This window comes from Streptomyces sp. AMJ-169 (assembly GCF_055597585.1).
Window position 1 is genome coordinate 114,666 of record NZ_JBVLTJ010000005.1, and the last position, 56,680, is coordinate 171,345.

The window sequence follows — 56,680 nt, forward strand, 5'->3', positions numbered from 1 at the left end:
GTGTCGGTGGTCCTGACGTTCGTCCTGAGGGCGGCGAAGGCACCGGAGGGGGTCGACGAGACACGGCCGGAGGACTACACGGCGGATGCGGGTGACCCGGGGGTACAGCGGGATCTGACTGCGGCGCACTAGAGCCGCATCCGACCCGCAGCGGGCCACCGAGGGAACCCCCCGAGGTGGCCCGCACTCTTTTGTCGCCGCCCCACAATTGACGCTCCGAAGCCAACACGACACAACATCTGGTGGTGCCACGACAGCCCGGCACTAGATGTATGCTCATGCTCGCTGTCGCCGCAGGGGAATCCGGCGCGAATCCGGAACTGTCCCGCAACGGTGTACTTATGCGCATACGCATGAGAGTCAGTCCGAGGACCTGCCGACCGCATACGCCCAGCCGTGTCCAGGACGGCTCGGCGTGCCCTGACGTCCGGGCCTCGCGGAGTGGGCCGGGGTGCAACCGCGCATACGTGCGTCCGTGCTGCCCCCTGCCCTCGCCGAAGGCCCACCCGCCGAGCGAGGGAGAGCCCCACGTGACCATCGCGCCAGCCGCACCGGTTTCAGCAGAGGTCATCGAGAACGACGGCCCCGGTGCCGCCCTTCTGCGCACCCTGACCGAGCTGACCGCCGACCTCCCCGACGCCGACCCCGGCCGGGTCGCCGCCGCCGCGCTGCGGGGCCGTTCCGCCCACGCGGACGAGGCGGAACTGCGCGAGCTGGCGACGGAGGCCGCCGCGGGCCTGATCTCCGAGGACCCCGCGTACTCCCGCCTCGCCGCCCGCCTGCTGACGATCAGCATCCGCGCCGAGGCCGCCTCCCAGGGGGTGACCACGTTCACGGAGTCGATCGCGGTCGGCCACCGCGAGGGCCTGATCGCCGACCGCACCGCCGACTTCGCGCAGCTGCACGCCCAGGCCCTCGACGCGCTGATCGACCCGGCCGCCGACGACCGCTTCGGCTACTTCGGCCTGCGCACCCTGCACAGCCGCTACCTGCTGCGCCACCCCCTCACCCGCAAGGTCGTCGAGACCCCGCAGCTCTTCCTGCTGCGCGTCGCCTCCGGCCTCGCCGAGGACGACAGCGTCCGCGCCCTGGACGAAGTCACCGCCCTGTACGGCCTGATGAGCCGGCTGGACTACCTCCCGTCGTCCCCGACGCTCTTCAACTCCGGCACCCGCCACCCCCAGATGTCCTCCTGCTACCTCCTGGACTCCCCCAAGGACGAGCTGGACTCCATCTACGACCGCTACCACCAGGTCGCCCGCCTGTCCAAGCACGCCGGCGGCATCGGCCTGTCGTACTCCCGCATCCGCTCCCGGGGTTCGCTGATCCGGGGCACCAACGGGCACTCCAACGGGATCGTGCCGTTCCTGAAGACGCTGGACGCGAGTGTCGCGGCCGTGAACCAGGGCGGGCGGCGCAAGGGCGCGGCGGCGGTGTACCTCGAGACCTGGCACTCCGACATCGAGGAGTTCCTGGAGCTGCGGGACAACACCGGCGAGGACGCGCGCCGTACGCACAACCTGAACCTGGCGCACTGGATCCCGGACGAGTTCATGCGCCGCGTGAACGCCGACCAGGACTGGTCGCTGTTCTCCCCCTCGGACGTGCCCGAGCTGGTCGACCTGTGGGGCGACGGGTTCGACGCCGCCTACCGCGCGGCCGAGGCCAAGGGTCTCGCCAAGAAGACCATCCCGGCGCGTGAGCTGTACGGCCGCATGATGCGGACGCTGGCGCAGACCGGCAACGGCTGGATGACGTTCAAGGACGCCGCCAACCGCACCGCGAACCAGACCGCCGAGCCCGGTCACGTGGTCCACTCCTCCAACCTCTGCACGGAGATCCTGGAGGTCACCGACGACGGCGAGACGGCCGTGTGCAACCTGGGTTCGGTGAACCTGGGCGCGTTCGTGACCGGCGGTGACATCGACTGGGAGCGGCTGGACGAGACCGTCCGCACCGCCGTGACCTTCCTCGACCGGGTCGTCGACATCAACTTCTACCCGACCGAGCAGGCCGGCCGCTCCAACTCCAAGTGGCGGCCCGTGGGCCTGGGCGCGATGGGCCTCCAGGACGTCTTCTTCAAGCTGCGCATCCCCTTCGACTCCCCCGAGGCGAAGGCGCTGTCCACGAAGATCGCCGAGCGCGTCATGCTCGCCTCGTACGAGGCGTCCGCCGACCTCGCCGAGCGCAGCGGCCCGCTCCCGGCGTGGGAGAAGACCCGCACCGCGCGCGGTGTGCTGCACCCGGACCACTTCGGTGTGGAGTTCACCTGGCCGGAGCGCTGGGCGGCCCTGCGCGAGCGGATCGCGGCGACCGGCCTGCGCAACTCCCTCCTCCTCGCGATCGCCCCGACGGCGACCATCGCGTCCATCGCGGGCGTGTACGAGTGCATCGAGCCGCAGGTCTCCAACCTGTTCAAGCGCGAGACGCTGTCCGGCGAGTTCCTCCAGGTCAACTCCTACCTGGTGCAGGACCTCAAGGACCTCGGCGTGTGGGACGCCCGTACCCGTGAGGCGCTGCGCGAGGCCAACGGCTCGGTGCAGGACTTCGTGTGGATCCCGGACGAGGTGCGCGCCCTGTACCGCACCGCGTGGGAGATCCCGCAGCGCGGCCTGATCGACATGGCCGCCGCCCGCACCCCGTACCTGGACCAGGCGCAGTCCCTGAACCTCTTCCTGGAGACGCCGACCATCGGCAAGCTCTCCTCGATGTACGCGTACGCCTGGAAGTCCGGGCTGAAGACGACGTACTACCTGCGCTCGCGCCCGGCGACCCGGATCGCCCGTGCCGCCCAGGCCCAAGCCCCCATCCCGGTGCAGCAGGCCACCGACCCCGACGCGGTCGCCTGCTCCCTCGAAAACCCCGAGTCCTGCGAGGCCTGCCAGTAATGTCCGCCGAATCAAAGAACCTGCTCGACCCCGGCTTCGAGCTGACGCTGCGGCCGATGCGCTACCCGGACTTCTACGAGCGCTACCGGGACGCGATCAAGAACACGTGGACGGTGGAGGAGGTCGACCTCCACTCGGACGTCGCCGACCTCGCGAAGCTGTCGCCGATGGAGCAGCACCTCATCGGCCGGCTGGTGGCGTTCTTCGCGACCGGTGACTCGATCGTCGCGAACAACCTCGTGCTGACCCTGTACAAGCACATCAACTCCCCCGAGGCGCGGCTGTACCTGAGCCGGCAGCTCTTCGAGGAGGCCGTGCACGTCCAGTTCTACTTGACGCTGCTGGACACCTACCTGCCCGACCCGGAGGACCGCGCGGCGGCCTTCGCGGCCGTCGAGAACATCCCCTCGATCCGCGAGAAGGCCGAGTTCTGCTTCAAGTGGATCGACTCGGTCGACAAGATGGACCGCCTGGAGTCCAAGGACGACCGGCGCAAGTTCCTGCTGAACCTGATCTGCTTCGCCGCGTGCATCGAGGGCCTGTTCTTCTACGGCGCCTTCGCGTACGTCTACTGGTTCCGCAGCCGGGGTCTGCTGCACGGCCTCGCGACCGGCACCAACTGGGTGTTCCGGGACGAGACGATGCACATGTCGTTCGCCTTCGACGTCGTCGACACCGTCCGCAAGGAGGAGCCGGAGCTGTTCGACGAGCGGCTCCAGGAGCAGGTCGTCGACATGCTGAAGGAGGCCGTGGAGGCCGAGCTCCAGTTCGCCCGCGACCTGTGCGGCGAGGGTCTGCCCGGCATGAACACCGAGTCGATGCGCCAGTACCTGGAGTGCGTCGCCGACCAGCGCCTGGCCCGCCTGGGCTTCGCCCCGGTCTACGGCTCGGAGAACCCCTTCTCCTTCATGGAGTTGCAGGGCGTCCAGGAGCTGACGAACTTCTTCGAGCGCCGCCCGTCGGCGTACCAGGTCGCCGTGGAGGGCACGGTCGACCTGGACGAGGACTTCTAGTCCGCACCGCTTGTGTGACAGGCCCGGCGCTCCCCCCGAGCGCCGGGTCTTCCCGCGTCTAGGGCCTGTCCGGCGGATCAGGCCGGCCGACAGCGAACGGCTGCCGGCCGGCTTACGTGAGCGGGGTCTGGTGCGTGCAGCTGCAAGGCGGAGGAGGGCGTCGACGCGGAGCGTCGGCAACCGACGACAACGCCGCAGATGCGCGTGCCAGGGCCCGCGACACCGGCAAGATCCGCCGGACAGGCCCTAGCGGGCCGTCGGTTTCAGCTTCAGCGCCCGGGGCCGCAGTGTGATCCCGATCCGGTGCCGGGGGTCGGAGTCGGCGGTCTGCTCGAACCGGAAGTTCGCGGCCATCGCGGCCGTCAGCAAGGTCAGTTCGGCCATGGAGAAGTGGTCGCTGGGGCACTTGCGGTTGCCGACGCTGAACGGCGACATGGCGTGTTTGGGTACCTCCTCGGTGCCGCCGGGCAGCCAGCGGTCGGGGTCGAAGCGCTCGCTGTCGCGGTAGGAGCGGCGGTCGCGCTGGATGGCGTACGGGCTGTAGACGATGTCGGCGCCGGACGGAATGCGGTATCCGCCGAGGACGGTGTCGTTGACCGCGCGGCGCGTCAATATCCAGACCGCCGGATAGAGCCGCAATGTCTCGACCACGACATTCCCGGTGAACGCGAGCTTCCGGACGTCGTCGAAAGCGACGGGCCGGTCGCCCGCCACGGTTTTCACCTCCTGCCGGATCTTGTCGGCGTGTTCGGGGTGCTCGGTGAGGACCAGCAGCAGCGACATGATCATGGACCCGACGGTTTCGGCGCCGGGCGTCAGTATCGCGATGACCTGGTCGTGGATCTCCTGTTCCCCAATGGGGTCGCCATTCTCGTCGGTCGCCTCCAGCAAAGCCGTCAGCAAATCGTCCGGCTTTTGACCGGAGGCCCGCCGGTCGGCGACGATCTCGTCGACGAGGAGATGCAAATCGGCCAGCGCCCGGTTGAATTCGCGGTTGGCCGGAAGCGGTACCCGATAAAGCGGTCCCAGCGGTACGACCATGCGCTGGTACATACCGCTGAAGAGAGTGGTGAGCGCGGCGCAGATCCGGTCGGCGCTGTCGTCCATGTAGCTGCCGCGCATGAGGCAGCGGGCGGCGATGCGCACGGCGACGCGGAACGACTCGGCGGTCACGTCGAGGGTTTCGGCCGACCGCCAGCGCTCGACCATCGCCCGCGCCTCCTCCTCCATGACCGGCCCGTACCCGGGCAGCGCGTCGAGCCGGAACGCGGGCTGGATGGTGCGCCGCTGGCGCCGGTGCAGCGGCCCGTTGGCGGTGGCCACCCCCTCCCTGCCGAGCAGGCTCTCCAGCGACTCCCACAGCGGCCCGGCGATGATGTAGTCCGGCGTGAGCGCGACCTGCCCGGTCAGCTCGGGCGAGGTGACGGCGTACACCGTCTTCGGCCCGAGTTTGAGCCGTACGACGTCCCCGTGGTCGCGCAGCCCGCTCAGGAAGCCCAGCGGGGAGCGGGCCAGTTTCCAGCCGTGCCCGAGCAGCGGCACCCCGCCGCCGGCCAGCGGCGGATACGCGGCCTCCCGGAATTCCGGCCGCACCGATTCCAGCGTCATTTCTGCCCCTCCCCCGCCGCTTCGTCGCTGACGTACGGCGGCGTCGCCCGGTCGTCCCAGCTGTCGACCGAATAGCGGCCGGACTCGTGGTGGAACCAGTAGACCGAGCTGAACCAGTTCCGCATGTTTCCGACGCAGTTCCTGACGGCGTCCGACATTTCTTTCCCGGACACCGTCCCGTCCGCGAGCGAATCGGCGAGCACGAGTGCCTCGCGCTCGGCCCCGAGGAATTCGAGGACGCATTCCTCGACCCGCCGCCGTACCTCTTCGACGGATTCCTCGAGGGACATTCCCTCATGGGTGATGAGGGAGATCCCGAGATTGTGGACCTCGTCGCCCGCTATCTCCTTCGGCAGCGAGCAGAGGTCGTTGTACCAGGCGGCGAATTCCTGGCTGAGCAGGGCCGCGCGGTGGAATGCCGGGTGTTCGCGCACCGCGTCCGGGAGTTCGTGTCCGGCGACCGGCTCCAGGAGGTCCGTCCATATCCAGTGGGCGAAGGTGAGCCGGCGCAGGGCGAGGTATTCGGCGACCGTGGGGACGCGGACCTCGGCGCGGTTGGCGAACTCGCGGTCGTAGGCCTCGATCACGGCGTGGAAGTGCCGGGTGAAGCGGGCGTTCCAGCCGGCGCCGAGGAAGCCGAAGAGCCTGGTCAGGGCGTCGGCGAAGGCGGCGACCAGGGGGTCTTCGGCGGTGTGGTGGGCTTCGGGGGCGTCCAGGGCGGCGTGCAGCAGGGCCTTCAGGCGGCGCCAGTCGGCGCGGCGGCCGTGGACGATGTCGCGGTCGTGGCGGTCGTCCCAGACGAAGAACCAGGCGCTGAAGTCGGCTATGGCCTGCAAGACCTCGTCGGGGGCGCCCAGGTAGTAGCCCGCCATGAGGTCCGTGTAGCACAGGCCGTCGGCATATTCCGCGACCTTGTCCGCCGGCATCAGCCGTTTTTCCAGCAGCCAGCGGCGGGTCTTCTCCTGGAGCCGCGGCCAATACGGGTGCAGCCTCCTCGGAAACTCCGACTCGACGACCGGCAAGGACAGTGACGGCGCGACCGCGGGCGCCGTACCGGTCCCCGGCGCGCGATTCGGTGTGCGGTATGCGGTACCGCGTGTACTGCTGTATGTGGTGCTTGATGGGAAAGCTGGCACGAACAACCCCTCTCGGCCGCCTGTCGCACACGCCCCTCCCGCGATGCCGGGCGTGCGCCGTTGCGTATCCCCGCACTGCCCATTCAGCACCACAACTGACCGTTCTGGGAACGGATTTGCTTCATTCACCACCCCAACACGCTGAGATTCCCCCCCTGCGTGACTGGTTATGGATCAGAACGTGTGCGTAAGCGATCGAACGTACGACAGACATACGAACGGCGCCCGGCCGGTGAGTTCCGGCCGGGCGCCGCCCGTGCGCACGCCCGCGAGGGCGGGCCTCAGTCGTTGGCCACCACGGGGTAGCGGGGCTCGTTCTCGGCCATCTGCTTCAGCGCGTCCTTGCGGTCCCGCTTCGACAGCCGGTCGATGTAGAGCCGGCCGTAGAGGTGGTCGGTCTCGTGCTGCAAACACCGAGCGAAGAAACCCGTGCCCTCGACGGCGATCGGGTTGCCCTCGGCGTCCTGCCCCCGGACCACCGCGTAGTCGGGCCGGGCCAGCTCGGCGTAGGCGCCCGGCACGGACAGACAGCCCTCGTTGCCGTCGTCCAGCACCCGCCGCTCGGCGGGGAGTTCGTCGAGGACGGGGTTGCAGACGACGCCGACGTGGCGGACCCCGTCGTCGTCCGGGCAGTCGTACACGAAGACCTTCAGGCCCACGCCGATCTGGTTGGCGGCGAGGCCGACGCCCTCGGCGGCGCGCTGGGAGGCGAACATGTCGTCGACCAGCCGCGCCAGCGACTCGTCGAACTCGGTGACGTCCGCGCACTCCCGGTGCAGGACCGGATTGCCGACGACGGTGATCGGCCGCGCGGTGCCCCGCGCCCGGTATGCCGCCTCGCGCTCCTCCGCGTCTTCGGTGTCCACGATGAACTCGGAGTTCACGGAGTCGATGTCCTGCTGGGCCATGACGACGTACGCCTTCCTGCGACCTGAAGAAAACTGCGGGGTACAGCCTAAAGGGCGGCGCGCCGGGGTAACGGCCGGGCAAAACCTCCGGCCCTCAGCAGACCTCTTCCAGATCCCGCCAGTCCCGCGACCGCGGGCTGTCGGCGACCCACCCGTCCAGCAGCCCCCGCACCAGCGACGCCGGCGCCGCGATCCCGCACTCCCGCTCGGGCACCCACAGCTGCCCGTCGGTGCGGTGGCCGAGCGGCCCGGGGTGACCGGGCTCACTGTGGTCGTGCGGATCGAGGTGCTCCCCGTCCCCCTCGTCGGACGGCATCCGCGACTCCGAGCACATCCGGCACAGCAGCCGCACCGACGACGACCAGTCCTCGGCGGCGAACCCCGCGTCGGCGGCCAGCCGCTCCAGCGCGTCCCGGTCGGCCTCGGTGGCGGCTTCGAGCAGCACCACCCAGGTCGGCACGGGCGACGGCGCCCACAGCTCGATCTCGTCGAAGACCGGGTACGCGTGCCCGGCGGCCGTGGTCCGCTCCCCGTGCGGAACCCCGTCGTGCAGCACGACCTCGCCCCAGCGCCGCCCCGACGACGGCAGCGGGATCGACAGCACCTCTATCCGTGCCGGATCCAGCCGCCGCCCCCACACCACCTCGGCCTCACCCTCCGGCGAGAGCCGGACGGCGGCGGAGCCCAGCTCCATCCCGACGGGCTCGGCGCAGGCGGCGGAGCCGCCCGGCACGTGCAGCCCGTACGCCTGCCAGGCGCGCCGGGCCAGCGGCCAGTCCTGGAGGGCGGTGGCGGCGATCCCGACGTTCCACCAGTCCGGAGCGCCCGCGTCCCGCTCGAGAAGGGCGACGGCCCGCAGGCCTGCGGAGCGGGCCTGCTCCCAGTCGTGCCGGAACTTGTGCAGCAGGGCCAGGTTGAACCAGGACTCCGACAGCCAGGGCTCCAGATCGGCGGCACGTGTCAGCAGCGCGCCCGCGTCCTCGTACCGCCCGTCACCGATCAGCGTGAACGCGCGATCGGTGGCCTTCCGCCAGGATGCGGAGGGCCGATGGCGTCCCTTGCCGAAGATCCTCACGTTTACCGCCCGCCAGTTTCCGTTCAGCGATCCGGCCACTGCCCCCGGACTCACGTCTCCCTCGCATCCAACCACGTACGGCTGGGAGGGCGCTCATTACCCATGGGTTACCCAGCCCGGGCGGCCATCACCCGGTCCCTGGCCAGCACCCGCGCCAGCGCCTCCACGACGTCCGGCGCGTACGGCCCGCCCGTCCCCAGCCGCAGCTCCTCCAGCGCGGTCAGCGGCGCCCCCCGCACCCGCTCGTCGTAGGCGTTCACCACCCGCACGACCCGCGCGGCCACCGGCTGCTCCGCCCACGGATCGGCCTGCCGCTCGACGACGGCGGCGACCTGCGCGCTCACCCCGGTCTGCCGTACGACGGCCCCGCCGAGCAGCGCGATACGGCGCTGCTCCTCGGCGGGCAGCCCCGCGGTGGCCCCGTCCGGGACCGGGTCGACGAGGCTGAGCTGGCCGATGTCGTGCATCAGCGCCGCGTACTCCAGGACCGTCAACTCCGGCTCGGACAGCCCGAGTTCCCGGCCGACCGCCTGGCCGAGCACCGCGACCCTGCGGGCGTGCCCGGCCGGCGTGCACCCCGCTATCTCCGTCGCCCGCGCCAGCGAGGCGATGGTCTGCCGGTAGGTGGCCCGCACGGCGGCGTACCGGCGCAGCCCCAGCTGGGTCAGCAGCAGCGGCACGCAGAACAGCGGCAGCGCCCACAGCCCGACGACGGCCACCGCGAGCGCCGTCACCGCTCCCGTCGCCCCCACCGCCGACCCGATCCCGGGCACCGACCGCAGCTCGTCCCGCAGCAGCGGCCCGTACGGCCACCCCGTCCGCGCGTGCGCCAGCGCGGCGGCGACGACGGCGTCGCACAGCGCGGTCAGCGCGAGCAGCCCGATCAGCAGCACCGAGTACGCGGCCCCGCACCCCAGCACCCCATGGCTGAACAGCGGCTGGAAGCACAGCCCGGCGAACCCCACCGCCAGCACCCGGCGCACCAGATGATCGGCCACCGCCCGCCCCCGCGCGATGTGCGGCACGTTCCCGAGCAGCGAGGCGACGGCGACGACCACGACGACCTGCGCCGCCCCATGATGCGTGGCCCGCCCCGCGTCCTCCCCGAGCAGCGCGTAGGCCAGCGACCCGGCGGCCCCGAGCGGAGCGGCGTCCCGGGGCCCGCTCCACCGCGTCACCTCCCCCGCCACGATCAACACCCCGAAGGCCAGCGCGATGTGCCGCTCGGCGAGACCGGCGGAGAGGGTGAGGAGGAGGGAGAGGGCGACGGCGAGGGAGGCGGTGAGATGGAGGAGGGGGAGGGGCGGCTTCTCCAGGAGGGGCGGCTTGCGCGAGAAGGGGGGCTTGCGCGAGAGGGCCGACTTCTCCAAGAAGGGCAGCTTCGAGAGGGGCGGCTTGCGCAAGAGGGCTGGCTTCCACGAGAGGGCCGGCTTCCCCGAGAGGCGCGCCCTCACCCCCGTACCCCCCGCTCCGCCTCCGCCTCCACCGCCGGCCTGGGCCCCGGCCCCGGCGCAGCCGCCCGCTCCGGCTCCTCCGACGTCACCACCGGATGCCACCCCCACCGCGCCAGCGCGCTGATCAGCGCCTCGACCATGCGGGGGTCGAAGTGGGTGCCGGCGCAGCGGTGGAGTTCGGTGAGGGCGGCCGGGAGCGGGCGGGCCCTGCTGTACGTGCGGTTGGACGTCATCGCGTCGAACGCGTCGGCCACCGCGACGATCCTGGCCGGCTCCGGGATCTGCGCGCCGGCGAGACCGTACGGATAGCCCGTGCCGTCCAGGCGCTCATGGTGATGGAGGATCGCCGAGCGGGCCTCGCCGAGGAAGGCGATGCCGCGGGTGATCTCGTGGCCGTACTCGGGGTGCAGTTCGATGACGCGGCGCTCCTCGGCGGTGAGCGGCCCGTCCTTGCGCAACAGCCGGGTGGGGACGCCGAGTTTGCCGACGTCGTGCAGGATCCCGGCGAACCTCAGCAGCTCGACCCGGTCGTCGTCCATCCCCAGTTCCCGGGCGATCATCATGGACGCCTGCCCGACCCGCTCGCTGTGCCCGCGCGTGTACCCGTCCTTGATGTCGACGGCCTGCACGAGCGCCCGGATCGTCGCCTGATGCGCCACCCGCTCCCGGTGCACCTGCGCGAACACCCACCACGCCACGCACATCGGCAGCAGCACCAGCAGCGCCGCGACCGGCCCGTACGGGCTGCGCCACAGCACCGCCATCATGAGCCCGGCGAGCCCGTGCACGGCGAGCGGGGCGAGGGAGCGGCGCAGCAGCCGGCGCCGGGCGCGGCCTTCGACGAGGGTGCGTATCGCCCCGTCGAGCAGCGCGAGGACGGCGCAGTAGGTGAGGACGGCGGCCCCGGCCGGCAGCAGCGCGTACGGGAACTCGGGCCCGACCACGGCGTCCCGCCCGCCCAGCGCCCAGTGCACCCGCGAGGCGCACCCCACGGCGACGGCGGCGAGCGCGGCCCGCCAGACCCGGCGTTCCCAGGAGACGGGCGAGAGCAGCGCGCCGGGGAGGGGGACGAGAGCGGCGGCGGGCGGCGGCAGCAGGAACGCCCCCGCCAGCAGCACCGGATGGAAGGTCCCCCCGAACCGCGGCTGCGCGACCCGCTCCCCCACCGCGTAGACCACGGCGAGCAACCCGACGGCGATCCAGGAGGCGTGCGCTATTGGGGGGAGGAGTGAGGCCACCACAGAGGGGAGCCTAGGGCGGAGCGGATGGGCTCCGGCCCTATCAACAGGGAATTAGCACGTTCGAGTGACGACGGCGTACCCGCTACGACTCCTGCGGCGCGACCGGAGCGACCGGCGAAACCGTCACGTCGTGGTCGGGGACCGCCTGCCCGGACCGGATCAGATCCAGCCGCCCGAGCACCTTGGCCCGCAGGTCCGCCGGCACGTCGTCATGCCCGCAGCACCGCTTGACCAGCTTCTTCACGGCCTCTTCCAGGCCGTACTTCTCCAGACACGGGCTGCACTCGTCGAAGTGGTGCCGGAACTTGTCCCGGTCCCCGGCCGGCATCTCACTGTCCAGGTACTCGTACAGGTGGTCGAGAACCTCGGAGCAATCCGTCTCGTGCGGATCTCCACAGCTCATGAGCCCGAGCCTTTCGCTTCGTTCGACTCTCCGGCACCGGCCGGGACGAGCCCGCGCTCTCGGGCGTAGTCCTCCAGCATGCCGCGCAACTGCCGCCGGCCCCGGTGCAGCCGGGACATCACCGTACCGATGGGTGTCCCCATGATGTCGGCGATCTCCTTGTACGCAAACCCCTCGACGTCCGCGAGATACACGGCGATCCGGAACTCCTCGGGGATGGCCTGAAGGGCCGCCTTCACGTCCGAGTCCGGGAGGTGGTCCAGCGCCTGCGACTCCGCGGAGCGCAGTCCCGTCGACATGTGCGACTCGGCCCGCGCCAGCTGCCAGTCCTCGATCTCCTCGGCCGCCGAGCGCTGGGGCTCGCGCTGCTTCTTGCGGTAGGAGTTGATGAACGTGTTGGTGAGGATGCGGTACAGCCAGGCCTTGAGATTGGTGCCCTCGCGGAACTGGTGGAAGGACGCGTACGCCTTGGCGTAGGTCTCCTGCACCAGGTCCTCGGCGTCCGCCGGGTTGCGCGTCATCCGCAGCGCGGCCGAGTACATCTGGTCGAGGTACTCGAGCGCGTCCCGCTCGAAGCGCGCGGTGCGCTCGGCGTTCGTCTCGGCGCCCCGGCCCTCGGGCCGCTCCGCGTGGCCGTGTTCGGTCCCTGCGTCGGTACCGGGAACCGGACCCACCTCCTCAAGATTCCGGGCAGCACCGAACCCGATGCCGCCAGAATCGGAGGATAGACGACGATCCGCCCCGCCCGCCGCCCGAACAGCGGCGGTCTTCGCCGCATGCAGCACGGTCCAGTCCAGCTCGGAGCGGCTGCTGCGGCTAGGGCATACGGTCGAACCCATGCGGCGGACTCCCTCTCTCAAACGCCCGTAAAGCTTGTGTCCGCCTCAACAGCGCTGTGGGCCCCGGCATTCCCGCGCGTTCACGTCAGTGACCCGGCCCACTCCACGACCGCCCCCGTGAGCACCGCCATCGACTCGGCCTCGCTCACCCCGGCCTTCTTGGGCACGGCGAACCCGTGATCTCCGTACGGAATCTCCACCAGCTGGTATTCACCGGCGGGGAACTCCTCCGGCTTCCCGAACGGGTCGTTCCCGCCCTGCACGACGAGCGCCGGCACCCCCGCCCCCAGCAGCTCCGCCGCCCGCGACTTCTCCGGCCTGCCCGGCGGATGCAGCGGGAAGCTCAGCGCGAGCACGGCGGCGGCGCCCAGCTCGCCGGCGGTACGGCAGGCGACCCGGGCCCCGGCGGACCGGCCGCCGGAGACGACGGGCAGCCCCTGCTTCGAGACGGCCCCCCAGATCCCCCGCCACCCCACGTCCAGCGTCTTCGGCGCCGGCGCCACCTTCTTCCCGGCGACCCGCCAGGGCTGCTCGACGAGCGCGACGCTCACGCCGTGCCCGGGGAGGACCCGGGCCAGCGCCTGGAGGTCCCGCGCCTCGATCCCGCCGCCCGCGCCATGGCTGACGGCGAGGACGAGACGGGGCTCGGCGGCGGGGTGCCAGGTGATGCGGGCGTCACCGGCGTCGGTGGGGACGATCTCGACGGTCATGTCAGAAGGGTGGCAGAAAGAGCACGTCAGAAGAGCGTGCCCTCCTCCGGCCCCTCCAGCTCCGTCAGCAGCTCCGGGCCGTTGTTGCGGACGTTGCTGACGGCCGTGGAGACGGGATAGGCCCGCATGAGCCCGGCCGGCGGCGCCTCAAGCAGCGGAAGCAGTTCCTCCGCCGCCGTCCGCGAAGGATCGAGCCACGCGTCCCACCGGTCCGGCGTCAGCATGAGCGGCATCCGGGGATGGATCTCGGCCAGGCTGCGCGGTCCCTCGGCGGGGGCTATACCCAGGGGCGCCGTCTCCGCCTCGGTCGTGATGACGGAACACGTCACCCACCAGGCCCGCGGATGGTCGTCGGGCAGCGTGCGGTCCCGCCAGAACTCGTAGAGCCCGGCCATCGCGAACACCGACCCGTCGGCCGGCAGCACGAAGTACGGCTGCTTGCGCGCCCGCTTCCGCTTCCCCTCGACCTCCAGCTCCCGCTCGTCCCTGGCGGTGACCCACTCGTAGTAGCCGTCGGCGGGGACGATGCAGCGGCGGGCGGCGAAGGCGCGGCGGAACGACGGCTTCTCGTGGACGGTCTCGGCGCGCGCGTTGATCATCCGGGCGGCGCCCTCGGGCGAGGCGGCCCAGCCCGGCACGAGCCCCCACTTCAGCGTGCGCAGCTGCCGAACCGGACGCGGGCTGTCCGCGTCTTTCAAGGGACGGTCGAGGACGACGTACACCTCTTTCGTCGGCGCCACGTTGTAATCGGGGGCCAGCTCCCCCTCGGTCTTCTCGATCTCAAAGACTTCCCTGAGATCCTCGGGGCCACGACTGGCCGCGTACCGTCCGCACATACGTGCCACATTGCCAGGCCCGCCCGTCACCCGACCACCACCCCTCAACGACGGCGCTACGCGCCGGTACCTATTGACTCGACAGTTGGGAGCCAGTGCACACATGAACGACCTCTGGGACCGGCTCACCGGCGTCCAGCCCGATCCCGATCTGTGGGTGGTCCTCGCCACGGCGGTGGCCGCGCTCGCGGCCGTCGTGCCCCACTCCCTGTGGCGGGTGTCGCGCAACGCGATCACCATCGCGCACGAGGGCGGGCACGGGCTGGTCGCGCTGCTGACCGGGCGGACGCTGACCGGGATACGGCTGCACTCGGACACCAGCGGGCTGACCCTGAGCCGGGGCAAGCCGCACGGCCTGGGCATGATCCTGACGGCCGCCGCCGGCTACACCGCGCCCCCGCTGCTGGGCCTCGGCGGCGCCGCCCTGCTGGGCGAGGGCCGCATCACTCTTCTTCTCTGGGCGGCGACCGCGCTGCTGGTGGCGATGCTGGTGATGATCCGCAACGCGTACGGCGTCCTGACGGTCGTGCTGTCCGGCGGGGCGTTCCTGGTGGTGTCGTGGCTGGCGGGACCGCAGGTGCAGGCGGCGTTCGCGTACGCGGTGGTGTGGTTCCTGCTGCTCGGGGGCGTACGGCCGGCGTTCGAGCTCCAGGCGAAGCGGCGCCGGGGCGGCGCGGGGGAGTCCGACGCGGACCAGCTCTCACGCCTCACCCACGTACCGGCGGGACTGTGGCTGTTCCTGTTCCACACGGTGTCCCTGTGCTCGGTGCTGGGCGGCGGCCGCTGGCTGCTGGGCCTATAGCCGTGCTTATGACGGCGGCATCGGCGCGGGACCGGGCGTACCTCGTCCGACTTAGACCGACCGGCAAATGGGGGGCGGGTGAAGGAGCGGGGCTGGGTGCGTGCAGCTGCAAGGCGGAGGAGGGCGTCGACGCGGAGCGTCGGCAACCGACGACAACGCCGCAGATGCGCGTGCCCAGCCCCGCGACGCCGCCCCCCATTTGCCGGTCGGTCTAAAGTGAACGCATGCCGCAGAACCCCGTCACCACCGCCCTCTGGCCCGCCCCGACCGCGAGCGGAGCCGTCACCGCGACGGTCCACGTGCCGGGGTCCAAGTCCGTCACCAACCGCGCCCTGGTCCTGGCCGCCCTCGCCGCCGAGCCCGGCTGGCTGCGCCGCCCGCTGCGCTCGCGCGACACCGTCCTGATGGCCGACGCCCTGCGCACGATGGGCGTCGGCATCGAGGAGGGCGTCGGCCCGGACGGCACCGGCGAGGCGTGGCGGGTCATCCCGAACCGTCTGTACGGCCCGGCGACCGTCGACGTCGGCAACGCGGGCACGGTCATGCGGTTCCTCCCCCCGGTCGCCGCTCTCGCCGACGGCCCGGTCCGCTTCGACGGCGACCCGAGGTCGTACGAGCGCCCCCTGCACGGTGTGATCGACGCGCTGCGCGCGCTGGGTGCGCGGATCGACGACGACAACCGGGGCGCGCTGCCGCTGACCGTGCACGGGAGCGGGGCGCTGGAGGGCGGGCAGGTCGAGATCGACGCGTCCTCGTCGTCGCAGTTCGTCTCCGCGCTGCTGCTGTCCGGCCCGCGCTTCAACCAGGGCGTGGAGGTGCGGCACACCGGGTCGGTGCTGCCGTCGGTGCCGCACATCCGGATGACGGTCGACATGCTGCGCGCGGCCGGTGTCCAGGTCGACACCCCGGAGGCGGGCGGCGAGCCGAACGTGTGGCGGGTCACGCCGGGCGCGCTGCTGGGCCGGGACATCACGATCGAGCCGGACCTCTCCAACGCCCAGCCGTTCCTCGCGGCGGCCCTGGTGACGGGCGGCACGGTGACGGTCCCGGACTGGCCGAGGCGGACGACACAGCCCGGCGACGCGCTGCGGGACATCTTCACCGCGATGGGCGGCTCCTGCGAACTCACCGACCACGGGCTGGCGTTCACCGGTTCGGGCAAGGTGCACGGCATCGACGTGGACCTGAGCGACGTCGGCGAGCTGACCCCGGGCATCGCGGCGGTGGCGGCCCTCGCGGACTCCCCGTCGACCCTGCGCGGCGTGGCCCACCTGCGGCTGCACGAGACGGACCGGCTGGCGGCGCTGACCAAGGAGATCAACGAGCTGGGCGGCGACGTCACGGAGACGGCCGACGGCCTGCACATCCGCCCGCGCCCGCTGCACGGCGGCACCTTCCACACCTACGACGACCACCGCATGGCGACGGCCGGCGCGGTCATCGGCCTGGCGGTGAAGGGCGTGGACATCGAGAACGTGGCGACGACCGCGAAGACCCTGCCGGACTTCCCCGACCTGTGGGCCGGGATGCTCGGGAACTGACGATCATGCGTCGCTACGGCAAGCACACCGACGAGGACGACATCCGCTCGCGCCCCAACCGCAAGGGCAACCGTCCCCGCACGAACATCCGCCCCAAGCACGAGGACGCCGCCGAGGGCATGGTCCTCACGGTCGACCGGGGCCGGCTGACCTGTCTCGTCGACGGCCGTACGGTCCTCGCGATGAAGGCCCGCGAACTGGGCCGCAAGGCCGCGGTGGTCGGCGACCGGGTCGCCCTGGTCGGCGATCTGAGCGGCGACAAGGACACCCTGGCCCGTATCGTCCGCATCGAGGAGCGCACGTCGGTCCTGCGCCGCACGGCGGACGACGACGACCCCTACGAGCGGGTGGTGGTCGCCAACGCCGACCAGCTGGCCATCGTCACCGCCCTCGCGGACCCCGAGCCCCGCCCCCGCCTGATCGACCGCTGCCTGGTCGCGGCCTACGACGGCGGCCTGTCCCCCCTGCTGGTCCTGACCAAGTCCGACCTGGCCCCGGCGGACAAGCTCCTGGAGCTCTACGGCGACCTCGACATCCCGTACGTGGTGACCAACCGCGACGAGCTGGAGAAGGGCGAGGCGGCGGACCGGGTCCGGGGGTTCCTGGACGGCCGGGTGACGGCCTTCGTCGGCCACTCCGGCGTCGGCAAGACGACCCTGGTCAACGCCCTGGTCCCGGAGGACCGCCGGCGCTCGACGGGCCACGTCAACGCGGTGACCGGCCGGGGCCGGCACACGACGACGTCGGCGCTGGCGCTGCCGCTGCACGGCGCGGACGACTGGGTCATCGACACCCCGGGCGTGCGCTCCTTCGGCCTCGCCCACATCGACCCGTCGCGCGTGATCAACGCCTTCCCCGATCTGAAGGAGGGCACCGAGGGCTGTCCGCGCGCGTGCGGCCATGACGAGCCGGACTGCGCGCTGGACGCGTGGGTGGCCGACGGGCACGCGGACCCGGCGCGCCTGTACTCGCTGCGCCGGCTGCTGGCGACCCGTGAGCGGCACGAGGGGGACTGAGGCGCACGCCGGTGACCTTGGTGTTGTTTGTGTGCGCCGGAGTCCGGCAAGTGCATAATCGCACCGACTTCGACCGAACGGCACCGTCGACGTACACGGGAGGACGCACATGGCGTGGCTGCTGGTGATCGTGGCCGGAGTACTGGAGACAGGGTTCGCGGTCTGCCTGAAGCTCTCCCACGGCTTCACCCGGCTGTGGCCGACCGTCGCCTTCTGCGTCTTCGCCCTCGGCAGCTTCGGCCTGCTGACCCTGGCGCTGAAGAAGCTGGACGTGGGCCCGGCCTACGCGGTCTGGACGGGCATCGGCGCGGCCGGCACCGCCATCTACGGAATGATCTTCCTGGGCGACCTGGTCTCGACCCTGAAGATCGTCTCGATCAGCTTCGTCATCATCGGCGTGATCGGCCTGCAACTGTCAGGCTCGGCCCACTAGCGCCTGGCGTACGAGGCTCTGGACGTCACCCTCGTCCGGGGGCGCGGCGATGCAGGACAGGGCGAGGCGGACGGCGAGTTCACCAGCGCCGGAGAGGTCGTCGTCCTCCTGCTCGCCCAGGACGGTGGCCACGCGCTCCCGGACGTGGCTGACGAGGTCGCCCGGCGAGGGCAGCGGCCCGTCCGCGCGGCGCTGGGCCTGCGTCACCGAGGAGGAAGGCACGGCGTCCAGCGGCGGACAGGGCAGCCGTTCGCTCCAGCAGCCGGTGAGGAGGGCCCGGACGAGGGGGTTCTCGCGGGCGTGGGCGGCGGTCCGCTCGGCGAGGACGACGAGGCGTTCGCGCGGCTCGCCGGGTTCGACGAGGGCGTGTTCGACGCCGGCGAGGTAGGCGTCCGCCTCCCGCCGCACCAGGGCCCGCGCCAGCCCGTCCTTGCTGCCGAACTCGTTGTACAGGGTCTGCCGGGACACCCCGGCCGCCGCCGCGACGTCCACCATCCGCACCGCCGGCCACGGTCTGCGGGCGAGCGCCGCGAACGCCGCGTCCAACAGGGATTCCCGCGCTGAGGGCACCGTTGCCTCCCGAGGCCGACCCGCCTGTGCGCCCAGGTTTGACGGGGTTGCCGGGGCTGTCAAGGGTGGCGGCGGGAAGGGGGTGGGGATCCGGGCAGGGGCGGCGGGGGCCGGGGGGAGTCCTGGAGGTCGCGGGCCGGGGTGGTGAAGTCTGGAGGTCGCGGGCCGGGCGGCTGTCCGCACTCCGGGCCCGCTGGCCTCGCGGGCGGGCGCCCGGATAGCGTTCGCCGTATGCCGGACTACCTCGACGACCTCCGCCTCGCGCACGTCCTCGCGGACGCCGCCGACGCGGCCACCATGGACCGCTTCAAGGCCCTCGACCTGAAGGTCGAGACGAAACCGGACATGACTCCGGTGAGCGAGGCCGACAAGGCCGCCGAGGAACTGATCCGCGGCCAGCTGCAACGGGCCCGCCCCCGGGACGCGGTCCTCGGCGAGGAGTACGGCGTGGAGGGCACGGGCCCGCGGCGCTGGGTGATCGACCCGATCGACGGCACGAAGAACTACGTACGCGGCGTGCCGGTGTGGGCGACGCTGATCTCGCTGATGGAGGCGGGGGAGGACGGCTTCCAGCCGGTCGTCGGCGTCGTCTCCGCCCCCGCGCTGGGCCGGCGCTGGTGGGCGGCGAAGGGGCACGGCGCCTACACGGGCCGCTCGCTGGCCGCCGCGTCCCGGCTGCGCGTCTCCAAGGTCGCGGACCTCAAGGACGCCTCCTTCTCGTACTCCTCCCTGTCCGGCTGGGAGGCGCGCGGCACCCTGAACGGCTTCCTGGACCTGACCCGAGAGGTGTGGCGCACGCGCGCGTACGGCGACTTCTGGTCGTACATGATGGTCGCCGAGGGGGCCGTGGACATGTGCGCGGAGCCGGAGCTGTCGCTGTGGGACATGGCGGCGACGGCGATCGTGGTGACGGAGGCCGGCGGGACGTTCACCGGACTCGACGGCCGGCCGGGACCGCACAGCGGGAACGGGGCGGCGTCCAACGGGCTGCTGCACGAGGAGTTGCTGGGGTATCTGAACGAGCGGATCTAGGGGGCGGCCGGCCGGGGTCCGGCGGTCGGCCGGGGTCCGGCGGGTCGGCGGGGGTCCGGCGGGTCGGCGGGTCGGCGCAAATGAGCGCACGCGCCCTCAATTGGCGCCGCACGCCCCCTTGTTGACCCCCGCTTTGCCTGCGACGCTGGGCGCACCCCCACTTGTGCGCTTGTGAATCCCCGCACTTTCCGGGGTTCCCCAGCAGGAGGTGCCACCCTCGATGTCCACCTCGATGTTCGTCCACGAAGCCATGACCCCGACGGTCCTCACCATCGGCCCCGCCCACACCCTGCGCCAGGCCGCCGCCCTGATGTCCGCCCGCCGGGTGGGCGCGGCCGTCGTCCTCGACCCGGACGCCGGCAACATCGGCATCCTCACCGAACGCGACATCCTCGACTCGGTCGGCCTCGGCCAGAACCCCGACCGCGAGCACGCCCACGCCCACACCACGACGGACGTCGTCTTCGCGACCCCGGCGTGGACCCTGGAGGAGGCGGCGCGGGCGATGGCCCACGGCGGCTTCCGGCACCTGGTCGTCCTGGAGGGCGGCGAGCCCGCCGGGATCGTCTCGGTCCGGGACATCGTCCGCTGCTGGGTACCCGCACGGCAGCGAATACCGGCGTGAACGCGGAGGGGCCGGCCCCCTGTGCGACAGGGCCGGCCCCTCCGCTGCGGCAGGAGGTCCAGTGCCGGAGGCAGACGTTCCGCTCAGGGCCGGAACGGCGGTCGCCGGCCACCCGCCGAGTTGCCCGAACCCTACCTCCCCACCTTGGACAAAGTCCAAATCAAGTGGTGCTCCAAAGTCACATCTGTTCGGAAAATGGTCGACGGCTGTTAGCCTGGTCGGTATGAGTGACCTTCTGGAGCGGCTGCGCGGACGCGGCTGGCGGCTGACCGCACAGCGCCGCGTCGTGGCCGAAGTCCTCGACGGCGAACACGTCCACCTCACGGCAGACGAGGTCCACGCGCGAGCGGTGGTGAAGCTCCCGGAGATCTCCAGGGCGACGGTCTACAACACCCTGGGCGAGCTGGTGACCCTGGGCGAGGTCCTGGAAGTCACGACGGACAAACGCGCCAAGCGCTACGACCCCAACGCCCACCGCCCCCACCACCACCTGATCTGCGCCCACTGCGGCACGATCAGGGACGTCCACCCCACGGGCAACCCCCTGACCGACCTCCCCGCCTCCGAACGCTTCGGCTTCACGGTGGAGGGGGTAGAGGTGACGTACAGAGGAATCTGCCCGACGTGCGCGAAGCCCTAAGGGCACGCGAAGCCTTTAACAAGGGGCGTCAGGACAGACAACTGAGGGCCGGAACCCATCGGGTTCCGGCCCTCAGCCTTGCTACCTAGTAGCGGGGACAGGATTTGAACCTGCGACCTCTGGGTTATGAGCCCAGCGAGCTACCGAGCTGCTCCACCCCGCGTCGGTAAACCTAACGTTACGCGAGGGGGCCGAGAAGAAGCAAATCGATGAGATGGGCCTCTCTCCGAGCCGCCCCTCGGCCCGGCGCTACGCGCTCAGTTCCTCCCGCAGCGCGTCCCGCAGCCGGGCCGCCCGCTCCCCCACCTCGCCGGACCCCAGCTCCACCGCGAGGTCGGCCCAGCGCTGCCCCTCGGCCAGCTCCCCCCGCCGCGCACACACCAGCGCCAGCCGCAGCGCCGCCCGCCCGTGCCCGTCATGAGCCGCCCGCGCCCACCACAGCACCGCCTCCGGCTCACTCCCCTCCCGGGCCAGCAACAGCCCGAGATTGAACGCCCCGTTGCGCGACCCCGCCTCGGCGGCCTCCCGGTACCAGCGGGCGGCCTCGACGACGTCCCCCCGGGCGGCCGCGAGCATGCCGACCCGCACCTGCGCCCGCCGATGCCCTTGGGAGGCCGCCCGCTCGTACCACTCCTCGCACTCGCTCTTCTCCCGCACCGGCTCCCCCAGTTCATGCGCGGACGCGGGAGGACGGCGGGCGTCGAGGACGGAGGCCAGCCGGTAGGCCGCCTCCGCGCTGCCCCCGCCCGCCGCACAGCGCAGGTGCCGCTCGGCGGTCCGCTCGTCCCCCTCCCGCAGCCGCGCGATGCCCACCTGGAGCGCCGCCTCGGTGTGCCCGGCGGCGGCGGCCCGCTCGTACCACCGCAGCGCGGCGGCCTCCTCCCCCCGCCCGGCGTGCAGGATCCCGAGGTTGAAGGCGGCGTCGACGCTGCCGGCCTCGGCGGCCTTGGAGAACCAGGGCTCGGCCCCGCTGGCGTCCCCGTTCTGGAGCAGCAGGATGGCGAGCGCGTTGGCGGCCTCGCGGTGCCCGACGTACGCGGCCCGGCGGTACCACTGCTCGGCCTGCGCGGTACGGCCCTGCTCGGCGCAGAGCAGGCCGAGGTTGTAGGCGCCGTTGATGTCGCCGGCGTCCATGGCGGCCCGGTACCAGCGTTCGGCGGTCTGCGTCTGGCCCCGCTCGGCGTGCAGCGCGCCGAGCGCGTTGGCGGCGTTGCCGTCGCCGTCCTGGGCGGCCCGCAGCCACCAGATCGCGGCGTTCTCGACGTCCCCGACGTCGCGCAGCAGGAACCCGAGGGCGCACGCGGCACGGGCGTCCCCGTCGCGGGCGGCGGTCAGGTACCACCGGCCGGCCTCCTTCAGCTCCCCCCGCTTCTCCAGGATCGCCCCGAGGTGCAGCGCGGCCCGCTGGTGCCCGCGGGCGGCGGCCTGCCGGTACCACTGCTCGGCCTCGCTGCCGCCGCTCTTGGCGCCGCCGGAGAGCAGCGCCCCGTCGGCGCCGCGGGAGCGCCCGGCAGCGCCCTTGGCGGCGCCGGAACCCCCTTCACCGGCCCGGAAGCTCCCCGAGTCGAACTCCTCGTCCCCGACCTGGAAGCGCCCGGAGTCGAACCCGTCCCGGACGTCCCCGAGCAGCCCCCCGCTGCCCGGCCGGTCCAGCGCGCGGGCCATGCGGTACGCCGCCTCCCGGTGCCCCCGCTCGGCGGCGGCCCGCAGCCACTTCTGCGCCCCGCCGTCCCCGCGGTGCTCCAGCAGGTCGGCGAGCGCGTACGCGCCGAGGACATGTCCCTGTTCGGCGGACTGGCGCAGCCAGTACTCGGCGGCCGGCTCGTCACCGCGCTCACGGTGGTGGCGCCCGAGCGCGTGCGCGGCGGCGGAGGACCCGGCGACGGCGGCGACCCGCCACCACCCGGCGGCCTCGTCGGGGTAGCCCCGCTGGTGCAGCAGCACCCCGAGGTTGTTGGCGGCGGCGCGGTCACCCGCGCCCGTGGCGGCCCGCAGATGCGGTTCGGCGCCGTCGAGGTCGCCGCGGCGCAGCAGCATGGCCCCGAGGACGCTCGCCGCCTCGACGTCGCCGTTCTCCACCGCGCCCCACAGCCGCGCCTCCTCGGCCGCCTCCCCCGTCTCGTCGGGATCCGGAACCGCTTCCGCGCCGGGACGCTGCGCAAATCGCCCTGTCTCGAACAGAGTTCCCTTGTCCCCCATAACGTCCATCGTCGCACCACCTGCAACCCGGTTACATCTGGTATACCGCAGCCAGTGAGGTCACTTCGGCGTTTTGTCGACATGCCCACAGGGAGACAAGTCAAACACAATCCCCCTCAACTCCCTTTGCCCACACACCACGAAGGCCCGGATCTGAGAAGATCCGGGCCTTCGTTTTCAGTAGCGGGGACAGGATTTGAACCTGCGACCTCTGGGTTATGAGCCCAGCGAGCTACCGAGCTGCTCCACCCCGCGCCGTGTTCCACAACCGTACCACGAGGTGAGGGACGGGCCGCACGCCCCCTGGAGAGGCCGCACGCCCCGCGGGGAAGCGCGCGTCCCGTCCCTCAACTCGCCTAGGAAGAGCTGGGACTTGGTGACGGACTCGGTGAGGAGCTGGCACTCGGCGATGACGATGTACCGGCCCCCTGGGCGTCCTCCGCCCGCTTCAGCGCCGCCTCAAGGTCCTTCTGGGACTGCCCGTAGGCCTCCCAGTCGCCCTTCTTCAACGCGTCCTGCCCGGCCGTGAACGCCTTCTGGGCGTCCTGGAGGGCCTGTTGGACGGTCGGGTTGGACGAAGTCGGCGGTGTGGCCGTGCCGTTGCCCGTCCCGGTGCTCGGCGGCGGAGTCGTCGTGCTCTCCGCGCCGAACACCTTGTCCAGGGCCGCCTCCAGGGTGTCCTCGAACGCCGTGTTGCCGTTGTAGGTCACCAACACCTTGCGCAGCAGCGGGTACTTGAGGCCGCCGCCGCGCACGTACACCGGCTCGACGTACAGCAGGCCGCCGTCGAGCGGGACGGTCAGCAGGTTGCCGTACTCGACCTCGGAGTCGCCGCCTCTCAGCAGCCTGATCGATTCGGCGATGTCCTGTTCGGAGTTGAACTGGCTCTGGACCTGCTTGGGTCCGTCGACGGTCGTGCTGGTCGGCAGTTTCAGGATTCTGATCTTGCCGTAGTCGGCCGTCCCGGCCTCCGCGTCGACCGCCATGAACGCGCTCAGGTTGTCACGGCCGTTGGGCGTGAACGTCGTCGTGAGCGAGAACGCCTGCTGCTGCTGGTCGGGCATCCTCATGCTCAGGTAGTACGGCGGGACCGTCTCGCCCGACTTGTTGGTCGGGTCGTCCGGGACCTGCCACACCTCGCTGCCGCTGAGGAACGTCGTGGCGTCCTTCACGTGGTAGCGGGTCAGCAGCTCGCGCTGGACCTTGAACAGGTCCTGCGGGTAACGCAGGTGGTCCATCAGGTTCTTGGAGATCGCCGCGCGCGGCTCGACCGTGCCCGGGAACGCCTTCATCCAGGTCTTCAGGACCGGGTCCTGGGTGTCCCACTGGTAGAGCTTGACCTCACCCGTGTACGCGTCGACGGTCGCCTTCACCGAGTTGCGGATGTAGTTGACCTGGTTCTGCTGGGCCACCACCGCGCGGGAGTTGTTGGCCGCCGTCAGCGAGTCGGCCGTCGTGTCACCCAGCGTCGTACGGGAGGCGTACGGGTAGCCGTTGGTGGTGGTGTAGGCGTCGACGATCCACTGGATCTTGCCGTCGACGACCGCCGGGTAGGCGTCGCCGTCGATCGTCAGCCAGGGGGCGACGGCCTCGACGCGCTCCTTGGGCGTGCGGTTGTACAGGATGCGCGAGCCGTCCCCGATCGCGCCGGAGTACAGGATCTGCGGCTCCCCGAACGCCACCGCGTACGCGGCCCGGTTGAGCGGGTTGGAGAGGTTGACGCCGCTGCCGCCGGTGTAGCTCGTCGTCTTCTCGCCGCTGTCGTCGGAGTAGTCGATCTCCTTCTGCGGGCCGCCGACGATCGAGTACGTCGTCGTGCGCTCCCCGTAGTAGATCCGCTGCTGGTACTCCCCGAGGTCACCGGTGGACGGCAGGTCCGACTCGGTGAAGACGGGCCGGCCCTCGGAGTCCACCTTCGTGCCCGCGGCGGCGACGACGCCGTAGCCGTGGGTGTAGCGGAAGTGGTTGTTGATCCAGTTCTTCTTCGGGATGCCCGCCAGGTTGATCTCGCGCAGACCGATGACCGTGTCCTGGTCCTTGCCGTCCTTGTTGTAGCGGTCGACGTCCAGGTTGGTCGGGAAGGCGTAGTAGTTGCGGATCTGCTGGAGCTGCTGGAACGTCGGCGAGACGATGTTCGGGTCCATGATCCGGATGCTGGCCGTCGCGTCCGCGTCGGTGCGCAGCTTGTTCTTGTCCGTGGCCGTGGACTTGCCGGAGTACTCCGTGACCTGCGCGTCGTCGATCCCGTACGCCTCACGCGTCGCTTTCAGGTTCTTCGCGACGTACGGGGCTTCCTTGGCCTGCTCGTTCGGCTGGACCTGGAACTTCTGGACGATCGCCGGGTACAGGCCGCCGATCAGGATCGCGGAGAGGACCATCAGGCCGAAGCCGATGACCGGGAGCTGCCAGGTGCGCCGCCAGAGGGTGGCGAAGAAGAGCAGGGCGCAGATGACCGCGATGCAGAACAGGATGGTCTTCGCCGGGAGGTACGCGTTGGCGTCGACGTACCGGAGGCCCGTCCAGCTGTCGGTGGCCTTGAAGTCGCTGGACTTCACCGCCAGGCCGTAGCGGTCGAGCCAGTAGGCGACCGCCTTCAGGGCGACGAACACGCCGATGAGGACCGACAGATGGCCGGTCGCGGCGGCCGTGGCGCGCGCGCCCGGGCTCGTCACCCGCAGTCCGCCGTACAGGTAGTGCGTGAGCGCGGCGGCGATCAGGGAGATGATCACGGCGGCGAAGCCGAAGCCGAGCAGGAAGCGGTACCAGGGCAGGTCGAACGCGTAGAAGGAGACGTCCAGATGGAACTGGGGGTCCTTCTGGCCGAACGGCACTCCGTTGACCCACATCAGCCATGTGCGCCACTGGCTCGACGCGGACGCGCCGGCGATCAGGCCGACCAGCGCCGTGATCCCGAGCAGCAGCCACTTCTTGAACGGGGCGATGCCCATGCGGTAGCGGTCGAGGCTCTGCTGCTCGACCGACATGGCCGACAGCGGCGGGCGCAGGCGGTGCGCCAGCCAGACGTTGAGCCCGACGGCCAGGGCCATCAGCAGGCCGAAGACGAAGAACAGTCCGATCTTGGTCCACAGCGTGGTCGTGAAGACGGAGGAGTACTTCACCGAGCGGTACCAGAGCCAGTCGGTCCAGAACCCGGCGAACATGGTGAACGCCATGCCCAGGACGGCCAGCACGCCCAGTGTCAGGAGCAGGGTCCGGGCCCGCCGCGAGGGGCGGCCCACTCTGATCCGCGGCCCCGACGGGCCTCCGCCGCGGTCCGGCATCTGGAAAGCCAAGGTGGCACCTCAAAGTTCGCTGTCGATCCCTCAGGTCCGCGTGTTCGCCGACCCCTCGTGGCCCCCGTGATCGCGAGGCCACTACCTATGCAACTTACTCACCGCTTACTCGGTTCCCGATCCGGGCTACGAACGAGGCAGGATTGTGACCATGTCCAACACCCCCATGGCGGCGACCCCGCTCACCCGGGCCGTACTGGAGATCGACGAGTACGTCTCCGGACTCGGCTGGGACCAGCCCGCCCGCCTCTTCGCCCTCGTCGACACCGCACGGCTGCGAACCCAGGAACCGCGGCTCGCCGCCCAGCTCGGTCTTCAGGACGAGCCCGAGACCACCGGTCTCACCCCGATCGAGCAGGACGAAGTGTCAACGTCCCAGCCGCTCGACGAGTTCCTCGCCACGATCGCCTGGCCCGGCGCCGTCGCCGGCTGCGCCCTCAGCATCGAACGCCTCATGCTCCCGCCGTCCGCCGAGGCCCAGGTCCCCTCGAACCTCAACGAGGCCAGGCTGGCGAAGTGGGTCGCCGCCCACCCCGACCGCCAGGAGGTCCGCATGACGGTCGCCGTCCTGCGCGACGGCACCCGCGAGTCGGCGGTCCGCCTGCGCGAGAAGGACTCCCCGACGGAGGTCCTGACCGGCGGCGCCCTGGTCCCCGGCCTCGCGGAGGCCCTGGCGGCGACGTTCGAGGACTGATTCCGGTACGACCATGGGGGCGCCCTTCGTGAGGAGGGGCGCCCCCGTCGTCATCCTCGGGGTGGAGCTGGGCGCCTCCCTAGGGGTGCGTTCACTCCCTAGGAGCGCTTCAACTCCCTAGGAGCGCATTCATGTGACTGTCTGTTGGATTCAGCCCTTGGTGGTGCACTTGGGCAGGGCGGCGGTGTCTCCGTCGCGGATGTCCTTGAGGGCGCCCAGGGCGTCCTTGATGGTGCCGATCCTGACGAGGGTGAGGCCGCCCGGGGTGTCCTTGGCGGCGGCGGCGCAGTTGTCGGCCGGGGTGAAGAAGTACTGGGCGCCCTTGTCGCGCGCGCCGACCGTCTTCATCTCGATGCCGCCGATGGGGCCGACCTTGCCGTCGTCGTCGATGGTGCCGGTGCCCGCGATGAACTTGCCGCCCGTCAGATCGCCCGGGGTGAGCTTGTCGTAGATCCCCAGGGCGAACATCAGACCGGCGCTGGGGCCGCCGACGTCGGCGAGCTTGATGTCGATGCTGAACGGGAAGGTGTGGTCGGTCCCGGCGGAGATGCCGACGATCGCGCGCTTGGCGCCGGTGTCGTCCGAGGTGGCCGTTTTGATCGTGACCTGCTGCGTCGCGGTCGCCGTCTTGCCCTCCTTCTCGGCGGCGGCCTGCTCCTTGGCGGGCACGATGGTGAAGACGACGTCCTCACCGGGCTTGTGCTTGGTGACGAGCTTCGCGACGTCCCCGGGCTCCTTCACGGCCGTCCCGTCGACGTCCTTGATGACGTCCCCCGCGTGCAGCCTGCCCTCCGCCGGGGAGCCCTTGACGACCGTGGAGACGATCACCCATGCCTGCACGGGGATGCCGAGCTCCTTGAGCGCGGCCACCTTCGCGCTCTCCTGGGACTGGCTGAACTCCTCCGCGTTCTCCTGCGTCGACTGCTCCTCGGTCTTGCCGTCCGGGTAGAGCGTGTCGTGCGGGACGACCTTGTCGTCGTGCGCCAGCCAGCCGTAGACGGCCTCCACCAGGTTCATCCGGTAGTCGGCGCTGGTGACGCGGACCGTGGTCATGTTGAGGTGGCCGGTCGTCGGATACGTCTTGTGGCCGGAGATCTGGAGCACCGGCTCGCCGTCGTGGTCCCCGAGCGTGTTCACCGTCGGCCCCGGGGACATCTCCGAGTACGGCACCTTGATCAGGACCCCCGCGCACAGGAGGGCGATCAGCATCAGGGTGGAGGCGAGCATCGTCGCGGTGCGGCGTGGCATGCCTCGACATTACGGGACGCGTCTGTCGGCGCACCGTCAGGGCGTCCAGGCGGGGGCGCTCGGCCGTACGGGGCCTCGGGGGCGGGTCGGGTCAGAGCGCGGGGTCGGCGGCGACGGGGGCTTTGCGGGCGGGGTCGGCGGCTGGGGCGGGGGGTGTGAAGGGGGTGTCGTAGGGAGCGTCGTAGGCGCCCTTGTAGGCGTCTTTGTAGCCGGTGTCCCTATAGGAGGGGTCCTTGTAGGAGGGGTCCTTGGAAGCGGCTTTGGCCTCTGCTTTGGCGGCGGCCTTCGCCGCGGCGAAGTCTCTGGGGCCGGACCACTCGCCCGACGGCTGCCCCAACGGCCGTTCCATCGCCGCCCGGAAGCGGGCGTACCCGTCCAGCTCGGGTCCGTCGCTGCGGGCCCTGCGCGTGCGGTTCGCCCAGCTGCCCCACAGCCCGGCTCCGATCGCGGCCACCAGCGGAATGCCCAACCAGGCAAGCGCCCCCATTGCCTACCTCCCGCGAGACTGACTGATCAGCAGATTAACCCTCCGCACTGACAACGCTCACGCGGGACCCGGGGTTACGCAACCCGAGCCTCAGCAGGCTCCGACCCACTCCTCGGCCCCGTCCGCGAACACCTGCCGCTTCCAGATGGGCACTTCGTGCTTGAGGTCGTCGATGAGCTTGCGGCACGCGGCGAAGGCCTCGGCCCGGTGCGCACAGGAAACGGCGACGACGACGGCGATGTCCCCGACCTCCAGCCGCCCCACCCGGTGCACGGCGGCGAGCCCCCGCACCGGGAACTCCGCGACGACCTTCTCGGCGACGCGCCGCATCTCGTCCTCGGCACTGGGGTGACAGGAGTACTCGAGCGAGGCGACGGACGCCCCGGAGTCGTGGTCCCGGACGACGCCGACGAAGAGATCGACGCCCCCGGTGGAAGGGTCCCCGACCGCCTGGAACACCTCGTCGACGGAGAGCGCCCGGTCCCGCACGGCGATCAACTTGATAGGCGCATCGCCTCCGGAGTCACCGGGATGCCCCCAAGAAACCTCATCCATGGGTCCATAGTCCCTCACGCGCCGGGCAGCACGGACCGCGGACCTGTCGGCCCCCTGGGAGTCGTCCCCGTCGCCTCAGACCCTCCGCCGGGCCTTCCGCGCCCTGCGCACCACCGCCGCCGCGCCCAGCAGCGCGACCGTCGCCCCGGCCGCCCCCGCCGCCGTCGCGTCCTTGCGGCCCAGCCGCCGCCCGGCGACCGTGTGCCGGCCGGAGACCTCCTCCAGCAGCTCCGCCAGGACCTCCTCGTTGGTCCACCCGGGGCGCCACCCGGCGTCATGGAGCCGGCTGCCGCTGACGACCCAGGGGTACATCGTGTAGGCGAGATCCCCGGCGGGAGACGGCGTGAGCCCGATCCGGTGCAGCCGCGCCGCCGCCCCCAGGGCCACCGCCGACGGCAGCTCCATGCGGCGGATGCCGCTCAGCTCCTCGACCTCCTCCTGCTCCAGCCAGCCGTCGCACCCGACGGCCAGCTCCCCCTCGACCTTCTCCAGGACGGCGTACTCCAGGGCCCCGCAGAGGTCCTCGACGTGGCAGAACTGCCAGGCGGGCCGGGACCCGGCGACCACCAGGAGCCGGGGTGACTCGAAGTAGCGGGTCAGCGCGGTGTCGGTGCCGCCGACGAGCGTCGCGGGGCGCACGACGGTGACGTTCAGCCCGGGATGCGCGCGCGGCGCGCGCCGGGCGAGCCGTTCGATCTCCAGGAGGTCGCCGACCCCGGTCGCCTCGGCGGTCGCCCGCAGCTCGGCGTCCTCGGACAGCGGCAGCTCGTTGTCGGGCAGCGCGCCGTAGACCATGGCGGAGGTGCACAGCACGACTCGGTGCACCCCGGCCGCCGCGGCGGCCGTCAGCACGGTCTGCGTCCCCCGCACGTTGTACGCCGTACGCGCCGCGGCCTCCGACCCGAGATCGAGATCCAGCGCGAGGTGGACGACGACGTCGGCGCCCCGCAGCTTGTCCGCGATCGCCGGGTCCCGCACGTCGAGGATGTGCCACTGGGCGTCGTCGCACTCACCGCGCCGCTCGTCGAGGGCGATGACCTGCTTGATCTCGTCGGACGCGGCGAGCCGCGCGGTCAGCAGCGCGCCCACCCCGGTCGCGGCGCCGGTGACGGCGACGACGGGCCCGCGCGCGTGCGCGCCGGTTGCGTGGTTTCGCGCTGCGCGAACCTGCGGATCTGGGGAACTCACCAGGTGTCTCCAGCGGTTGTCTAGGCATACGGCGCGGATGACGCGTACGTACCAGGTGGCTCCATCCTGCCGCAGGCCGCGAGTCGGCGGAGCACCGAGGCCCGATCGGGCCCAGGTGTCTACGCTGGGTGGTGTTGCAGGGCAGCCGCGCCGCCGGTCGGGAGACCGGTGGCCTTACCAGCCGAGGAACCCCGTGAGTGACACCCCATTCGGATTCGGCCTTCCGCCGGAGGAGCCGGAGGACGGCGACGGCAAGAAGAAGGACCAGAGCGGTGGTGGTCAGGGACCGGCCGGCCCGTTCGGATTCGGACAGCCCGGCTTCGGCGCTCCCGGCGCCGACAACCCGCTGGCCGCGATGTTCGGCTCCATGAACCCCACCGACCTGGGCGCCGCGTTCCAGCAGCTCGGCCAGATGCTGTCCTACGAGGGCGGCCCGGTGAACTGGGACATGGCCAAGCAGATCGCCCGCCAGACGGTCGCGCAGGGCACGCCGGACGGCGTGAAGGACGCGAGCGTGGGCGACTCGGAGCGCACGGCGGTCGAGGAGGCCGTCCGGCTGGCCGACCTGTGGCTGGACGACGCGACGTCGCTGCCGTCCGGAGCGGGCACGGCGGTGGCGTGGTCGCGCGCGGAGTGGGTCGAGGCGACGCTGCCGGCCTGGAAGGAGCTGGTCGACCCGGTCGCCGAGCGGGTCGGCGCGGCCATGAGCGACGTCCTGCCGGAGGAGATGCAGGCCATGGCGGGCCCGCTGATCGGCATGATGCGCTCGATGGGCGGCGCCATGTTCGGCACGCAGATCGGGCAGGCCGTGGGCGTCCTCGCGGGCGAGGTCGTCGGCTCCACCGACATCGGGCTGCCGCTGGGCCCGGTCGGCAAGGCCGCGCTGCTGCCGGTGAACGTGGAGGCGTTCGGCAAGGACCTCGGCGTGTCGAAGGAGGAGGTGCGGCTGTACCTGGCGCTGCGGGAGGCGGCCCATCAGCGGCTGTTCGCCCATGTGCCGTGGCTGCGCTCGCACCTGTTCGGCGCGGTCGAGGGCTACGCGCGCGGGATCAAGGTCGACACCGCGAAGCTGGAGGACGTGGTCGGCCAGTTCGACCCGCAGAACCCCGAGCAGCTCCAGGACGCGCTCCAGCAGGGCATGTTCCAGCCGGAGGACACCCCGGAGCAGAAGGCGGCCCTGGCGCGTCTGGAGACGGCTCTGGCGCTCGTGGAGGGCTGGGTCGACGCGGTCGTCCACGCGGCGGCCAAGCCCCGGCTGACGTCGGCCGACGCCCTGCGCGAGACGCTGCGCCGGCGCCGGGCGACGGGCGGTCCCGCCGAGCAGACGTTCGCCACGCTGATCGGCCTGGAGCTGCGCCCGCGCCGCCTGCGGGACGCCTCCCGCCTGTGGGCGTCGCTGACGGACGCGCGCGGCGTCGACGGCCGTGACGGCCTGTGGGCCCACCCGGACATGCTCCCCACCGCCTCCGACCTGGACGACCCGGACGGCTTCGTCCACCGCGAGCAGCTCGACTTCTCCGAGCTGGACAAGCTCCTGGGCGAGGCCGCCCAGAACCCCGACCTGAAGAAGAAGCCCGAGGACGGCGACAGCAAGGGCGACGGCACCGAGTGAGCCTGTACGACGACGCGGTCCTCGTCCTCAAGGGGTACGAGGGCCAGCCAGAGCTGCGCCAGGCCTACCTGGACCACCTCGCCGCCCATGAGGACGGCATGTGGAAGCCCTGCAAGGACGGTCACGTCACCGCGAGCGCCCTGGTCATCGCCCCCGAGCGCGGCCAGGTCCTGCTGACCCTGCACAAGAAGCTGCGGATGTGGCTCCAGATGGGCGGCCACTGCGAGCCCGGCGACGCGACTCTGGCGCAGGCCGCGCTGCGCGAGGGCACCGAGGAGTCCGGCATCAAGGGCCTGACCCTCCTGCCGGGCGGCCCGGTCCGCCTGGACCGCCACCTGACCCCGTGCGCCTGGCACCTGGACGTCCAGTACGCGGCGCTGGCTCCCGAGGGGGCGGTGGAGTCGATCAGCGAGGAGTCGCTGGATCTGCGGTGGTTCTCGTACGAGGAGGTCGGGGGCGTCGCCGACGAGTCGGTCGTACGGCTGCTGGAGGGGACGAGGGAGCGGCTGGGGGTGTAGCCGTACGTTCCGTGGCGCCCGGGGTTGTTCCGTACTTGGGGTGGTAAGGGGCGGACGCTATGGCTGACGCCCCTTACACGTGCTCCCTAGGTGTGGCTGCCGCCCAAGGAGTTCCCCGCGAACCCCTCACCCCCCATCCCGAACTGCCCGAGCACCCCGGCCGCCCTCAAGTGCTGCGGCGGCAGCAGCTCGCTCGGCTGGACCAGGACGTGCCCGGAGCCGGAGAACTGCATCTCCCAGCCCTCCCCGGTGGACCCCCGGCGGCGCCACACCGCGGAGGTGGATGTCGGCGCCTGGAGCTGCGTCCGCAGGGACGTCGACCAGGCGATGACCGCGTCGGCGTCGCAGCAGACGTTCCTGCCCGGCCCCACCTCCAGCACCAGCGGCTCCCCGGAGGTCATCACGACGACCTCACCGGGCCCGGACAGCTCCAGGTTGTACGCGCCCGCCGAGGCGACCTGCACGGCGCTGTCGACGGCGACGATCCCGACGTGCAGGGAGCCGTCGAAGGCGAGCACCGAGGACGAGTCGACGGTGAGCCCCCGGCCCGCCTCCATGACGTGCAGATGCTGCGCGAGGTTCGCGAGGTAGACGACGCCGTCGCCCTGGCAGCGCATGAGTTCGAGGCGTTCGCCGGTCATCCGCTCGACGCCCCGCCAGCCGTGGTCACGGTACTGGCCGTCGAACTGGACGTGCCCCTCGAAAGCGACCATGGCGCCCTGGCGGGCGAGGACCGGACTGCCGCCCCGGGTGACGTCCGTCTTGAGCAGCTGCGGGTTCTGGAGGGTGTAGCGGCCGGTGGACTCCACCGGGATGTGCGCGAAGAGTGTGCTGTGCATGCCGTTTCCCCCTCAGCCCCGGGCCTTGAAGCGGTCGCCGGTGTCCTCGCTGGGCTGGACGACGACGAAGCCGCGCCCCTTGAAGCCGATCTGGAAGGCCTCGCCGCTGCCCCGGCCGATCAGCGCGCCCGCCTTGAAGCTGCGCCGCGCCTTCATGGCGAGCCCGTCGGTCCAGGCGACCAGCGCGTCCGGGTCGACGTACGTCTCCCGCTCGGCGCAGTCCAGGGCGATCGGCACGCCCCGGCTGACCAGCGCGACCCAGCCGGTGCCGCGCACGACCAGGTTGGTGATCCCCGATCCGGTGAACTTGGCGAGCCCCCTGACGGGCTCGACCGCCAGCTCCAGGGACGCGTCGCAGGCCAGCAGGGTGGGCCCGTTGACGGACAGGGCCTCATCCCTGAGGTGGACGACGAGGATGTCGCCCCCGTAGTCCGCGAGGTACAGCGCGCCGTCGCCCCGGCACAGCATCAGCCGGCCGCCCTCACCGGTGACCATCTCCTCGGCGGTGCGGCGCAGCCCGGCGGGCGGCGCGTCGAACTGGACGTACCCGTCGTAGGCGATCATCGAGCCGGCCTTCGCGTACAGGTCCCGCCCGGTGGCCATGGCGACCTTGAGGGTCTTGGAGCCGTGCACGCCCATCCGCGCGCCCGCGGGGGCGGCCTGCCCGGCGTTCAGTGTCTGGAGGTCCACGGTCACACCTCGAAGGGCTGGACGACGACGAAGTTGCCCGGGGCGCCCCGGAACTGGAGGTTCACGGCCTCCACGGGCTGCCGGGCGTACCCGGAGCGGCGCAGCCCGAGCGAGGCCGTGGTGACCGCCTGCGCGCCCGCCGACCAGGCGATGACGGCGTTGCCGTCGACATAGGTGGCCGGTCCGACGGGGAGGACGACCGGCACCCCGCGCGTCTTGACGACGACCGCGCCCGTGCCCGAGAACAACATGCTGAACAGGCCTCCCCCGGGCAGTCCCACACCCTCGATCCGACGGACCTCGGTGTCCAGGGACTCGTCGAAGGCGAGCACCCCGCGCGCGGAGGTGTACAGCTGCTCCCCTTGGAGGCGGACCACGAACAGCCGGCTCGCCTCGTCCGCGAGGAACACCTCGCCCTCTCCGGAGCAGCGCATCAGGTCCATGCCCTGGCCGGTGAGCTGTCCCGTCACCTTGCCGAGCAGGCCCGCCCCCTTGTGGGCGAAGTCGACGTCGCCCTGGTAGGCGACCATGCTGCCTTGTTTGGCGAGGACGTCCGCGCCCTTGGTGAGCGTCACCCGCACGAGCTGGGGGTTCTGCTCGGTCCAGCGGTCGCCCACGGGGGCTTCGGCGTACTTCGTGAGCACCGCGCGGAGGGCGGCTTCGGGGGGTGCGGGGGTGAGGGGCGGGGTGGTGCCGAAGGGGACGCCTGGAGGAGGGGTGCCCGGGGATGTCGTACCCGGGAGCGGGGTGTCCACGAGGGTCATGGCCTGGGGGGCGAAGGGGGCGCCCTGGGGGGTTGCCGGGGGCGGGGGTGGAGCGGGTGGGGGGACGTGGGCGGCGGGTGGGACGTACAGGCCTGCGGCGATGGTGGGGGCGGCGTGGATCGCGGGGGGCGGGGCCGGGGTGTGGGCGGGGGCCGGGGCTTGGGCGGGGGCCGGGGTGGGTTCCGGGGCCAGGGTGTGGGCGGGGTCCGGGACAGGTGCGGGGGCCGGTACCGGGGCCGGAGGTTCGTCCTCCAGGATCTCGCCGCCGAAGTTCTTCAGCAGGGCCTCCAGGCCGCCGTCGAAGCCCTGGCCGACGGCGGCGAAGCGCCAGACGTCCTTGAGGTAGAGGTCGCCGAGCATGACGGCGCGTTCGGTGCTGAACTCGGAGCCGTCGAAGGGGTAGCGGGCGACTTCCTCGCCGCCTGCGACGATCCTGAGGTACCCGGAGCCGATCTGGGACATCTCTCCGGCGCCGTCGACGGTCGCGGTGAAGGACAGCTTCCGGATCCTCGGCGGGACGCGGTCCAGGGCGACCCGGAAGGACTCGGTGTCCCCGGACTGCGCCCCGAGGAGCTGGACGGCCTCCTCAGGGGTCTTCGGCTGGTTGAAGAAGACGAAGTAACGGTCGTCGGAGAGCCGTTCGTCCGCGTCGAGGCCGAAGCAGGTGATGTCGAAGGCCAGCCCCGGCGCGTCGATCCGCACGCCCACGTACAGATCCGTCCCCGCGGTCAGCTCACCGACCCTGGCCTTGTGGCCGCGCCGGAATTCCCTGGGCATGCGCAACGACCGTCCCCCCGGTCCCGATGTCAAGTGCGTCGCCGTCAGGCTAACGGCTGCCTCTGACATCGCCGGAGACCGGTACGGAGCCGGTACACAAGGGCCGGCTCGGCGGTGCGGGCAGGGGTGCCGATGCGGGCCGGGGTGCTTATGCGGGCCGGGGTCCTGGGGCGGCCCGGAGCGGCGGTCACTCTCCGCGCGCGACCGGCAGATGCGGCAGCCGGTCGGCGGCGACCACGCCCTCCAGATAGCCCCGCGCGCGCTCGGTGCGCGGATAGGCCTCCAGCAGCCGCCAGAAGTCGGGGCCGTGGCCGGGGACGAGGAGGTGGGCGAGCTCGTGCAGGAGGACGTAGTCGATGACGTACTCGGGCATGCCCTTGAGCCGGTGGGAGAGTCGGATGCTGCCCTCGGTGGGGGTGCAGGAGCCCCAGCGGGTGTTCTGGTTGGTCACCCAGCGCACCGAGGCGGGCCGGGCGCGGCCGTCGAAGTACTGGGCCGAGAGACGTTCCGCGCGGTCGGCGAGCGCGTCGTCTCCGGGGACCCGTCTGCTTTCCTGGGCGGCGAGTTTGTCGAGCATGACGTTCACCCAGCGCTGTTCCTCGGCCTCGGACATCCGGGCCGGGATGAGCACGACGGTGCGGTCGCCCTCGCGGTACGCGGAGACCGTCCGGCGGCGCCGGTCGCTCCTGCGGACCTCGATCGCGCTCGCTCCCTGGCCGCCGCTGGGCGATTTGGGCGTGCTGCGCTGCGGTGTTCCGGCGTGGTGGAGTGGGTCGGCGGACACGCCCCGACGTTACCCGCTGCACATGGGGGAAGTCCCGGGTCCGGGGCGGTTCGGTGCTGATCCGGTACCTCACATGTGCCTCGTACGACCGATTCGTATGACGATATCCGGTACCTGTGGATAACTTTCGGCACGGTCGGGCGGGGCCGGGGCATGCTGGACCCGTCGGCGCGGCCCGGTCCGGACGGCCGGCGGGAGATGGGCTGGTCAGGGCCGTGGGGCCCGGGAATCGACGGGGGTCGTCATGCATCCGAAGGTGAAGCCGGCGCTGCGGCGCGGCTGGCGGGACAGCGGTACGGCGCAGTACGGGATGACGGCGGCGCACGCGCTGACGGTGGGCCCGGTCGACGGGGCGTCGGCGTATCTGCTGGAGCTGATGGACGGCACCCGCGGTCTGCCGCTGCTGCGGGCGGAGGGCCGGCGGATGGAGCTGCCGGACGGGCATGTCGACGAGCTGGTGCGGGGGCTCGCCGGGTCGGGGCTGCTGGACGACGCGCGCGGTGGCGGCCTGGACGCGCGGGAGCTGCGGGGGCGGGCGGGGCTGATGGAGCGGCTGGCGCCGGATCTGGCGGCGCTGTCGCTGGTGTGCGCGGAGCCGGGCGGGGCGCTGGAGGTGCTGGCGGCCCGGCGCCGGCTGCGGGTGCAGGTGCGCGGCGCGGGCCGGGTGGGGGCGGTGCTGGCGGCGCTGCTGGCGGCGGCGGGGATGGGCGAGGTGGAGGTGGTGGACGGCGGGTCGGTGGCGCCGCAGGACGTGGCGCCGGGCGGGCTGCCGGCGGAGGCGGTGGGTGAGCAGCGGTCGGTGGCGGCCCGGCGGGTGGCGCGCGCGGCGGCGCCGGACCGGCCGCGCCGGGCGCCCGGTCCGGCCCCGGCCGCGCGGGAGCCGGGTCTCGCCCTGGTGGTGCTGGCGCCGCGGGACGACGTACGGGTGCACGCGCCGGATCCGGCCGACGCCGGGCCGCTGATGGCGGCGGGGGTGCCGCATCTGTACGCGGGGGTGGTGGAGGGGACGGGGGTGGTGGGGCCGCTGGTGCTGCCGGGGGAGACGGGGTGCGCGGGGTGTCTGGAGCAGGCGCGGGCGGACCGCGATCCGATGTGGCCGCGGCTGGTGACGCAGTGGCGTTCGGGGCGGCGGCGCCCGCCGGTGCCGTGCGACGTGGCGCTGGCGGCGACGGTCGCGGGGCTGGCCGCCTCCCACGCGCTGGCGTTCCTCGACGGGCTCTCCCCGTCGGGCGTGGGCCGCCGCTGGGAGGTCTCGGCGCCGGCGCTGACCTGGCGGGAGCGGCCGGTGACGGCCCATCCGGGGTGCGGCTGCGGGGCGGCGCGCGCCGCGTCCGTCGAGCGGGAGCAGGTCGTCCCGGAGGACCCGCGCGCGGGCCGGGCGGCCGATCCGGGTGAAGGTAAGGAGGAACACACACCGGAGGAGGGGGAGTCGCACGAGACAATGGCGGAGCGACGGCACGTGCGGGAGTCATGCCGTACGACGCGAGGGGCGCGGCCGGCGGGTACTTGGAGGGCGCAGCATGTCTGATCTTCCCCGTAAGGCGGTCACGCGGACCGCCAAGCTCGCCGCGCTTCCGCTCGGCTTCGCCGGGCGGGCCACGTGGGGTCTGGGCAAGCGGATCGTGGGCGAGTCCGCGGAGCTGGTGGGCCGGGAGCTGCAACAGCGCACCGCCGAGCAGCTGTTCAAGGTGCTCGGTGAGCTGAAGGGCGGTGCGATGAAGTTCGGGCAGGCCCTGTCGGTCTTCGAGTCGGCGCTGCCCGAGGAGGTCGCGGGCCCCTACCGGGCGGCGCTGACGAAGCTTCAGGACGCGGCCCCGCCGATGCCGACGCGCACGGTGCACGCGGTGCTGGCCGAGCGGCTCGGCGCGAACTGGCCGGAGCTGTTCGAGGAGTTCGAGGACAAGCCGGCCGCGGCGGCGTCGATCGGGCAGGTGCACCGTGCGGTGTGGCGCGACGGGCGGGAGGTCGCCGTCAAGGTGCAGTACCCGGGCGCGGGCGAGGCGCTGCTGTCGGATCTGACCCAGCTGAGCCGGTTCGCGCGGCTGCTGGGCCCGCTGATCCCGGGGATGGACGTCAAGCCGCTGATCGCGGAGTTGCGCGACCGGGTCTCGGAGGAGCTGGACTACGCCCTGGAGGCGCAGGCCCAGCAGGCGCACGCGCGGGAGTTCGCGGGCGATCCGGACGTGGTGGTGCCCGAGGTGATCCACCAGTGCGAGCAGGTGCTGGTCACGGAGTGGATCGACGGGATCCCGCTGTCCGAGGTGATCGCGGAGGGGACGCCGGAGCAGCGGGACCGGGCCGGTCAGCTGCTGGCCCGGTTCTTCTTCTCGGGCCCGGCGCGCACGGGGCTGCTGCACGCCGATCCGCATCCGGGGAACTTCCGGCTGCTGCCGGTGAAGGCGGGCGGGGAGGGCTCAGGCGACGATGTGGCCGGCTGGCGGCTGGGCGTGCTGGACTTCGGGACGGTGGACCGGCTGCCGGGCGGGCTGCCGAGGCCGATCGGCGAGTCCCTGCGGATGACGCTGGACGGTGACGCGGGCGCGGTCTACGACCATCTGTGCGCGGAGGGGTTCGTCAAGGAGTCGGTCGACCTGGATCCGGAGACGGTGCTGGAGTATCTGGTGCCGATCATCGAGCCGGCGCGGGCCGAGGAGTTCACGTTCACCCGTTCCTGGATGCGCACTCAGGCGGCCCGTATCGCCGACCCCCGCTCCCCCGCCCATCAGCTCGGCAAGCAGCTCAATCTGCCGCCGTCGTACCTGTTGATACACCGGGTGACGCTGAGCACCATCGGTGTCCTGTGCCAGCTGGGGGCGACGGTCCGGCTGCGGGACGAACTGGAGCGCTGGCTGCCGGGGTTCGCGCCGGAGGAGCCGGTGGCGGAGGAGGCCGCGGCGGTGGCGGGAGGCTGAGCCGGGGGCCCGGGTGACCCGCGGGCTCTCACCACCACGCCGAGTCGAGCCGCCCCTCGATCGCCCGCAGGTTGTCGCGGGCGCAGCTGTCGCAGAAGTAGCGGCGGGCGCCGCCCTCGACGGAGCAGGTCCAGGTGACGGGTGGGGTGCCGCCGCTCGGGGCGCCGCAGCGGGCGCAGTCGAGGGGGTCCGCAGGGGCGGCGTCGGGGGCACGGTCCGCGGGGAGGCTCGTCATCAGCCGACGATAACCGCGCTCCGGTCGTACGCCGGGCAACGCGCCCGCCGTCGTCCCGCACCCCCACACGCCCGGTGCCCGGGGCGCCTCAACAGGCCGGAGGGGCCGGTCCGTTCGGACGGACCGGCCCCTCCGGGAGAGCTGTGCCTCCCTGTGCGGGAGGCCACCGCTTCAGGTGGTCCGGATCACTGCATCACGGCGATGGCGAGCGCCCGCCGGGCGCGCCGGGAGGCGCGCTCGGCCCGGCGCTGCATCCGGCGAGCGGCGGCCAGGCGGTACGCCTGGCGCTCCTGCTCGGCCTCGTGCAGCCGGGCGTGCATATGCGCACGCGCCAGGGCTTCTGGGATGAGTTGCATCTCGCGGGTCCTGTTCTGACGCGAGGCGTTCGCGCCGGTGGTGGTGACTTCTTCGATCGCGGAGCCGGTGGGCTCGGTTGCGGACGGCTTCATCGGGGCCTGCTTCATGGGGTCGTGCGTGAGAGGACGGTCGATCGTTCCGGTGATGTTCATGCCATGACCGGGTTCTTGCGCGGACGGCCACGCGGTCGCTTGCGGGCGACGACGACCCCCTGCACGAACAGCTCCCCGCCCCAGACACCCCAGGGCTCGCGCCGCTCCTTGGCGCCGGCGAGGCAGGCCTCCATCAGCGGGCAGGTACGGCACAGGGACTTGGCGTACTCGACGTCCGCGGGCGACTCGGCGAAGAAGACCTCCGGGTCGTAGGAGCGGCAGGGAACGGGTACGCCGAGGTTCTCGATGGCGTCGTCGAGCGCGGTGAGCGCGGTGAGGGGGGTCAAGTCGGAGTCCTCCGTGGAGCGGGGCGGGGGGATCGTTTCGGAAGGCGGTACGGACGGGGCGTGCGCTTCGAGTTGCACGGTTGGTCTTCCTCGTCTGGTCGTGCCGGTCGGTGGACCGGTTGGCGGCTTGGTACCGGGTTCTGCTGTTGTCCGAGGCCCTTCGTCCTGTCCGCCGGGGTCCTGGCTTCCCAAGTCCCCGGAACAAACAGAAGGGCCGCGGTTCCCGGATGGGGTTCCGCGGCCCTGAAGGCGCCTGCCTGATCGGCGATCAGGCTGGATCACTCCAGGGTTCTGGCCCACGGAAGGCCCACATCTGGTGGTGGTGCGTCGTCTGCTTACCGGCACCGGCTGCCGTAAAGGCATAGGCCGGGGCCTTTGCCTCTCCTGCTACCAGTGCCTTCAGCGGTCGCTCATTGCGGACGGTGAGTTCCGCGGCGACAGAGAGGGACGCCGGCCGGTCGGCACGGATGCCGGACAGACCGGTGCCCAGGACCGAGGCGCCGAGCATGCACAGGGAGACGACCGAGCGATCGGTCATTTTGCGGCTGCTGTCACTCGTCTTGTTGATGATCACTGGAATCGCCTCCTCTCGGCGTCTTGGGGACCGGGGGTGAGCCCGATCGGACGGATATGCAAGTACAACACGGAATCAGGGCCTCCGAGAAGGCCTCCGTTCCCCGTGCGTAAGAACCTATGGGGATTGCTGGGGCATGCGCAAACTATTTTTTCGACGAGTTCGCCTCAGCCCTCCTCCTCACCTTCGGTGAGGTCCTGGCCTGCGCAGATGGCCAGCACCTCGGCCCCGAAGCGGTTGAGCTTGCGCTGGCCCACGCCGGGGATGCGGGCGAGCTCTCCCGGCTCCGTGGGAGCGGTCTCCGCGATGGCCACCAAAGTCTTGTCGGTGAAGACGCAGAAGGCGGGCTGGCCGTTGCCCCGCGCCTGCACCTCGCGCCAGGCCCGCAGCCGTTCGTACAGGCCCTCGTCCATGTCGGAGGGGCAGTCCTCGCAGCGCAGCAGCTTCAGCTCGCCCCCGTCGGTCAGCGTCCGCCCGCAGACCCGGCAGCGCGCCGGGGTGCGCTGCCCCCGGCGGGGTACGGCGACAGGCCCGGCCGCAGCGCCGTGGGAGGCGCCGTAGCCGCGTTCCACGCCGCCTGAGGCGCCGCCCCCCGGGCCGGTCTTGCCGCGGGCGCCGGAGCCGGGGCGCAGGCCGTCCAGGAAGCGGCTGGGGCGGCGGCCGGGACGGCCGCCGGGCGAGCGGGACAGGGCCCAGGAGACGTACAGGCGCTCGCGCGCGCGGGTCACGCCGACGTACAGCAGCCGGCGCTCCTCCTCGATCTGCTCGTCGGTGCGCGCGTACGTGATCGGCATCATGCCCTCGGCGACGCCGACCAGGAACACGGCGTCCCACTCCAGGCCCTTGGCCGAGTGCAGGGAGGCCAGCGTGACGCCCTGGACGGTCGGGGCGTGCTGGGCGTTCGCCCGCTCGTCGAGTTCGGCGACCAGGTCGGCGAGGCCGGCGCCGGGGCGGGCGGCGGCGAAGCCGGTGGCGAGGTGGACCAGCGCGGCCAGGGACTCCCAGCGCTCTCTGACGGCCCCCGAGCCCGCCGGGGGCTGCGAGGTCCAGCCCTCGCCGGAGAGGACGGCACGCACCTGGGAGGGCAGGTCGACGGCGTCGTCCAGCGCGGAGTCGTTGTCCCCGAAGCGGGCGGCGGCGCGCAGGGACGCGGTCGCCTTGCGGACCTCGGGCCGGTCGAAGAACCGCTCGGCGCCGCGCAGCTGGTAGGGCACGCCCGCGTCGGCGAGGGCCTGTTCGTAGGTCTCGGACTGGGAGTTGGTGCGGAACAGGACGGCGATCTCGGCGGCCGGGACGCCCGCGTCGAGCAGTTCGCGGATGCGGCGGGCGGCGCCCTCGGCCTCGGCGGGTTCGTCGGCGTACTCCGTGTAGCCCGGCTCGGGGCCCGCCGGGCGCTGGGAGACCAGCTCCAGGCGGTGGTCGGCGGCGCGGCCCCTGGCCTGGGCGAGCAGGCCGTTGGCGAGGTGGACGACCTGGGGGGTGGAGCGGTAGTCGCGGACCAGTTTGACGACGGTGGCCCCGGGGTGGCGCAGCCGGAAGTCCAGGAGGTGGTCGGGGGTGGCGCCGGTGAAGGAGTAGATGGTCTGGCTGGCGTCGCCGACCACGCACAGGTCGTCGCGCTCGCCGAGCCACAGCTCCAGGAGGCGCTGCTGGAGGGGGCTGACGTCCTGGTACTCGTCGACCACGAAGTGCTGGTACTGGGCGCGGACCTGTTCGGCGATGTCCCTGCGGTCCTGGAGGACGGCGACGGTCAGCAGCAGGACGTCCTCGAAGTCGATGACGCCGCGCTCGCGCTTGAGGTTCTCGTAGGCGGCGTACAGCTGGGCGATCTCGGCGGGGTCGCGGGGGGCCTCGCGGCCGGCCTTGGCCACCGCGCGCGCGTAGTCGGCGGGGACGGTCTGGGTGACCTTGGACCACTCGATCTCGGCGGTCGTGTCCCGCAGCTCGCCGCGGTCGAGGCGGATGCGGCAGGCGGCCGCGGCGTCGGCGACGAGCTGGACCTTGCGGTCGACGATGCGGGGCAGGGCGCCGCCGATGGCCTTGGGCCAGAAGTACTGGAGCTGGCGCAGCGCGGCGGCGTGGAACGTGCGCGCCTGGACGCCCTGGGCGCCGAGCTGGCGCAGCCGGCCGCGCATCTCGCCGGCCGCGCGGGCGGTGAACGTGACGGCGAGGACGCTGGAGGGCTGGAGGATGCCGGCGCGCACGCCGTAGGCGATGCGGTGGGTGAGGGCGCGGGTCTTTCCCGTGCCGGCCCCGGCCAGGACGCACACCGGGCCGTGCAGCGCGGTGGCGACCTCGCGCTGCTCGGGGTCGAGCCCTTCGAGCACCGCGTCGGCAGAGTCCGGTGCCTGCGGGAAGAGGGTGGAGTGCGTTGCTGCTGTCACACCGCCATGCTGCCAGGTCCGCCGGGACGGGCGGGAAAGTTGTCCACAGGCGGTGTCGATGGTCGTACGAGATGACCGACGTCACTGCCCAGGCCGCCCAGGTCACCTCCGGGGCGGGAATGGTGGCGGATTCAAGTACGTTCCCCTTCTGCGGCACCACCTTCCTGACGCCGCCGAAGGAGCGCGAGAGACATGCCGGGCACTGTGACGATGTACAGCACGACGTGGTGCGGATACTGCCGTCGGCTCAAGGGTCAGATGGACCGCGAGGGCATCGCGTACACCGAGGTCAACATCGAGCAGGACCCGGAGTCCGCGGCCTTCGTGGAGAAGGCGAACGGCGGCAACCAGACGGTTCCGACCGTGCTGTTCCCCGACGGCTCGACGCTGACGAACCCGTCGCTGGCGCAGGTCAAGCAGAAGATCGGCGCGTAAGCAGGATCGTATGAACTAAGGGCGGCCCCCTCTCCGGGGGCCGCCCTTCAGTCGTGCGCGCCTCTTGTGTACGCCGGGTCTTCCGTACGTCAGACGAAGCTGCGCGTCGGCAGCGGCTTGCCGTACCAGAGTTCGATGAGGCGGGCGGCGATCGAGATGCCGTACGGCGGGAGGACCTCGCCGGACTCGAAGGCGGCGCCCAGTTCGTCGCGGGAGAACCAGCGCGCCTCGTGGATCTCGTCGCCGTCGACGTCGATCTCGGTGGTCGTCGCGTGCGCGAGGAAGCCGAGCATCAGGCTGGACGGGAACGGCCAGGGCTGGCTCGCGACGTACTCGACCTGGCCGACGGTGACGCCGACCTCCTCGAAGACCTCGCGGCGCACGGACTGCTCGATGGACTCGCCGGGCTCCACGAAGCCGGCGAGCGTCGAGAAGCGGCCCTCCGGCCAGTGGACCTGGCGGCCCAGCAGGAGGCGGTCCTCCTCGTCCGTGACGGCCATGATGACGGCCGGGTCGGTGCGCGGGTAGTGCTCCGCTCCGCAGGCCGGGCAGCGGCGGATGTGGCCCGCGGCGGCGATGACGGTGCGTTCGCCGCAGCGGGAGCAGAAGCGGTGGGTGCGCTGCCAGTTCTCCAGGCCCACCGCGTGGACCATCAGACCGACGTCCCGCGCGGACAGCAACAGCCCCGCCTCGCGCAGGCCCGCGGGCCGCGCGGACTGGTCGATCCGGCCGGGCAGGGCGTCCTTCTGGAGGGCGAAGTAGCTGACGCCGTCCTCGTCGGTGCCCAGGAAGTAGCGGTGCGCCTCGGTGAGGGGTGCTTCGAAGGAGGGCGTCATGACGAGTTCGGTGCGCCCGTCGGGCGTCTCGTCGATGAGGACCTGGCCGCCGGAGACCACGAAAGAGCGCGTGGTCGGGTGGCTCCACGCCGCGGCGAGCCAGGCCTCGTCGAGCCGGTGGTGGGCGGCGCGGTCGATGCCGCTCGGCGCGGTGAGCGAGACGGGTCGATCGGCGTTCGGGTCGGTCCAGGTGGTCACGGGTGCTTCCAACTCCCCCAGTGCGGCGGTTGGTTCGAGCGGCTAGGCGGGCGGTACGGCGGGCGCGGGTGCGGTCCTTCCAGTGTGCCCCCGCGCGCGGGGCGGGGGCCTACGGGGTGTCAGGGCGCGCGGCGCCACGTGCGCGCGAGGTCGCCCCACAGGTGGGCGCTGGTCTCGACGCCCTTGAAGAGGAGGTCGATCTCGACCTTCTCGTTGGGCGCGTGCCAGCCGTCGGAGGGGACGGAGATGCCCAGGAAGAGGACGGGGGCGCCGAGGACCTCCTGGAGGTCTGCGGCCGGTCCCGAGCCGCCCTCGCGCGTGAAGCGCACGGTCTGCCCGAAGGCGAGCCCCATCGCGCGCGCGAGGGACTGCAACGCGGGGTGGTCGAGCGGGGTCAGACAGGGCCGCGTGGCGGGGTGGAACATGATCTCGTGCCGGATCCCGGCGGGCAGCCGGCCGGCCACCCACGCGCGTACGGCCGTCTCGACGGCGGCCGGGTCCTGGCCGGCGACGAGCCGGAAGGACAGCTTCACGAACGCCGAGGCGGGGACGATGGTCTTGCTGCCGGGGCCCTGGTAGCCGCCGCCGATGCCGTTGACCTCGGCGGTCGGGCGGGCCCAGACGCGCTCCAGGGTGGTGTGCCCGGCCTCGCCCAGGGTGGCGTGCGAGTGCGCCGCGCGCAGCCAGCGCTCCTCGTCGAAGGGCAGCTCGGCGAAGAGTTCGCGCTCGCGGTCGGTGAGTTCGACGACGCCGTCGTAGAAGCCGGGGATCGCCACGCGCGCGTGCTCGTCGTGCAGCGCGGCCACCAGGCGGGCCACCTCGGTCGCCGGGTTCGGTACGGCGCCGCCGAAGGAGCCGGAGTGGATGTCCTGGTCGGGGCCGTGCAGCCGGACCTCGCACTCGGTGAGGCCGCGCATGCCCGTGCACACCGTGGGGGTGTCCTCGGCCCACATGCCGGTGTCGGAGACGATCACCACGTCGGCGGCGAGCCGCGCGGTGTTGGCCTCGACCAGGGCGCGGAAGTTCGGCGAGCTGGACTCCTCCTCGCCCTCGATCAGCAGCTTGAGGTGGACGGCCGGGGCGGTGCGGCCGGTGGCGGCGAGGTGAGCGCGCACGCCCAGGGTGTGGAAGAAGACCTGTCCCTTGTCGTCGGCGGCCCCGCGCGCGTAGAGCCTGCCGTCGCGCACGACGGGCTCGAAGGGGTCGGTGTGCCAGCCGTCCTCGCGGGCGGCGGGCTGCACGTCGTGATGCCCGTAGACGAGGACCGTGGGCGCCTCGGGGTCGTCGCTGGGCCACTCCGCATAGACGGCAGGGGCGCCGGGGGTGGGCCAGACCTCGGCGACGGGGAAACCGACCGCTTCGAGTTTCCGGGCCAGCCAGAGGGCGCTGCGGTGGACGTCGGGGCCGTGGTCGGGCTGGGCGGACACCGAAGGGATGCTCAGCCACTCGGTGAGGTCGTCGAGGAACGCGGTGCGGTGCTGCTCGATGTACGCGCGGACGGTGCTGACGCCTGTGTCAACGGTGTGGCTCATGGTGACGAGCCTATCCGCCCGCACTGACATCGTCGCCGGGCGGTCGCGTGGTCGCCGGAGGCTCCCCCGGGCCGTCCTCGCCCCGCAGAATCCGCTCCAGCGCTGCCTTCCCGGGCAGTCCGGCCGGCCGGACGACGTCCCCGGTGCGCACGTACAGGAACGCCGCTGTGACCGATTCCACGGGCACGCCCTCTTGCTCGGCCCAGGCGAGCCGGTAGAGCGCGAGCTGGAGCGGGTCGGCGGTGGGCGCGCGATGGGTCTTCCAGTCGACGATCTCGTACGACGCCGTCGCCCCGTCGCCCTCCTTGTAGACGGCGTCGATACGGCCCCGTACGACGCGGCCGGCGAGGGCGAGCTGGAAGGGGGCCTCCACGCGGTAGGGCGTGCGGCGGGCGTACTCGGTGCGTTCGAAGGCCTCCTTGAGGGCCTCCAGGTCGCGTTCGTCGTCGATCTCGGCGTCGGTGCCGGGCAGGTCCTCGGGCTCCAGCAGGGGCAGCGTCAGTTCCTCGAAGCGGGCCTGGACCCAGGCGTGGAACCGGGTGCCCCTGCGGGCCGCGGGCTGCGGGGGCTGGGGCATGGGGCGGGCCAGCTCCTGGGCGAGGCCGTCGGGGTCGGCCGCCAGTCTCAGCAACTGCGAGGCGGTGAGGGTGGGGGGCAGCGGGACCTCGACGACGCTGCGGCGGGCGCGCAGGAGTTCTTCGGTGAGGGCTTCGAGGTCACGGTCCCAGGAGTCGACCGTGCGGGTCTCCTCCGGGGTGAGGGGGGTTGGCTGGTGGGGGATGGGGTGGGCCCGCGCGGTGTCGTCGTACGGGTCCGTTTCGACGTACGCAGGCGTTTCGACGTACGGGTCCGTCTCGTCGTACGGGGGCGTTTCGTCGTACGGGTCCGGGGCGTCGTACGGGGCGTCGTCCTCGGTGGGCGGTGGGGGCCAGTCGGGGTCTTGCGCCGTGGCGGGGTGGGGGGTGTCGTGGGCGGTGAGGGTGTCCAGGTGGGCGAGGACGGTCCGGGCGGCTGCTCTGCGGCGGGTCAGGGACTGTTCGTCCAGGGGGAGGGGCCAGAGGCGGTCGGCGGTGGCGTCCTGGAGGGCGGGGTTCTCCTCGTCGGGCCCTGGGGCTTCGGCCCAGGCCTCGATCTCGCCGTGGCCGGCGGCGCAGTGGTCGTACAGGGCCTGGAGGAAGTCCGAGGGGCCCCGGGGCTTCTTCTGGGTGGGGCCCCACCAGTGGCCCGAGCCGAGGAGGAGGCTGCGCGGGCGGGTGAAGGTGACGTAGCCGAGGCGGAGTTCCTCGGTGTGCTGGTGGTCCTTCATGGCCTCCTGGAAGGCCTTCATGCCCTTGGCGTCCCAGGAGGGGACGTCGGGGAGGGTGTCGGCGTCGCCGCGCAGCGCGTGCGGGAGCACCTTGGCCTGGGCGGTCCACTTCTCGCGGCCCTTGGTGCTGGGGAAGGCGCCCTCGACGAGGCCGGGGACGGCGACGACGTCCCACTCCAGGCCCTTGGACTTGTGGGCGGTGAGCACCTTGACGGTGTTCTCGCCGCCGGGCAGCGCGTTGTCGAGGCCCTTCTCGTACTGGGCGGCCGTGCGCAGGAAGGCGAGGAAGGCCAGGAGGGTCGGTTCGCCGTGGGCGGTGAAGGAGGCGGCGACGTCGAGGAAGTTCGACAGGGTCTCGCGGCGGCGGGCGGCCAGCGCGTGCGGGGACGCCGACAGTTCGACCTCCAGGCCGGTGACCGCCAGGACGCGGTGCAGGACGTCCATGAGGGGGTCGGCCAGGGAGCGGCGCAGGTCGCGCAGTTCGGCGCCGAGGCGGGCGAAGCGCACGCGCGCGTCGGGCGAGAAGGGCAGCTGGTCGTCGTCCCCGGTGCCGTCCAGGAAGGTGTCCAGGGCGTCGGCGAGCGATATCACCTCGGCCGGGTCGGTGCCCTCGACGGCGGCGGCCAGGCGCCGGTCGGGGTCGTCCTCGTGGCCCGCGCGCGTGTGGGCGACGAGCAGCCGCGCGCGGCGGCCCAGGAGGGCGAGGTCGCGGGCGCCGACGCGCCAGCGGGGGCCGGTGAGCAGGCGGACGAGGGCGGCGTTGGCGCCGGGGTCCTGGAGGACTTCGCAGACGGCGACCAGGTCGGCGACCTCGGGCAGGTGCAGCAGCCCGGACAGGCCGACGACCTCGACGGGGACGTCGCGTGCGACGAGGGCGCCCTGGATCTCGGCGAAGTCCGTCGCCGTGCGGCACAGGACGGCGATCTCGCCGGGGGGTGTGCCCGTGCGCACGAGGTGGGCGATCTCGTCGGCGAGCCAGGCGAGTTCGTCGGCGTGGGTGGGCAGGAGGGCGCAGCGGACCGCTCCGGCGCGTTCGGCGCCGTCGGCCGGGCGCAGGGCCTCCACGCCCGCGTGCATGGCCCTCAGGGGGGCTGCGAGGCCGTTGGCGAGGTCGAGGAGCCGGCCGCCGCTGCGGCGGTTCTCGCTGAGCGCCTGGCGGGTCGCGGGGCGGCCGTCGGCGTGCGGGAAGTGCTCGGGGAAGTCGTCCAGGTTGGCGACGGAGGCGCCGCGCCAGCCGTAGATGGCCTGGCAGGGGTCGCCGACGGCGGTGACGGGGTGGCCGCTGCCGCCGCCGAAGAGGCCGGCGAGGAGGATGCGCTGGGCGACGGAGGTGTCCTGGTACTCGTCGAGGAGGACGACCTTGAACTCCTCGCGCAGGGCGCGGCCGACCTCGGGGAGCCGGCCCAGGCGCGCGGAGAGGGCGATCTGGTCGCCGAAGTCCAGGAGGTCGCGCCCGTTCTTGGCGTCGCGGTAGCGGCCGACCAGGGCGGCGAGTTCGCGGCGCGCGGCGGCCGTCTCGGGGACCTTGCGCAGGTCGGGGTTGGTGAGCCTGGCGCTCTGGAGGGCGGTCAGCAGGTCGGCGTCCCACGCGCGCAGGTCGTCGGGGGCGACGAGGTGTTCGGCGAGTTCGGCGTCGAGCGCGAGGAGGTCGCTGACGAGGTCGGCGAAGGAGCGCGTGAGCGCCGGGTAGGGGCCGGGGGCCTCGCGCAGGACCCGCGCGGCGAGCTGGAAGCGGGTGGCGTCGGCGAGGAGGCGTGAGGTGGGCTCCAGGCCGAGGCGCAGTCCGTGGTCGGTGAGCAGGCGGCCGGCGAAGGAGTGGTACGTCGAGATGACCGGTTCGCCCGGGGGGTGGTCGGGGTCGATGGCGTCCGGGTCGGTGACGCCTGCCTTGACCAGCGCCTTGCGGACGCGTTCGGCGAGTTCGCCCGCGGCCTTGTTGGTGAAGGTGAGGCCGAGGACCTGTTCGGGGGCGACCTGGCCGGTGCCGACCAGCCAGACCACGCGGGCGGCCATCACGGTCGTCTTGCCCGACCCGGCGCCGGCCACGATCACCTGCGGGGCGGGCGAGGCGGTGATGCACTCCGTCTGCTCCGGGGTGAACGGGATGCCGAGGAGCTGTTTGAGCTGCTCGGGGTCGCTGATGTGGGCGGGCATGAGGAGAGGCTAGCGGCGGGCACTGACAACGGGGGTATACGCGCAGGTCAGGGCGGTTTCCGCTCACTCCACGACGTGCCGCCCCTCCGGCCGTGCGCTACAGGTCGCGCGGAAGGCGCAGTGGGTGCAGTGCTGGCCGGCGCTGGGGGTGAAGCGTTCGTCGAGGACCTTGCCGGCGGCCGTGGCGAGGAGGTGTCCGGCCCAGTCGCCGTCGAGGGGTTCCTGGGCCTGCACCTTGGGCAGGGTCTCACCGCCGCTCTTCTGGGCGGCGCCCTGGCGCAGGTGGACGAGTTCGGCGCCGCCGGGGTGCGGCCGTACGCCGCCGAAGGCCTCGTCGACGGCGCCCTCGCGCACGGCGAGCTGGTAGACGGCGAGCTGGGGGTGGCGGGTGACCTCGGCGGAGGTGGGGGCCTGTTTGCCGGTCTTGAAGTCGACGACGTAGGCGCGGCCGTCGGCGTCGGTCTCGACGCGGTCCATCTGGCCGCGGATGCGGACGGCGTACTCGCCCGCCTCCAGGGTGACGTCGAAATCATGCTCGCTGGCCACGGGGGTGCGGCCCGCGCGGTCGAGGACGTGCCACTTCAGGAAGCGTTCGAGGGCCACGCGCGCGGTGTGCTTCTCCTGGTCGGACTTCCAGGGCGCGTCGAAGGCGAGGGCGTTCCAGACGGAGTCGAGGCGTTCCATGAGGACGTCGAGGTCGGCGGGGGTGTGTCCGGAGGCGACCTCGTCGGCGAGGACGTGCACGACGTTGCCGAAGCCCTGGGCGACGGTCGCGGGCGCGTCGGCCTTGACCTCGCGGCCGAGGAACCACTGGAGGGCGCAGGTGTTGGCGAGCTGGTCGAGGGCGCTGCCGGAGAGGACGACGGGCTGGTCGCGCTCGCGCAGGGGGACCTTGCTCTCGGTGGGGTCCCACATGCCCCACCAGCGGTAGGGGTGGGCGGCCGGGACCAAGGGGCGGTCCTCCTCGTCGGTGAGGGCGGCGAGGCGGGCGAGGCGGCGGGCGGCGGCCTCCCTGAGGGCTTCGGAGGCGCGCGGGTCGACGGTCGTGGCGCGCAGTTCGGCGACGAGCGCGGCGACCGACAGGGGGCGGCGGGGGCGGCCGGTGACGTCCTTGGGTTCGACGCCGAGTTCGGTGAGGAACCGGGAGGGCTGGTCGCCGTCCTCGGCGGGGGCCTTCACGGCGGTGACGACGAGCCGTTCGCGCGCGCGGGTGGCGGCCACGTAGAACAGGCGGCGTTCCTCGGCGAGCAGCGCGCCCGGGGTGAGCGGTTCGGCGAGTCCGTCGCGGCCGATGCGGTCGGCCTCCAGGAGGGAGCCGCGGCGGCGCAGGTCGGGCCAGAGCCCTTCCTGGACGCCGGCGACGACGACCAGGCGCCACTCCAGCCCCTTCGCGCGGTGCGCGGTCATCAGGCGCACCGCGTCGGGTCGTACGGCCTTGCGCGTGAGGGTGTCGGCGGCGATGTCCTCGGCTTCGAGTCCGGCGAGGAAGTTGAGGGCGCCCCGGCCGCCGACGCGGGCCTCGGAGCGGGCGGCGGTCGCGAACAGCGCGCAGACGGCGTCCAGGTCGCGGTCGGCGAGGCGGCCGGCCGCGCCGCCGCGCAGGGCGGCCTTGGCGAGGCGGACGGGCCAGTACGTCGGCGCCCACAGCTCCCACAGGGCCTCTTCGGCGGTGCCGCCGGCGGCGAGGCGGGCGCGGGCCTTCGCGAGGAGGTCACCGAGTTCCTTGGCGCCGCGCGCGTAGGCCGGGTCGTGGACGGTGAGGCGTTCGGGTTCGGCGAGCGCCCGCGCGAGGAGTTCGTCCGAGGGCGGCGGCAGGGGGTTGCCCGCGGCCCGTTCCTCCTCGCGCAGGGCGCGGCCCAGGCGGCGGACGTCGGCGGCGTCCATGGCGGCGAGGGGGGAGGCGAGGAGGGTGAGGGCGGTCTCGGCGTCGAGCCAGACGGGGGGGTGCCGGGGTACGTCTTCGCGCGCGGGGTCGTCGTCGGCCTGGGGGGGCTCTTCTTCCGCGCGGGCGGTCACTTCGGCCGTGGCGACCGCCTTGAGGGCCGTCAGCAGGGGGGCGACCGCCGGTTCGTGGCGCAGGGGGAGGCTGTCGCCGTCGGTGTCGAGGGGGACACCGGCGGCGGTGAGGGCGCGGCGCAGGGTGGGCAGGGCGTGGGAGCCGGCGCGTACGAGGACGGCCATGTCGCTCCAGGGGATGCCGTCCTCCAGGTGGGCGCGGCGCAGGAGGTCGGCGATGTTGTCCTGCTCGGTGCCGGAGGTCGGGTAGGTGTACACCTCGACGTGACCGCCGTCGCGGGTGGCGGTGGGCTCGCGGTGGGCCCGCGCGCGGTCGGCGGGCAGGCGGGTGAGAGGCATGCGCCGGGTCAGCAGGCGGGTGGCGGCCAGGAGGTCCGCACCGGCGCGGCGCGAGGTGCGCAGGACCGCGACGGGGGCGGGGCCGCCGCCGGTGCGGGGAAAGGCGTGCGGGAAGTCGAGGATGCCGTTCACGTCGGCGCCGCGGAAGGCGTAGATCGACTGGTCGGGGTCGCCGAAGGCGACCAGGGTGCGCCCGGCGCCGGCGAGGGCGTGCAGGAGGCGTACCTGGGCGGGGTCGGTGTCCTGGTACTCGTCGACGAAGACGGCGTCATAGCGCGCGGCGAGGCGTTCGGCGGCCTCGGGGGCGGCGGAGAGGAGGACCGCGCGGTGGACGAGTTCGGCGTAGTCGAGGGCGCCCTGGAGGTCGAGGACGTCGAGATACTCGGCGAGGAAGGCGGCGGCGGCCTGCCAGTCGGGGCGGCCGATGCGGCGGGCGAAGGCTTCGAGTTCGCCGGGTTCGAGGCCGAGTTCGCGGCTGCGGGCGAGGACCGCGCGGACCTCGTCGGCGAATCCGCGTGTGGTGAGGCAGGCGCGGAGTTCGTCGGGCCAGCGCACGTGGGCGAGGCCGAGGCGTTCGAGGTCGAGCTGGCCGGCGAGGAGGTCGCGGACGGTGACGTCCTGCTCGGGTCCGGACAGCAGGCGCAGGGGTTCGGCGAAGAGGTCGCTGTCCTGGTGGGCGCGGACGAGGGCGTAGCAGAACGAGTGGAAGGTGGTCGCCTGGGGGGCGCGGGCGGCGCCCATGCGCACGGCCATGCGGTCGCGCAGTTCGACGGCGGCCTTGCGGCTGAAGGTGAGGACGAGGATCCGCGCGGGGTCGGCGCCGCGGGCGACGCGGGCGGCGACGGACTCGACGAGGGTGGTGGTCTTGCCGGTGCCGGGGCCTGCGAGAACCAGCAGCGGGCCGGCCGTGTGGTCAACCACCGCGCGCTGGGCGGCGTCCAGACGAGGGGGGTCCACGCGGGCCGCTGGGGTACGCACCAGCCGGTGAGCGCCACGGGTCCCCTGCCGTACCTGGGGGTGCGGCAGGCGCCTGGTGGAGGAAGAGGAGCTCACGTGGTTCGCCGGTCCTGGTCGTGCCGTCTGCCGCCGGCGGCGGTCGCCGTCGGCGCGGGGTCGCGCGGTCGCCGTCTCGCGGGCCCCGCACGTCCCTTGCCCCTCGAACGTACGGCATGCCGGGCCGGTGCCCGGGTTCACCCGTTCGGGCTATCCGGGTGGCTGCGGGTGCTCCCCGTCCCATCGCGCCCGCTTCATGTCGATGCGCGGCAGGTGCCCCTGGGCGGCTCTGCTCGCCTCCTTCAGGGGTGTGCCCTCCGCGCGGTAGTGGTCCAGGGCCCGCAGCTCGTGGCCGGGCAGCAGGGCGCCGTCCGCGCGTACCACGCGCCACCACGGGACGGCGCCGCCGTAGAGCGCCATCACCCGGCCGACCTGGCGGGGGCCGCCCTCTTCGAGCCATTCGGCGACGTCGCCGTAGGTCATGACGCGGCCCGGCGGGATCAGCTCCGCCGCTTCGAGGACCCGCTCGGCGTACTCGGGCAGCGTGTCCGTGTACTCCGCGCGGGCGTCGTCGGGAAGGCTCTGCTCGCTCATCCGCCCCATCCTGCCGCACCCCGCCGACAATGCGACGGGTCCGCGACCGTGTGTGACCCTCGCCCGTACACGGCGCTTGGGGCAGACTGTGCGCCCCGCGTTCGCACCCTGGCACACCCGCGTGCCGGTGGGGCATGCCACCATCGTGCGGGCGGTGACCGGTGATACGAGATCAAGAAGAGACCATGAAGCAGCAGGGTGTGCACCCCGACGACGCGGAGGGCACCTCTGACGCCGGGGCGCGCCCGGACGCCGTTCAGCCGTCCGACGAAGCCCCCACGCAGGGCGACGCCCAGGAGTGTGCGGACGTGACCCGCGCGGACGAGGTGGAGGGCGACGAACCGCTGCTCCCCGCGCGCGTGCACCGTCCGTCGGACCTGATGCGGCTCCTGGTGGGCGTCCTCGCGATCGTGGTGCTCCTGGCGATCGCCGCGTTCGCCCACGGCACCACCTCGGGCCTGGAGCAGGACATCAACAAGGGCACCGGCCAGGCGCCCGACCTGCTGATCAAGATCGCGGGGCTGGCGTCCAGCATCGCGATCCTGCTGGTGCCGGTGGCGTTCGCGATCGAGCGGCTGATCAAACGCGACGGGCTGCGCATCGCCGACGGCGTACTGGCGGCCGTCCTCGCGCACGGGGTGACGCTCGCCACCGACCTGTGGGTCGCCAAGGCCGCCCCGGACTCCATCCAGGAGGCGCTCACCCAGCCCTCCCCCGGTGACATCCACGCGCTGACCGACCCGGTGCACGGCTATCTCGCCCCCGTCATCGCCTATATGACAGCCGTGGGCATGTCACGCCGGCCGCGCTGGCGTGCGGTGCTGTGGATCGTGCTGCTGCTCGACGCGTTCTCCATGCTCGTCACCGGCTACACCACGCCCTTCTCGATCATCCTGACGGTGCTGATCGGCTGGAGCATCGCCTACGGGACGCTGTACGCGGTCGGCTCGCCGAACGTCCGCCCCACCGGGCGCACGCTGATGGCGGGCCTGCGCACGGTCGGCTTCCGCCCGGTGACCGCCGCGCGCGTGGACGACGCCGCCGAGACCGGCGACCGGGGGCGGCGCTACTTCGTCACCCTGGAGGACGGCCCGCCCCTGGACGTCACGGTCGTCGACCGGGAACAGCAGGCCCAGGGGTTCTTCTACCGCGCGTGGCGCAACCTGGCGCTGCGCGGGTTCGCCACCCGCAGCAGCCTCCAGTCGCTGCGCCAGGCGCTGGAGCAGGAGGCGCTGCTGGCGTACGCGGCGATCGCGGCGGGCGCGAACGCGCCCAAGCTGATCGCGACCTCCGAGCTGGGCCCGGACGCGGTGATGCTGGTCTACGAGCACACCGGCGGGCGCACGCTGGACTCGCTGGCGGACGAGGAGATCACCGACGAGCTGCTGCGCAACGCGTGGCACCAGGTGCAGGCGTTGCAGTCGCGGCGGATCGCGCACCGCAGGCTCGCGGGCGACGCGATCCTGGTGGATCGTTCCGGCACGGTGGTCCTCACGGATCTGCGCGGCGGCGAGATCGCGGCCAGCTCACTGCTGCTGCTCATGGACGTCGCCCAGCTGCTGACGACGCTGGGGCTGCGGGTGGGCGCCCAGCGGGCCGTCGCGTCCGCGGTGGGCGTGCTCGGGCCCGACGCGGTCGCCGACTGCCTGCCGATGCTCCAGCCGATCGCGCTGACCCGCTCCACCCGCGCCACGCTGCGCCGGCTGGCCCGCGAGCGCGCCGAGCGGGAGCGGGAGGCCGTCCTGGAGGCCTCCAAGGCGGCCAAGCAGGCCCGTCTGGAGTCCTCGGACGGCCCGGAGGCACCGACGGACGGAAAGTCCGCCAAAAAGGCCGTACGGGCCGAGCAGCGGGCCGAGAAGCGGGCCATCGACGAGGCGCTGGAGGAGGCCCGCGAAGAGGACCTGCTCACCCGCATCCGGCACGAGGTGCTGCGCATCCGCCCGCAGGCGCCGGTCGAGCCGGCCCGCCTGGAGCGGGTCCGCCCGCGCACGCTGATCAGCTTCGTCGCCGGCGCCATCGGCGCGTACTTCCTGCTGACGCAGCTCACCCACATCGAGTTCGGGCCGCTGATCGCGAACGCCGAGTGGGGCTGGGTCGCGGCGGCGGTGGCGTTCTCGGCGCTCAGCTACGTCGCCGCGGCGATGAGCCTGCTGGGGTTCGTGCCCGAGCGGGTGCCCTTCCCGCGCACGGTGGCCGCGCAGGTCGCGGGCTCCTTCGTGAAGATCGTCGCCCCGGCCGCGGTGGGCGGCGTCGCCCTGAACACGCGCTTCCTGCAACGCCAGGGGGTGCGGCCCGGGCTCGCGGTCGCCAGTGTGGGCGCCTCCCAGCTGTTCGGGCTGGGCTGTCACATCCTGATGCTGCTGTCGTTCGGCTACCTGACGGGCACCGAGAAGACGCCGTCCTTGTCGCCGTCCCGCACGGTCATCGCGGGCCTGCTGACGGTCGCGGTGCTGGTGCTGGTCGTCACCTCGGTGCCGTTCCTGCGGAAGTTCGTCGTCACGCGCGTACGGTCGCTGTTCGCGGGCGTCGTCCCGCGCATGCTGGACGTCCTTCAGCGCCCCCAGAAGCTGGTCACCGGCATCGGCGGGATGCTGCTGCTGACGGCCTGCTTCGTGATGTGCCTGGACGCCTCCATCCGCGCGTTCGGCGACCCCAACGCCTCGATCAGCCTCGCCAGCGTCGCCGTGGTCTTCCTCGCGGGCAACGCGCTCGGCTCGGCCGCCCCGACCCCGGGCGGCGTCGGCGCCGTCGAGGCCACCTTGACGGTCGGCCTGATCGCCGTCGGCCTCCCCAAGGAGGTCGCCGCCCCCGCCGTCCTGCTGTTCCGGCTGCTGACCCTGTGGCTGCCCGTCCTGCCGGGCTGGCTGGCCTTCAACCACCTCAGCCGCAAGGGCGCCCTGTAGACCCGCCGACCGCAAGGGCGCCCGCGGGCCTACCTCGTACGGCTCCCGCCCCGCG

The 56,680-nt window shown here is 72.4% G+C and carries 48 protein-coding genes, 2 tRNA genes and 1 riboswitch (1 of these 51 running past the window's edge); of the genes, 17 read left to right on the top strand and 33 right to left on the bottom strand.

Annotated elements, in window-relative coordinates; genetic code table 11:
* The 3 genes from mctP to ACYUD3_RS13845 form a co-directional block, all read left to right on the top strand.
* A protein-coding gene (gene mctP, locus ACYUD3_RS13835) for a monocarboxylate uptake permease MctP (protein WP_470968760.1) crosses the window boundary here: on the top strand, window positions 1-132 show its 3' portion. 1,464 nt of this gene lie to the left of the window's left edge; the window shows 132 of its 1,596 coding nt (coding positions 1,465-1,596); its start codon lies beyond the left edge, outside the window; the stop codon is at window positions 130-132.
* A gap of 130 nt (window positions 133-262) precedes the next feature.
* Window positions 263-395: riboswitch (cobalamin riboswitch) on the top strand.
* Window positions 396-530: 135 nt separating this feature from the next.
* A complete protein-coding gene (locus tag ACYUD3_RS13840) occupies window positions 531-2,888 on the top strand; it encodes a ribonucleoside-diphosphate reductase subunit alpha (RefSeq protein WP_470968763.1) in 2,358 nt (785 codons plus the stop codon).
* Window positions 2,888-3,901, top strand: coding sequence for a ribonucleotide-diphosphate reductase subunit beta (locus ACYUD3_RS13845; protein WP_470968766.1), 1,014 nt, complete (start codon window positions 2,888-2,890; stop codon window positions 3,899-3,901). Before ACYUD3_RS13840 ends, ACYUD3_RS13845 begins: the two co-directional genes overlap by 1 nt.
* Window positions 3,902-4,147: 246 nt before the next feature.
* On the opposite strand, the gene ACYUD3_RS13850 is transcribed toward ACYUD3_RS13845, so the two are convergent.
* The 10 genes from ACYUD3_RS13850 to ACYUD3_RS13895 all read right to left on the bottom strand — a co-directional run bounded on the left by ACYUD3_RS13850 (window position 4,148) and on the right by ACYUD3_RS13895 (window position 14,111).
* Complete coding sequence (locus tag ACYUD3_RS13850) at window positions 4,148-5,509, bottom strand: bifunctional albaflavenone monooxygenase/terpene synthase (protein ID WP_470968769.1); 1,362 nt, start codon at window positions 5,507-5,509, stop codon at window positions 4,148-4,150.
* Entirely contained in the window at window positions 5,506-6,645 is a 1,140-nt protein-coding gene (gene cyc1 / locus ACYUD3_RS13855; protein WP_470968771.1) for an epi-isozizaene synthase, read from the bottom strand. Before cyc1 ends, ACYUD3_RS13850 begins: the two co-directional genes overlap by 4 nt.
* A gap of 281 nt (window positions 6,646-6,926) precedes the next feature.
* Window positions 6,927-7,553 (bottom strand): peptide deformylase, encoded by a 627-nt coding sequence (gene def, locus ACYUD3_RS13860; protein ID WP_470968774.1) that lies wholly within the window; start codon window positions 7,551-7,553, stop codon window positions 6,927-6,929.
* 94 nt (window positions 7,554-7,647) lie between these two features.
* On the bottom strand, window positions 7,648-8,628 hold the full coding sequence (locus ACYUD3_RS13865; RefSeq protein ID WP_470968776.1) for a tetratricopeptide repeat protein: 981 nt from the start codon (window positions 8,626-8,628) through the stop codon (window positions 7,648-7,650).
* 107 nt (window positions 8,629-8,735) lie between these two features.
* Window positions 8,736-9,944: an HD-GYP domain-containing protein gene (locus ACYUD3_RS13870; RefSeq protein ID WP_470969756.1), complete on the bottom strand. Its 1,209-nt coding sequence runs from the start codon at window positions 9,942-9,944 to the stop codon at window positions 8,736-8,738.
* 134 nt (window positions 9,945-10,078) lie between these two features.
* Entirely contained in the window at window positions 10,079-11,323 is a 1,245-nt protein-coding gene (locus tag ACYUD3_RS13875; protein WP_470968779.1) for an HD-GYP domain-containing protein, read from the bottom strand.
* Window positions 11,324-11,405: 82 nt separating this feature from the next.
* Window positions 11,406-11,726: a mycothiol system anti-sigma-R factor gene (rsrA, locus tag ACYUD3_RS13880; RefSeq protein WP_470968781.1), complete on the bottom strand. Its 321-nt coding sequence runs from the start codon at window positions 11,724-11,726 to the stop codon at window positions 11,406-11,408.
* On the bottom strand, window positions 11,723-12,400 hold the full coding sequence (gene sigR / locus ACYUD3_RS13885) for an RNA polymerase sigma factor SigR (protein WP_470969759.1): 678 nt from the start codon (window positions 12,398-12,400) through the stop codon (window positions 11,723-11,725). The genes rsrA and sigR overlap by 4 nt, the downstream gene beginning before the upstream one ends.
* Window positions 12,401-12,645: 245 nt before the next feature.
* Entirely contained in the window at window positions 12,646-13,275 is a 630-nt protein-coding gene (locus ACYUD3_RS13890; RefSeq protein WP_470968784.1) for an alpha/beta hydrolase family protein, read from the bottom strand.
* A gap of 26 nt (window positions 13,276-13,301) precedes the next feature.
* Entirely contained in the window at window positions 13,302-14,111 is an 810-nt protein-coding gene (locus tag ACYUD3_RS13895) for an SOS response-associated peptidase (protein WP_470968786.1), read from the bottom strand.
* 103 nt (window positions 14,112-14,214) lie between these two features.
* On the opposite strand from ACYUD3_RS13895, the gene ACYUD3_RS13900 reads away from it, so the two are divergent.
* From ACYUD3_RS13900 to ACYUD3_RS13915, 4 genes are all read left to right on the top strand, one after another.
* Entirely contained in the window at window positions 14,215-14,913 is a 699-nt protein-coding gene (locus ACYUD3_RS13900; RefSeq protein WP_470968789.1) for a M50 family metallopeptidase, read from the top strand.
* Window positions 14,914-15,137: 224 nt separating this feature from the next.
* Entirely contained in the window at window positions 15,138-16,454 is a 1,317-nt protein-coding gene (aroA, locus tag ACYUD3_RS13905) for a 3-phosphoshikimate 1-carboxyvinyltransferase (RefSeq protein ID WP_470968791.1), read from the top strand.
* 5 nt (window positions 16,455-16,459) lie between these two features.
* Entirely contained in the window at window positions 16,460-17,470 is a 1,011-nt protein-coding gene (rsgA, locus tag ACYUD3_RS13910) for a ribosome small subunit-dependent GTPase A (RefSeq protein WP_470968794.1), read from the top strand.
* Between the two features lie 109 nt (window positions 17,471-17,579).
* Window positions 17,580-17,903 carry a DMT family transporter gene (locus tag ACYUD3_RS13915; RefSeq protein WP_470968797.1) on the top strand — a complete coding sequence of 108 codons (324 nt, stop codon included), beginning with the start codon at window positions 17,580-17,582 and terminating at the stop codon, window positions 17,901-17,903.
* Here ACYUD3_RS13915 and ACYUD3_RS13920 read toward each other — a convergent pair.
* A complete protein-coding gene (locus ACYUD3_RS13920) occupies window positions 17,886-18,473 on the bottom strand; it encodes a TetR/AcrR family transcriptional regulator (protein WP_470968799.1) in 588 nt (195 codons plus the stop codon). The two genes, ACYUD3_RS13915 and ACYUD3_RS13920, sit on opposite strands and share 18 nt — an antisense overlap.
* A 231-nt stretch (window positions 18,474-18,704) precedes the next feature.
* On the opposite strand from ACYUD3_RS13920, the gene hisN reads away from it, so the two are divergent.
* From hisN to ACYUD3_RS13935, 3 genes are all read left to right on the top strand, one after another.
* Window positions 18,705-19,505 (top strand): histidinol-phosphatase, encoded by an 801-nt coding sequence (gene hisN / locus ACYUD3_RS13925; protein WP_470968801.1) that lies wholly within the window; start codon window positions 18,705-18,707, stop codon window positions 19,503-19,505.
* A gap of 232 nt (window positions 19,506-19,737) precedes the next feature.
* On the top strand, window positions 19,738-20,130 hold the full coding sequence (locus tag ACYUD3_RS13930) for a CBS domain-containing protein (RefSeq protein WP_470969762.1): 393 nt from the start codon (window positions 19,738-19,740) through the stop codon (window positions 20,128-20,130).
* 223 nt (window positions 20,131-20,353) lie between these two features.
* Entirely contained in the window at window positions 20,354-20,770 is a 417-nt protein-coding gene (locus ACYUD3_RS13935; RefSeq protein ID WP_470968803.1) for a Fur family transcriptional regulator, read from the top strand.
* 89 nt (window positions 20,771-20,859) lie between these two features.
* Here the strand turns inward: ACYUD3_RS13935 and ACYUD3_RS13940 are convergent.
* The 4 genes from ACYUD3_RS13940 to ACYUD3_RS13955 form a co-directional block, all read right to left on the bottom strand.
* Window positions 20,860-20,933, bottom strand: a tRNA-Met gene (locus tag ACYUD3_RS13940).
* Window positions 20,934-21,019: 86 nt separating this feature from the next.
* Complete coding sequence (locus tag ACYUD3_RS13945) at window positions 21,020-22,978, bottom strand: tetratricopeptide repeat protein (RefSeq protein WP_470968806.1); 1,959 nt, start codon at window positions 22,976-22,978, stop codon at window positions 21,020-21,022.
* A 172-nt stretch (window positions 22,979-23,150) separates the two neighbouring features.
* Window positions 23,151-23,224, bottom strand: a tRNA-Met gene (locus tag ACYUD3_RS13950).
* Window positions 23,225-23,325: 101 nt separating this feature from the next.
* Complete coding sequence (locus tag ACYUD3_RS13955) at window positions 23,326-26,250, bottom strand: UPF0182 family membrane protein (protein WP_470969765.1); 2,925 nt, start codon at window positions 26,248-26,250, stop codon at window positions 23,326-23,328.
* Window positions 26,251-26,413: 163 nt separating this feature from the next.
* Here ACYUD3_RS13955 and ACYUD3_RS13960 point away from each other — a divergent pair, with 163 nt between their 5' ends.
* Complete coding sequence (locus ACYUD3_RS13960; RefSeq protein ID WP_470968808.1) at window positions 26,414-26,956, top strand: PPA1309 family protein; 543 nt, start codon at window positions 26,414-26,416, stop codon at window positions 26,954-26,956.
* Window positions 26,957-27,106: 150 nt separating this feature from the next.
* On the opposite strand, the gene ACYUD3_RS13965 is transcribed toward ACYUD3_RS13960, so the two are convergent.
* From ACYUD3_RS13965 to ACYUD3_RS13980, 4 genes are all read right to left on the bottom strand, one after another.
* A complete protein-coding gene (locus ACYUD3_RS13965) occupies window positions 27,107-28,204 on the bottom strand; it encodes a YlbL family protein (protein ID WP_470968810.1) in 1,098 nt (365 codons plus the stop codon).
* Window positions 28,205-28,295: 91 nt separating this feature from the next.
* Complete coding sequence (locus tag ACYUD3_RS13970) at window positions 28,296-28,691, bottom strand: hypothetical protein (protein WP_470969837.1); 396 nt, start codon at window positions 28,689-28,691, stop codon at window positions 28,296-28,298.
* Window positions 28,692-28,781: 90 nt separating this feature from the next.
* Window positions 28,782-29,246, bottom strand: coding sequence for a molybdenum cofactor biosynthesis protein MoaE (locus ACYUD3_RS13975; protein WP_470968813.1), 465 nt, complete (start codon window positions 29,244-29,246; stop codon window positions 28,782-28,784).
* A gap of 75 nt (window positions 29,247-29,321) precedes the next feature.
* Complete coding sequence (locus ACYUD3_RS13980; RefSeq protein WP_470968816.1) at window positions 29,322-30,434, bottom strand: SDR family oxidoreductase; 1,113 nt, start codon at window positions 30,432-30,434, stop codon at window positions 29,322-29,324.
* Between the two features lie 193 nt (window positions 30,435-30,627).
* Here ACYUD3_RS13980 and ACYUD3_RS13985 point away from each other — a divergent pair, with 193 nt between their 5' ends.
* Both ACYUD3_RS13985 and ACYUD3_RS13990 read left to right on the top strand, forming a co-directional pair.
* Window positions 30,628-32,046 (top strand): zinc-dependent metalloprotease, encoded by a 1,419-nt coding sequence (locus tag ACYUD3_RS13985; protein ID WP_470968818.1) that lies wholly within the window; start codon window positions 30,628-30,630, stop codon window positions 32,044-32,046.
* A complete protein-coding gene (locus ACYUD3_RS13990; RefSeq protein ID WP_470968821.1) occupies window positions 32,043-32,564 on the top strand; it encodes an NUDIX hydrolase in 522 nt (173 codons plus the stop codon). Before ACYUD3_RS13985 ends, ACYUD3_RS13990 begins: the two co-directional genes overlap by 4 nt.
* An 86-nt stretch (window positions 32,565-32,650) precedes the next feature.
* On the opposite strand, the gene ACYUD3_RS13995 is transcribed toward ACYUD3_RS13990, so the two are convergent.
* The 4 genes from ACYUD3_RS13995 to ACYUD3_RS14010 form a co-directional block, all read right to left on the bottom strand.
* Window positions 32,651-33,403: an AIM24 family protein gene (locus ACYUD3_RS13995; RefSeq protein WP_470968823.1), complete on the bottom strand. Its 753-nt coding sequence runs from the start codon at window positions 33,401-33,403 to the stop codon at window positions 32,651-32,653.
* Between the two features lie 12 nt (window positions 33,404-33,415).
* The gene (locus ACYUD3_RS14000; protein ID WP_470968826.1) at window positions 33,416-34,093 is read right to left on the bottom strand and encodes an AIM24 family protein; all 678 of its coding nucleotides are present in this window, start codon (window positions 34,091-34,093) and stop codon (window positions 33,416-33,418) included.
* A gap of 2 nt (window positions 34,094-34,095) precedes the next feature.
* Window positions 34,096-35,634 carry a TerD family protein gene (locus ACYUD3_RS14005; RefSeq protein ID WP_470968829.1) on the bottom strand — a complete coding sequence of 513 codons (1,539 nt, stop codon included), beginning with the start codon at window positions 35,632-35,634 and terminating at the stop codon, window positions 34,096-34,098.
* Between the two features lie 187 nt (window positions 35,635-35,821).
* Complete coding sequence (locus ACYUD3_RS14010) at window positions 35,822-36,418, bottom strand: M48 metallopeptidase family protein (RefSeq protein ID WP_470968832.1); 597 nt, start codon at window positions 36,416-36,418, stop codon at window positions 35,822-35,824.
* A 244-nt stretch (window positions 36,419-36,662) separates the two neighbouring features.
* On the opposite strand from ACYUD3_RS14010, the gene ACYUD3_RS14015 reads away from it, so the two are divergent.
* The gene (locus tag ACYUD3_RS14015) at window positions 36,663-37,946 is read left to right on the top strand and encodes a TOMM precursor leader peptide-binding protein (protein WP_470968834.1); all 1,284 of its coding nucleotides are present in this window, start codon (window positions 36,663-36,665) and stop codon (window positions 37,944-37,946) included.
* Window positions 37,939-39,330: an ABC1 kinase family protein gene (locus ACYUD3_RS14020; protein WP_470968836.1), complete on the top strand. Its 1,392-nt coding sequence runs from the start codon at window positions 37,939-37,941 to the stop codon at window positions 39,328-39,330. Before ACYUD3_RS14015 ends, ACYUD3_RS14020 begins: the two co-directional genes overlap by 8 nt.
* A 28-nt stretch (window positions 39,331-39,358) precedes the next feature.
* Here the strand turns inward: ACYUD3_RS14020 and ACYUD3_RS14025 are convergent, their stop codons facing one another.
* The 5 genes from ACYUD3_RS14025 to ACYUD3_RS14045 form a co-directional block, all read right to left on the bottom strand.
* Entirely contained in the window at window positions 39,359-39,565 is a 207-nt protein-coding gene (locus ACYUD3_RS14025; protein WP_470968839.1) for a hypothetical protein, read from the bottom strand.
* 185 nt (window positions 39,566-39,750) lie between these two features.
* The gene (locus ACYUD3_RS14030) at window positions 39,751-40,074 is read right to left on the bottom strand and encodes a hypothetical protein (protein ID WP_470968841.1); all 324 of its coding nucleotides are present in this window, start codon (window positions 40,072-40,074) and stop codon (window positions 39,751-39,753) included.
* Complete coding sequence (locus ACYUD3_RS14035; RefSeq protein ID WP_470968843.1) at window positions 40,071-40,439, bottom strand: WhiB family transcriptional regulator; 369 nt, start codon at window positions 40,437-40,439, stop codon at window positions 40,071-40,073. The genes ACYUD3_RS14030 and ACYUD3_RS14035 overlap by 4 nt, the downstream gene beginning before the upstream one ends.
* Before the next feature lie 190 nt (window positions 40,440-40,629).
* Window positions 40,630-40,899, bottom strand: a complete 270-nt coding sequence (locus ACYUD3_RS14040; protein ID WP_470969767.1) for a hypothetical protein — start codon at window positions 40,897-40,899, stop codon at window positions 40,630-40,632.
* A 203-nt stretch (window positions 40,900-41,102) separates the two neighbouring features.
* Entirely contained in the window at window positions 41,103-43,319 is a 2,217-nt protein-coding gene (locus ACYUD3_RS14045; protein WP_470968846.1) for an ATP-dependent DNA helicase UvrD2, read from the bottom strand.
* A gap of 192 nt (window positions 43,320-43,511) precedes the next feature.
* On the opposite strand from ACYUD3_RS14045, the gene ACYUD3_RS14050 reads away from it, so the two are divergent.
* Window positions 43,512-43,754 (top strand): mycoredoxin, encoded by a 243-nt coding sequence (locus tag ACYUD3_RS14050; protein WP_014048208.1) that lies wholly within the window; start codon window positions 43,512-43,514, stop codon window positions 43,752-43,754.
* 89 nt (window positions 43,755-43,843) lie between these two features.
* Here ACYUD3_RS14050 and nudC read toward each other — a convergent pair whose 3' ends face one another.
* The 5 genes from nudC to ACYUD3_RS14075 all read right to left on the bottom strand — a co-directional run bounded on the left by nudC (window position 43,844) and on the right by ACYUD3_RS14075 (window position 53,722).
* Window positions 43,844-44,788, bottom strand: coding sequence for an NAD(+) diphosphatase (nudC, locus tag ACYUD3_RS14055; RefSeq protein ID WP_470968849.1), 945 nt, complete (start codon window positions 44,786-44,788; stop codon window positions 43,844-43,846).
* A 119-nt stretch (window positions 44,789-44,907) separates the two neighbouring features.
* On the bottom strand, window positions 44,908-46,320 hold the full coding sequence (locus ACYUD3_RS14060; RefSeq protein ID WP_470968851.1) for a dipeptidase: 1,413 nt from the start codon (window positions 46,318-46,320) through the stop codon (window positions 44,908-44,910).
* 10 nt (window positions 46,321-46,330) lie between these two features.
* Window positions 46,331-49,780, bottom strand: coding sequence for a UvrD-helicase domain-containing protein (locus ACYUD3_RS14065; RefSeq protein WP_470968854.1), 3,450 nt, complete (start codon window positions 49,778-49,780; stop codon window positions 46,331-46,333).
* Window positions 49,781-49,843: 63 nt separating this feature from the next.
* Window positions 49,844-53,188: an ATP-dependent helicase gene (locus ACYUD3_RS14070; protein ID WP_470968855.1), complete on the bottom strand. Its 3,345-nt coding sequence runs from the start codon at window positions 53,186-53,188 to the stop codon at window positions 49,844-49,846.
* Between the two features lie 150 nt (window positions 53,189-53,338).
* Window positions 53,339-53,722 carry an MGMT family protein gene (locus ACYUD3_RS14075; RefSeq protein WP_470968858.1) on the bottom strand — a complete coding sequence of 128 codons (384 nt, stop codon included), beginning with the start codon at window positions 53,720-53,722 and terminating at the stop codon, window positions 53,339-53,341.
* Between the two features lie 185 nt (window positions 53,723-53,907).
* On the opposite strand from ACYUD3_RS14075, the gene ACYUD3_RS14080 reads away from it, so the two are divergent.
* Window positions 53,908-56,625 carry a lysylphosphatidylglycerol synthase transmembrane domain-containing protein gene (locus ACYUD3_RS14080; protein ID WP_470968860.1) on the top strand — a complete coding sequence of 906 codons (2,718 nt, stop codon included), beginning with the start codon at window positions 53,908-53,910 and terminating at the stop codon, window positions 56,623-56,625.
* Window positions 56,626-56,680 lie beyond the last annotated feature (55 nt).

What these genes read in the sequence shown, in the direction of transcription:
- ACYUD3_RS13845 (WP_470968766.1), top strand. Translation starts at nt 2,888, where the DNA reads ATGTCCGCCGAATCAAAGAACCTGCTCGACCCCGGCTTCGAGCTGACG.
- ACYUD3_RS13850 (WP_470968769.1), bottom strand. Translation starts at nt 5,509, where the DNA reads ATGACGCTGGAATCGGTGCGGCCGGAATTCCGGGAGGCCGCGTATCCG.
- def (WP_470968774.1), bottom strand. Translation starts at nt 7,553, where the DNA reads ATGGCCCAGCAGGACATCGACTCCGTGAACTCCGAGTTCATCGTGGAC.
- rsrA (WP_470968781.1), bottom strand. Translation starts at nt 11,726, where the DNA reads ATGAGCTGTGGAGATCCGCACGAGACGGATTGCTCCGAGGTTCTCGAC.
- ACYUD3_RS13890 (WP_470968784.1), bottom strand. Translation starts at nt 13,275, where the DNA reads ATGACCGTCGAGATCGTCCCCACCGACGCCGGTGACGCCCGCATCACC.
- ACYUD3_RS13895 (WP_470968786.1), bottom strand. Translation starts at nt 14,111, where the DNA reads ATGTGCGGACGGTACGCGGCCAGTCGTGGCCCCGAGGATCTCAGGGAA.
- ACYUD3_RS13900 (WP_470968789.1), top strand. Translation starts at nt 14,215, where the DNA reads ATGAACGACCTCTGGGACCGGCTCACCGGCGTCCAGCCCGATCCCGAT.
- aroA (WP_470968791.1), top strand. Translation starts at nt 15,138, where the DNA reads ATGCCGCAGAACCCCGTCACCACCGCCCTCTGGCCCGCCCCGACCGCG.
- rsgA (WP_470968794.1), top strand. Translation starts at nt 16,460, where the DNA reads ATGCGTCGCTACGGCAAGCACACCGACGAGGACGACATCCGCTCGCGC.
- ACYUD3_RS13915 (WP_470968797.1), top strand. Translation starts at nt 17,580, where the DNA reads ATGGCGTGGCTGCTGGTGATCGTGGCCGGAGTACTGGAGACAGGGTTC.
- hisN (WP_470968801.1), top strand. Translation starts at nt 18,705, where the DNA reads ATGCCGGACTACCTCGACGACCTCCGCCTCGCGCACGTCCTCGCGGAC.
- ACYUD3_RS13930 (WP_470969762.1), top strand. Translation starts at nt 19,738, where the DNA reads ATGTTCGTCCACGAAGCCATGACCCCGACGGTCCTCACCATCGGCCCC.
- ACYUD3_RS13935 (WP_470968803.1), top strand. Translation starts at nt 20,354, where the DNA reads ATGAGTGACCTTCTGGAGCGGCTGCGCGGACGCGGCTGGCGGCTGACC.
- ACYUD3_RS13945 (WP_470968806.1), bottom strand. Translation starts at nt 22,978, where the DNA reads ATGGACGTTATGGGGGACAAGGGAACTCTGTTCGAGACAGGGCGATTT.
- ACYUD3_RS13955 (WP_470969765.1), bottom strand. Translation starts at nt 26,250, where the DNA reads ATGCCGGACCGCGGCGGAGGCCCGTCGGGGCCGCGGATCAGAGTGGGC.
- ACYUD3_RS13960 (WP_470968808.1), top strand. Translation starts at nt 26,414, where the DNA reads ATGTCCAACACCCCCATGGCGGCGACCCCGCTCACCCGGGCCGTACTG.
- ACYUD3_RS13965 (WP_470968810.1), bottom strand. Translation starts at nt 28,204, where the DNA reads ATGCCACGCCGCACCGCGACGATGCTCGCCTCCACCCTGATGCTGATC.
- ACYUD3_RS13970 (WP_470969837.1), bottom strand. Translation starts at nt 28,691, where the DNA reads ATGGGGGCGCTTGCCTGGTTGGGCATTCCGCTGGTGGCCGCGATCGGA.
- ACYUD3_RS13975 (WP_470968813.1), bottom strand. Translation starts at nt 29,246, where the DNA reads ATGGATGAGGTTTCTTGGGGGCATCCCGGTGACTCCGGAGGCGATGCG.
- ACYUD3_RS13995 (WP_470968823.1), bottom strand. Translation starts at nt 33,403, where the DNA reads ATGCACAGCACACTCTTCGCGCACATCCCGGTGGAGTCCACCGGCCGC.
- ACYUD3_RS14005 (WP_470968829.1), bottom strand. Translation starts at nt 35,634, where the DNA reads ATGCCCAGGGAATTCCGGCGCGGCCACAAGGCCAGGGTCGGTGAGCTG.
- ACYUD3_RS14015 (WP_470968834.1), top strand. Translation starts at nt 36,663, where the DNA reads ATGCATCCGAAGGTGAAGCCGGCGCTGCGGCGCGGCTGGCGGGACAGC.
- ACYUD3_RS14020 (WP_470968836.1), top strand. Translation starts at nt 37,939, where the DNA reads ATGTCTGATCTTCCCCGTAAGGCGGTCACGCGGACCGCCAAGCTCGCC.
- ACYUD3_RS14025 (WP_470968839.1), bottom strand. Translation starts at nt 39,565, where the DNA reads ATGACGAGCCTCCCCGCGGACCGTGCCCCCGACGCCGCCCCTGCGGAC.
- ACYUD3_RS14030 (WP_470968841.1), bottom strand. Translation starts at nt 40,074, where the DNA reads ATGAACATCACCGGAACGATCGACCGTCCTCTCACGCACGACCCCATG.
- ACYUD3_RS14040 (WP_470969767.1), bottom strand. Translation starts at nt 40,899, where the DNA reads ATGACCGATCGCTCGGTCGTCTCCCTGTGCATGCTCGGCGCCTCGGTC.
- ACYUD3_RS14050 (WP_014048208.1), top strand. Translation starts at nt 43,512, where the DNA reads ATGCCGGGCACTGTGACGATGTACAGCACGACGTGGTGCGGATACTGC.
- ACYUD3_RS14060 (WP_470968851.1), bottom strand. Translation starts at nt 46,320, where the DNA reads ATGAGCCACACCGTTGACACAGGCGTCAGCACCGTCCGCGCGTACATC.
- ACYUD3_RS14065 (WP_470968854.1), bottom strand. Translation starts at nt 49,780, where the DNA reads ATGCCCGCCCACATCAGCGACCCCGAGCAGCTCAAACAGCTCCTCGGC.
- ACYUD3_RS14075 (WP_470968858.1), bottom strand. Translation starts at nt 53,722, where the DNA reads ATGAGCGAGCAGAGCCTTCCCGACGACGCCCGCGCGGAGTACACGGAC.
- ACYUD3_RS14080 (WP_470968860.1), top strand. Translation starts at nt 53,908, where the DNA reads ATGAAGCAGCAGGGTGTGCACCCCGACGACGCGGAGGGCACCTCTGAC.